The sequence below is a fragment of the Desulfovibrio sp. ZJ369 genome (genome assembly GCF_011039085.1).
Classification (GTDB): domain Bacteria; phylum Desulfobacterota; class Desulfovibrionia; order Desulfovibrionales; family Desulfovibrionaceae; genus Desulfovibrio.
This window is the reverse complement of the sequence record NZ_JAAKEI010000007.1, coordinates 1-57,671: the sequence shown is the minus strand read 5'-3', so window position 1 is coordinate 57,671 and position 57,671 is coordinate 1. Positions and strand designations below refer to the sequence as shown.

46 protein-coding genes (1 of these 46 running past the window's edge) are annotated in these 57,671 nt (G+C 62.5%); 23 read left to right on the top strand and 23 right to left on the bottom strand.

From position 1 onward, the window contains the following. Both fusA and argJ read left to right on the top strand, forming a co-directional pair. A protein-coding gene (fusA, locus tag G7Y51_RS03845; RefSeq protein WP_165065243.1) for an elongation factor G crosses the window boundary here: on the top strand, positions 1-706 show its 3' end. It extends 1,373 nt beyond the left edge of the window; 706 of the gene's 2,079 nt are visible here — the last part of the coding sequence; its start codon lies off the left edge, out of view; its stop codon occupies positions 704-706. A gap of 362 nt (positions 707-1,068) precedes the next feature. Beyond that, complete coding sequence (argJ, locus tag G7Y51_RS03840) at positions 1,069-2,253, top strand: bifunctional glutamate N-acetyltransferase/amino-acid acetyltransferase ArgJ (RefSeq protein ID WP_206214239.1); 1,185 nt, start codon at positions 1,069-1,071, stop codon at positions 2,251-2,253. A gap of 112 nt (positions 2,254-2,365) precedes the next feature. On the opposite strand, the gene G7Y51_RS03835 is transcribed toward argJ, so the two are convergent. Further along, entirely contained in the window at positions 2,366-3,025 is a 660-nt protein-coding gene (locus tag G7Y51_RS03835) for a hypothetical protein (protein ID WP_241160123.1), read from the bottom strand. Between the two features lie 181 nt (positions 3,026-3,206). Here G7Y51_RS03835 and rfbF point away from each other — a divergent pair, with 181 nt between their 5' ends. The 3 genes from rfbF to G7Y51_RS03820 all read left to right on the top strand — a co-directional run bounded on the left by rfbF (position 3,207) and on the right by G7Y51_RS03820 (position 6,077). Then, entirely contained in the window at positions 3,207-3,971 is a 765-nt protein-coding gene (rfbF, locus tag G7Y51_RS03830; protein ID WP_165175062.1) for a glucose-1-phosphate cytidylyltransferase, read from the top strand. 448 nt (positions 3,972-4,419) lie between these two features. Beyond that, the gene (gene rfbG, locus G7Y51_RS03825) at positions 4,420-5,538 is read left to right on the top strand and encodes a CDP-glucose 4,6-dehydratase (RefSeq protein ID WP_165175061.1); all 1,119 of its coding nucleotides are present in this window, start codon (positions 4,420-4,422) and stop codon (positions 5,536-5,538) included. Positions 5,539-5,579: 41 nt separating this feature from the next. Beyond that, on the top strand, positions 5,580-6,077 hold the full coding sequence (locus G7Y51_RS03820) for a dTDP-4-dehydrorhamnose 3,5-epimerase (RefSeq protein ID WP_165175098.1): 498 nt from the start codon (positions 5,580-5,582) through the stop codon (positions 6,075-6,077). Between the two features lie 82 nt (positions 6,078-6,159). Here G7Y51_RS03820 and G7Y51_RS03815 read toward each other — a convergent pair whose 3' ends face one another. The 9 genes from G7Y51_RS03815 to G7Y51_RS03775 form a co-directional block, all read right to left on the bottom strand. After that, positions 6,160-7,071, bottom strand: coding sequence for a D-alanine--D-alanine ligase (locus tag G7Y51_RS03815; protein ID WP_165175060.1), 912 nt, complete (start codon positions 7,069-7,071; stop codon positions 6,160-6,162). Beyond that, complete coding sequence (locus tag G7Y51_RS03810; protein ID WP_165175059.1) at positions 7,034-7,702, bottom strand: HD domain-containing protein; 669 nt, start codon at positions 7,700-7,702, stop codon at positions 7,034-7,036. The genes G7Y51_RS03815 and G7Y51_RS03810 overlap by 38 nt, the downstream gene beginning before the upstream one ends. Positions 7,703-7,906: 204 nt before the next feature. After that, positions 7,907-8,299, bottom strand: coding sequence for a DVU_2496 family lipoprotein (locus tag G7Y51_RS03805; RefSeq protein ID WP_165175058.1), 393 nt, complete (start codon positions 8,297-8,299; stop codon positions 7,907-7,909). A gap of 257 nt (positions 8,300-8,556) precedes the next feature. Further along, the gene (locus G7Y51_RS03800) at positions 8,557-9,414 is read right to left on the bottom strand and encodes a zinc metalloprotease HtpX (RefSeq protein WP_165175057.1); all 858 of its coding nucleotides are present in this window, start codon (positions 9,412-9,414) and stop codon (positions 8,557-8,559) included. A 150-nt stretch (positions 9,415-9,564) separates the two neighbouring features. Next, on the bottom strand, positions 9,565-11,493 hold the full coding sequence (gene asnB / locus G7Y51_RS03795; RefSeq protein ID WP_165175056.1) for an asparagine synthase (glutamine-hydrolyzing): 1,929 nt from the start codon (positions 11,491-11,493) through the stop codon (positions 9,565-9,567). Then, positions 11,481-12,797: a glycosyltransferase family 4 protein gene (locus G7Y51_RS03790; RefSeq protein ID WP_165175055.1), complete on the bottom strand. Its 1,317-nt coding sequence runs from the start codon at positions 12,795-12,797 to the stop codon at positions 11,481-11,483. Before G7Y51_RS03790 ends, asnB begins: the two co-directional genes overlap by 13 nt. Next, complete coding sequence (locus G7Y51_RS03785) at positions 12,784-13,902, bottom strand: glycosyl transferase family 1 (protein WP_165175054.1); 1,119 nt, start codon at positions 13,900-13,902, stop codon at positions 12,784-12,786. The genes G7Y51_RS03790 and G7Y51_RS03785 overlap by 14 nt, the downstream gene beginning before the upstream one ends. Then, positions 13,899-15,194 (bottom strand): glycosyltransferase family 4 protein, encoded by a 1,296-nt coding sequence (locus tag G7Y51_RS03780; protein ID WP_241160126.1) that lies wholly within the window; start codon positions 15,192-15,194, stop codon positions 13,899-13,901. Before G7Y51_RS03780 ends, G7Y51_RS03785 begins: the two co-directional genes overlap by 4 nt. Positions 15,195-15,521: 327 nt before the next feature. Further along, the gene (locus G7Y51_RS03775; RefSeq protein WP_165175052.1) at positions 15,522-16,862 is read right to left on the bottom strand and encodes an aminotransferase class I/II-fold pyridoxal phosphate-dependent enzyme; all 1,341 of its coding nucleotides are present in this window, start codon (positions 16,860-16,862) and stop codon (positions 15,522-15,524) included. A 255-nt stretch (positions 16,863-17,117) separates the two neighbouring features. Between G7Y51_RS03775 and G7Y51_RS03770 the strand changes: the two genes are divergently transcribed. From G7Y51_RS03770 to G7Y51_RS03745, 6 genes are all read left to right on the top strand, one after another. After that, positions 17,118-21,137, top strand: coding sequence for an acyltransferase domain-containing protein (locus G7Y51_RS03770; RefSeq protein WP_241160122.1), 4,020 nt, complete (start codon positions 17,118-17,120; stop codon positions 21,135-21,137). A 51-nt stretch (positions 21,138-21,188) separates the two neighbouring features. Then, positions 21,189-22,655: a TolC family protein gene (locus G7Y51_RS03765; RefSeq protein WP_165175051.1), complete on the top strand. Its 1,467-nt coding sequence runs from the start codon at positions 21,189-21,191 to the stop codon at positions 22,653-22,655. After that, positions 22,655-23,584, top strand: coding sequence for an efflux RND transporter periplasmic adaptor subunit (locus G7Y51_RS03760; protein WP_165175050.1), 930 nt, complete (start codon positions 22,655-22,657; stop codon positions 23,582-23,584). The genes G7Y51_RS03765 and G7Y51_RS03760 overlap by 1 nt, the downstream gene beginning before the upstream one ends. 9 nt (positions 23,585-23,593) lie before the next feature. Continuing rightward, on the top strand, positions 23,594-25,012 hold the full coding sequence (locus tag G7Y51_RS03755; protein ID WP_165175049.1) for an oligosaccharide flippase family protein: 1,419 nt from the start codon (positions 23,594-23,596) through the stop codon (positions 25,010-25,012). 327 nt (positions 25,013-25,339) lie between these two features. Beyond that, a complete protein-coding gene (locus G7Y51_RS03750; protein ID WP_165175048.1) occupies positions 25,340-26,308 on the top strand; it encodes a 4Fe-4S dicluster domain-containing protein in 969 nt (322 codons plus the stop codon). Next, the gene (locus G7Y51_RS03745) at positions 26,305-26,787 is read left to right on the top strand and encodes a FeS-binding protein (RefSeq protein WP_165175047.1); all 483 of its coding nucleotides are present in this window, start codon (positions 26,305-26,307) and stop codon (positions 26,785-26,787) included. Before G7Y51_RS03750 ends, G7Y51_RS03745 begins: the two co-directional genes overlap by 4 nt. Positions 26,788-26,812: 25 nt before the next feature. On the opposite strand, the gene rlmN is transcribed toward G7Y51_RS03745, so the two are convergent. The 10 genes from rlmN to G7Y51_RS03695 form a co-directional block, all read right to left on the bottom strand. Continuing rightward, positions 26,813-27,886, bottom strand: a complete 1,074-nt coding sequence (gene rlmN / locus G7Y51_RS03740) for a 23S rRNA (adenine(2503)-C(2))-methyltransferase RlmN (protein WP_165175046.1) — start codon at positions 27,884-27,886, stop codon at positions 26,813-26,815. 127 nt (positions 27,887-28,013) lie between these two features. After that, the gene (locus G7Y51_RS03735) at positions 28,014-29,345 is read right to left on the bottom strand and encodes an HD domain-containing protein (RefSeq protein ID WP_165175096.1); all 1,332 of its coding nucleotides are present in this window, start codon (positions 29,343-29,345) and stop codon (positions 28,014-28,016) included. A gap of 378 nt (positions 29,346-29,723) precedes the next feature. Further along, on the bottom strand, positions 29,724-30,890 hold the full coding sequence (dsrP, locus tag G7Y51_RS03730; protein WP_165175045.1) for a sulfate reduction electron transfer complex DsrMKJOP subunit DsrP: 1,167 nt from the start codon (positions 30,888-30,890) through the stop codon (positions 29,724-29,726). A 12-nt stretch (positions 30,891-30,902) separates the two neighbouring features. Then, complete coding sequence (gene dsrO, locus G7Y51_RS03725; RefSeq protein ID WP_165175044.1) at positions 30,903-31,694, bottom strand: sulfate reduction electron transfer complex DsrMKJOP subunit DsrO; 792 nt, start codon at positions 31,692-31,694, stop codon at positions 30,903-30,905. Then, complete coding sequence (gene dsrJ / locus G7Y51_RS03720) at positions 31,694-32,077, bottom strand: sulfate reduction electron transfer complex DsrMKJOP subunit DsrJ (RefSeq protein WP_165067491.1); 384 nt, start codon at positions 32,075-32,077, stop codon at positions 31,694-31,696. Before dsrJ ends, dsrO begins: the two co-directional genes overlap by 1 nt. Then, entirely contained in the window at positions 32,078-33,739 is a 1,662-nt protein-coding gene (gene dsrK, locus G7Y51_RS03715) for a sulfate reduction electron transfer complex DsrMKJOP subunit DsrK (RefSeq protein WP_165175043.1), read from the bottom strand. It lies immediately after the preceding gene. A gap of 12 nt (positions 33,740-33,751) precedes the next feature. Next, positions 33,752-34,771 carry a sulfate reduction electron transfer complex DsrMKJOP subunit DsrM gene (dsrM, locus tag G7Y51_RS03710; RefSeq protein ID WP_165175042.1) on the bottom strand — a complete coding sequence of 340 codons (1,020 nt, stop codon included), beginning with the start codon at positions 34,769-34,771 and terminating at the stop codon, positions 33,752-33,754. Between the two features lie 102 nt (positions 34,772-34,873). Continuing rightward, positions 34,874-35,422, bottom strand: coding sequence for an RsbRD N-terminal domain-containing protein (locus tag G7Y51_RS03705; protein WP_165175041.1), 549 nt, complete (start codon positions 35,420-35,422; stop codon positions 34,874-34,876). A 322-nt stretch (positions 35,423-35,744) separates the two neighbouring features. Beyond that, the gene (locus G7Y51_RS03700) at positions 35,745-39,662 is read right to left on the bottom strand and encodes a translocation/assembly module TamB domain-containing protein (RefSeq protein WP_165175040.1); all 3,918 of its coding nucleotides are present in this window, start codon (positions 39,660-39,662) and stop codon (positions 35,745-35,747) included. Then, positions 39,662-41,596, bottom strand: coding sequence for a BamA/TamA family outer membrane protein (locus G7Y51_RS03695; RefSeq protein ID WP_241160121.1), 1,935 nt, complete (start codon positions 41,594-41,596; stop codon positions 39,662-39,664). Before G7Y51_RS03695 ends, G7Y51_RS03700 begins: the two co-directional genes overlap by 1 nt. A gap of 390 nt (positions 41,597-41,986) precedes the next feature. Between G7Y51_RS03695 and G7Y51_RS03690 the strand changes: the two genes are divergently transcribed. Next, complete coding sequence (locus tag G7Y51_RS03690) at positions 41,987-42,334, top strand: DsrE family protein (RefSeq protein ID WP_165175038.1); 348 nt, start codon at positions 41,987-41,989, stop codon at positions 42,332-42,334. A gap of 165 nt (positions 42,335-42,499) precedes the next feature. On the opposite strand, the gene typA is transcribed toward G7Y51_RS03690, so the two are convergent. Together typA and G7Y51_RS03680 are read right to left on the bottom strand one after the other, a co-directional pair. Further along, positions 42,500-44,335 (bottom strand): translational GTPase TypA, encoded by a 1,836-nt coding sequence (gene typA, locus G7Y51_RS03685; RefSeq protein WP_165175037.1) that lies wholly within the window; start codon positions 44,333-44,335, stop codon positions 42,500-42,502. Positions 44,336-44,475: 140 nt separating this feature from the next. Next, positions 44,476-45,348: a purine-nucleoside phosphorylase gene (locus G7Y51_RS03680; protein WP_165175036.1), complete on the bottom strand. Its 873-nt coding sequence runs from the start codon at positions 45,346-45,348 to the stop codon at positions 44,476-44,478. A 305-nt stretch (positions 45,349-45,653) separates the two neighbouring features. Here G7Y51_RS03680 and G7Y51_RS03675 point away from each other — a divergent pair, with 305 nt between their 5' ends. From G7Y51_RS03675 to G7Y51_RS03630, 10 genes are all read left to right on the top strand, one after another. Further along, entirely contained in the window at positions 45,654-47,072 is a 1,419-nt protein-coding gene (locus G7Y51_RS03675; protein WP_165175095.1) for a biotin carboxylase N-terminal domain-containing protein, read from the top strand. Between the two features lie 17 nt (positions 47,073-47,089). Beyond that, positions 47,090-47,770, top strand: a complete 681-nt coding sequence (locus tag G7Y51_RS03670) for a DUF1847 domain-containing protein (RefSeq protein ID WP_165175035.1) — start codon at positions 47,090-47,092, stop codon at positions 47,768-47,770. Positions 47,771-47,785: 15 nt separating this feature from the next. Beyond that, entirely contained in the window at positions 47,786-50,035 is a 2,250-nt protein-coding gene (locus G7Y51_RS03665; protein ID WP_165175034.1) for an acetyl-CoA carboxylase carboxyl transferase subunit alpha/beta, read from the top strand. A gap of 142 nt (positions 50,036-50,177) precedes the next feature. Continuing rightward, positions 50,178-50,348 carry a hypothetical protein gene (locus G7Y51_RS03660; protein WP_165175033.1) on the top strand — a complete coding sequence of 57 codons (171 nt, stop codon included), beginning with the start codon at positions 50,178-50,180 and terminating at the stop codon, positions 50,346-50,348. A gap of 68 nt (positions 50,349-50,416) precedes the next feature. Beyond that, the gene (locus tag G7Y51_RS03655) at positions 50,417-51,067 is read left to right on the top strand and encodes a biotin attachment protein (protein WP_165175032.1); all 651 of its coding nucleotides are present in this window, start codon (positions 50,417-50,419) and stop codon (positions 51,065-51,067) included. A 50-nt stretch (positions 51,068-51,117) separates the two neighbouring features. Next, entirely contained in the window at positions 51,118-51,456 is a 339-nt protein-coding gene (locus G7Y51_RS03650; protein ID WP_165175031.1) for a hypothetical protein, read from the top strand. A gap of 86 nt (positions 51,457-51,542) precedes the next feature. Then, entirely contained in the window at positions 51,543-52,001 is a 459-nt protein-coding gene (locus tag G7Y51_RS03645; RefSeq protein ID WP_165175030.1) for a single-stranded DNA-binding protein, read from the top strand. 448 nt (positions 52,002-52,449) lie between these two features. Then, a complete protein-coding gene (gene sat, locus G7Y51_RS03640; protein ID WP_165175029.1) occupies positions 52,450-53,721 on the top strand; it encodes a sulfate adenylyltransferase in 1,272 nt (423 codons plus the stop codon). Between the two features lie 507 nt (positions 53,722-54,228). Then, the gene (locus G7Y51_RS03635; RefSeq protein WP_165175028.1) at positions 54,229-55,257 is read left to right on the top strand and encodes a hypothetical protein; all 1,029 of its coding nucleotides are present in this window, start codon (positions 54,229-54,231) and stop codon (positions 55,255-55,257) included. A 216-nt stretch (positions 55,258-55,473) separates the two neighbouring features. After that, complete coding sequence (locus G7Y51_RS03630; protein ID WP_165175027.1) at positions 55,474-55,950, top strand: GNAT family N-acetyltransferase; 477 nt, start codon at positions 55,474-55,476, stop codon at positions 55,948-55,950. Positions 55,951-56,020: 70 nt separating this feature from the next. On the opposite strand, the gene otnI is transcribed toward G7Y51_RS03630, so the two are convergent. Next, positions 56,021-56,815: a 2-oxo-tetronate isomerase gene (otnI, locus tag G7Y51_RS03625; RefSeq protein WP_165175026.1), complete on the bottom strand. Its 795-nt coding sequence runs from the start codon at positions 56,813-56,815 to the stop codon at positions 56,021-56,023. A 149-nt stretch (positions 56,816-56,964) separates the two neighbouring features. On the opposite strand from otnI, the gene G7Y51_RS13870 reads away from it, so the two are divergent. Further along, entirely contained in the window at positions 56,965-57,531 is a 567-nt protein-coding gene (locus G7Y51_RS13870) for a DapH/DapD/GlmU-related protein (protein ID WP_165175025.1), read from the top strand. Positions 57,532-57,671 lie beyond the last annotated feature (140 nt).

Sequence of the window (57,671 nt, the reverse complement as noted above, 5' to 3'; positions counted from 1 at the left end):
TCTGGAAATCATCGTGGATCGCCTGACCCGCGAGTTCAACGTCAACGCCAATGTGGGCAAGCCTCAGGTGGCCTACCGCGAGACCATTTCCAAGCCGTCCAAATCGGACATGAAGCACGCCAAGCAGTCCGGCGGGCGCGGCCAGTACGGCCATTGCGTCATTGAGGTGGAGCCCAATCCGGGCAAGGGCTATGAATTCATCAACTCGATCACCGGCGGCGTGATCCCCAAGGAATATATTCCGGCCATTGACAAGGGCATCAAGGACGCCATGAAGTCCGGCGTGCTGGCCGGTTTCCCCTGCGTGGATCTCAAGGTCAATCTGGTCTTCGGCTCCTATCACGAAGTGGACTCCTCCGAACAGGCTTTTTATGTGGCCGGTTCCATGGCCATCAAGGACGCCATGCTCAAGGCCGCTCCCGTGCTGCTGGAGCCGATCATGGATGTGGAAGTGGTCACGCCCGAGGAATACCTGGGCGACGTGATGGGCGATCTCAACGGCCGTCGCGGCCGCGTGCAGAGTATGGAAGCCCGCGCCGGCGGCGCGCAGAGCGTGCGTGCCCAGGTGCCCCTGGCCGCCATGTTCGGCTATGCCACGGATCTGCGCTCGCGCACCCAGGGCCGGGCCACGTTCACCATGCAGTTCGACCATTACGAGCGCGTGCCTGCGGCTTTGGCGGAGGAAATCCAGAAAGCCAAGTCATAACTGCGGGCCTTTTTGCCGCAGGCCGCGGCAAACGGCGTTGAGCTGCTTTCATGAGCAAAAAGCTCTACTCGCGGGAATTTTGCAGATAGTGCGAAATTCCCGCGAGTTGCATACGCCCTGGTCCATTAGAGCATTTTCTCTTTGAAAATGCTCTGGCGGCCGCGGGAGCGGACGCCCGCGCCGAATGCGCCTGAAAACCACGCTTTTCAGGCGCTTGTCCCGCTTGCGGGGAAATGATGGCAGCGCCGCTTTTGAAATTGAATAATTTCAAAAGCAAAATGCTCTTAGGATCATTGCGCGTGGCCGGGCAGGATGCAAGCGTGTAAAACATCAGAGCATCGCCTGAGTGAGGTTGCAAAATGATCGACGATCTTCCCAAAGGGTTCAGGGCCGGAGCCGCGGCAGCCAGTTTCAAGAAGCCGGGCCGCGACGATTTGGGGCTGATTGTATCCGACCGGCCTTGCGTGCTGGCCGGCATGTTTACCCAAAATGTCTTCAAGGCCGCGCCCGTGCTGGTCTGCCAGGAAATTCTGGCCCGATACGGCACGGCCCGCGCGGTGCTGGCCAATTCCGGCCAGGCCAACGCCTGCACCGGCGAACAGGGCCTTGCCGACTGCCGCGCCACGCAGGCAATGGCGGCCGAGGCCATCGGGCTTGCCCCGCATGAAATATTGCCCCTCTCCACGGGCGTGGTGGGCGCGCCGCTCAAAATGGATCTCTGGCGCGCGGCCGTCCCTGCTCTGGCGCAAAGCCTGGGCAGCCGCGACGCCGAGGGCTTTACCCGCGCCTTCATGACCACGGACGCTTTTCCCAAGTTTGCCGCGCGCGAGCTGGCGCTTTCCGGGGGCACGGTGCGGCTGACGGTCATGGCCAAGGGCGCGGGCATGATCTGCCCGAACATGGCTACCATGCTCTGCGTGGCCCTCACGGACGCGAGCGTTGCGCGTGCCCCCTGGCAGGCCATGTTCGGCCGGGCCGTGGAAAAAACCTTCAATCGGGTCAGTGTGGACGGCGACACCTCGACCAACGACACCATTCTGGGCCTGGCCAACGGCGCGTCCGGCGTTGCCGCCCGCAACACAGCTGATCTGACCCTCCTGGAAGAGGCGCTCACCGCCATTCTGGGCACGGTTGCGCATATGCTGGTCATGGATGGCGAAGGGGCGAAGAAGGTGATCCATATCAGCGTGACCGGCGCGGCGGACGACGCGGACGCCGCGCGCGTGGCGCGCAGCGTGGGGCATTCCCAGCTGGTCAAGACGGCCATCTACGGCGGGGACGCCAACTGGGGGCGTATCGTCACGGCCGTGGGCTACAGCGGCGCGCGCTTCGACCCGGCCCAGGTGGGCTTGCGGCTCTGCGGGGTGGAGCGCTTTTGCAAGGGCCGGCCCGTGAATGACGATCAGGAGGAAAAGCTGGCCGAACTGCTCAAGGCCAGGGATGTGACGGTGGACATCAGCCTGGGCGACGGGCCGGGCACATATGTTTTGCAGGCCTCGGATCTGGGGCATGAATACGTCACGCTGAATTCGGATTACAGATCCTGAGGCAGAATACCGGGGAAAAGCGTTGTCAACAGGATATGCTTTTTCCCGCAGGCTCACCTTGCCCATGACCTTTCTGCGTAGAGCGTTTTGCTCATGAAATGAGCAAAACGCTCTAAATAGTCATGACGCCCTCGCTGGCGGGCTTATCCGCGGGTTCCGCGTCGGGCCTGTCTTTGCGCAGCGGCGCGCCTGCGGCCGCAGGCGGCGTCTTGCCCTGCGCATAGTCCCTGGCCGTGCTTTCCAGAACCGCCTGTCCCACCACCAGCCAATTGTCGCCTCTCTTTTGCAGGGCCAGCCAACTGGTCATCCGGGCCGGGGTTGTGACTTTGGCCACGGCGGCCGTGTCGCTCAGTTGGGTAATCTCGGCATTCTGCAGCGCTTCCGGCGTCCAGGGGCAATCCGGGCTTTGCGCTTCGCGGCACCGGGCCATCAGTTCGCCGCTGCTCACGCCGCGCACATACTGCTTTTGCAGACGCCTCTCCATGTCCATCACGCTGCCCAAAAGGTCATCCATGCCGCCAAGGCCCAGCATACGGCCCAGGGAGTCGAGCGAACTCAGGGCTTGATCCTCGCGGGTGAGATTTTTGATCTGATTGGCCGCAAACATTTTTATATCCAATTGGGAAAGAAAAGCCGCGCTGTCGTTCTTGTTCAGGGCCTCAGCCAGCTTGTTCAGGGTTTTTTGCGGGCCGGAAGCAAAGCAGGCCGCGAGCAGGGCCACCAGTAAAGCCGCCGCCAGCAGAAAGGGGGACGGCCTGCGCAGAATATTCATAACTACCTCGTTTGCGCGCCAGGGCGCGATAGTATCACTGTAACGGAAATACTATAGCGCAACAGGCCGCATATTGCAAAGCCCGTTGCCGGGGGGCGCCGGGGCTTTTTTTCCGCCCCGGCTTCTGCTACAGGTAGCCGAGTCCTGCGGGGCAGGTTTCAAAGCGACACCGGGAGGGCCTATGAAAACGATCATCATGTGCGGCGGCAAAGGCACGCGCCTGCGCGAAGAAACCTCGATCAAACCCAAGCCCATGGTGGAAATCGGCGGGCGGCCGGTGCTCTGGCACATCATGTCCATTTACGCCCGCTTCGGCTTCAAGGATTTCATCCTGCCGCTGGGCTACAAGGGCGAGGTGATCAAGCAGTACTTCCATGACTACAATATGCGCCACACGGATTTCACCGTGGAGCTCAAAACCGGCGCGCTTACTGCCCACGCCGGCCATCTTGAGGACTGGCGCGTGACGCTCTGCGACACCGGGCAGGAGACCCTCAAGGGCGGCCGCCTCAAGCGCGTGGCCAAATATATTGACGGCGAGCGTTTCATGGTCACCTATGGCGACGGCGTGGCGGATATTGATCTGAACAAACTGCTGGCATTCCACACCCGGTCCGGAGCCATCGGCACCTTTACCGGCGTGCGCATGCCCTCACGTTTCGGCACAGTGCGCACGGGCGCGGGCGGCAAGATCCTTTCCTGGGAGGAAAAGCCGGTGCTCGACGAATACATCAACTGCGGCTTTTTCGTCTTTGAGCGGCGTTTTCTGGACTATCTGAGCGAAGATGAAAATTGTGATCTGGAGAAAGAACCCTTGCAGCAACTGGCCGCCGAGGGGCGGCTGGCCATGTATCCGCATCCCGGCCAGTGGCAGTGTATGGATACGTTGCGTGATTCCCTCAAGCTGAACGAACTCTGGGAATCGGGCCAGGCCTTCTGGGCGTAGGCGCTGAATGGCAGCGTCTTTTCGCCCTTGGCACGCGCCAGCCTTGTTCCTGACCGCAGTCATTGCATGGCCCCTTTCGCCCGGGCCTCTCTGCTCTGGCGGAAGAGCCGAAGCGGGGCGAAGCCGTGCCCGCAGAGCCAAAGCGCGGTGCGGACAATAGAGCGGTTTGCTAATGAAATCAGCTAAACCGCTCTGGCGACAGCGTTAGCTGGCGCTCGCGCCGAATGAGCGTCCAGACCGCGTTCTGGCCGCGAAATGATGGCAGCGAAGTGATTGAAAATGAATATTTTCAATCAAAAAATGCTTTAAGAGCCGTGTCAGTGAGAATCCTCACGAGAAACAGCAGGCAGCGCGGTACGCGCGCCGCTCCGGCCCAGTGAAAGCAACCGCCTTCATCGCCGGAACAAGAAAAAACAGCATCCTCTCCTTTCCACAAGAAGGAATAGCCATGTTTGCCAATGCATATCAAGGTCGCCGGGTTTTCATCACCGGCCATACGGGTTTCAAGGGTTCCTGGCTGGCGGCCTGGCTGATCCGGCTGGGGGCCACGGTGGCCGGTTTTTCCAACGGCATTCCCACCGAACCTTCGCACTTCGCGGCCATGCGTCTGGCCGATCACCTGCGGGATCTGCGCGGCGACATCCGCGACCGCGAAAGCCTCATCCGCGCCATGCGGGAATTCAGGCCCGATGTGGTCTTCCACCTGGCGGCGCAGGCTCTGGTGCGCCGCTCCTACGCGAACCCTGCGGATACGTTTGAAACCAACATGCTCGGCAGCATGAACGTGCTGGAAGCCGTGCGCGGCTGCCCCACGACGCGGGCCGTGGTCATGATCACCTCGGACAAATGCTACCGCAACGACGAATGGGTCTGGGGCTACCGCGAAACAGACCATCTGGGCGGCGCGGATCCCTATTCCGCCTCCAAGGCCTGCGCGGAAATTATCGCCCACTCCTATTTTCAAAGCTTTTTCAAGGACGGACCGGCCTGCGCCACGGTGCGCGCGGGCAATGTGATCGGCGGCGGAGACTGGGCGCAGGATCGGATCGTGCCCGACTGCGCGCGGGCCTGGGCCGCCGGGCAGGCCGCCCATATTCGCAGCCCCTGGGCCACGCGGCCCTGGCAGCTCGTGCTGGAGCCGCTTTCAGGCTATCTCTGGCTGGGCGCGCGTCTGCTGGGCAAAGGCGAGCCGCCGCGCGGCTGCGCCTTTGATCCGCGGGGCCAGGCGTATAATTTTGGCCCGGCGGCGGATGTGAACAATACCGTAGCCGAAGTGGCGGAAGCCCTGGCCCGTCACTGGCCGGGCTTTGAGAGCCGCATGAACACGGCCGGGCAGGCGGAGATGAAAGAATGCACGCTGCTCAAGCTTTGCTGCGACAAAGCCCTGGCGCATCTTGGCTGGAAGGCTACCCTCACCTTTGAGGAAACCATCCGCTACACGGCGGAGTGGTATCATCGTTTCTATCAAGGCCAAGGGGACAAGCAGGGCATGCTGGATTTCAGCCAGGGCCAGATCGCGGCCTACGTCAACGCCGCGGAACAGCGCGGCCAGGTCTGGGTGCGCTGATGGGCGGTACGCGTGCATACGGCAGGGATCCGGCATCGGATATGGCGGCGCGGGACGTGGGCGTGGCGGGCGCGCTCTTTCAGCCCCTGAAGGTAATTCCCGCTCACGGCGGCCCTGTGCTGCACATGCTGCGGCCGGATTCGCCCCTGCTTCCGGATTTTCACGCGGGCTTTGGCGAGATTTATTTTTCGGAAGTGCTGCCCGGCGCAATAAAGGCCTGGAAGCGACACAGCCGCCAGACGCAGCATTTTGCCGTGCCCTGCGGCCTGCTCAAAATCGTGCTCTACGACGACCGGCCCGCCTCAATCACACAGGGCAGGCTGTGCGAACTGAACCTGGGCAGACCTGACTGCTACGGCCTGCTGCGCATTCCGGTGGGCGTCTGGTACGGCTTCACGGCGTTGGGCAAGGCCCCGGCGCTGATCTGCAACTGCGCGGATATCCCCCATGATCCGGCTGAAAGCGAGCGTTTGCCCGTTGATGATCCGGGCATTCCCTACGCCTGGCCGCAGCATGTGCGCAACGAGGGCATTCTTTGATTGAAAATGGATATTTTCAATCAAAAAATGCCCTAATCATGTGCTGCGCGGCGGGCCGCGGAGCGCCGTTCCCCGTCATGATTCAGCCTTTGTGCCGTTGCAGACCGAGCTCCATGAGCCGTTCCAGGAGTTGCCCGAAATCCAGGCCGATAACCTGGGCCTCCTGTGGCACCAGGCTTGTGGCTGTCATGCCCGGCAGCGTGTTGACCTCCAGCAGGGTCAGACTTTGATCCTTGCCCACTATGAAATCCGCACGGCTGTAACCCGTGAGGCCCAGGGCCCTGTGCGCGGCCAGGGCCAGTTTCTGCACTTGCGCCGTCAGCTCCGGCGAAAGGGGCGCAGGGCAGATCTCCCGCGCGCCGCCCCTGGCATATTTGCTCTCATAGTCAAAAAAATCCCCGGCCACCGGCTCAATGAGAACAGGCGGCAAGGCTTCCTCGCCCAGAATGCCGCAGGTGACCTCGCGGCCGCTGAGTTCAGACTCGATCAGCGCTTCCTCCCCGGCAGCGAAGATTTCCGCCAGCACGGCGTCAAGCTCGGCCCGGTTGCGGGCCCGGCCCAGACGCAGGGATGAACCGCCGGTATTGCTCTTGACGAACAGGGGATAGCTCAGGCGCGGCTGCCAGTCTTGCGGGGGAGGGGCGGGCAGAAATTCCCAATCGGCCGTGGGAAGACCGGCGTGACGAAACACCTGCTTGGCCGCGGCCTTGTGCAAGGCCAGAAAAGAACCCGCCGGGCCGGAGCCCTGATAGGGGCAGCCCACGCGCTCCAGCAGGGCCTGCACCAGGCCGTCCTCGCCCGGCGCGCCGTGCAGGTTGATCAGCGCGAAATCATGCTGCCGCGCCTGGTCCAGCAGCTGCCCGAAGTCCGTCAGCAGATCGAAAAAAGTCACGCTGTGGCCGCGCGCCCGCAGGGCCTCGGCCATGCCGCGGCCGCCGTTCAACGAAACTTCACGCTCACTGGACCAGCCGCCCGCAATCAAAAGAATCTTCATGCAACGCCCATCCTAACTGCGCCGACAAGGCGCGCTCAATGTTCCTGCCTTGCTCATAGGAAGCCCGAATGCCTTGCCGCGCCGCTTCGCTGTGCCCGTAACGCTCAAGCAAATCCTCATAGCGCTCGGCCAGCGAAACGCAACTGTCGTGCCGGACCCGTTTGTCGGCATAGATCACGAAAAACGGCAGCGCGCAGATGCCTGCGCCCTCAGGAAGCGGCCAGGGCCAGTGCACATGCAGCATTACTCCCTGGGCCACAGCGTAATTGCGCGTTTCCGCCACAACCCAGCCGCCCCCCAATTGCGCATGGCTGCCGCCGTGACGCACGCAATAGGACTTGGCGATATCGTGCAGCAACGCGCTGGCGCGTACCTGGGAGACATTGACCGCAAAACCCTTTTCCGCGGCGCGGCGCGCCAGTTCCGTGGCTATCCGGGCCACCAGCAGCGAATGGCGCTGAATATTGGGCAGCATGGCGTATTTTTTCCATAAGGCAAAACAGGCCTGATCACCAGGCACGGGCGCGGAAGAGGCAAGGCCCAGCCCCAGCGCGCGAGGCTCCGGCAGCCGGGCGAAAGGGCGACAGGCAGGCTCGCGGCCGTCGGGGCATACGGCATGAAAGTTATTCATTCTGCAAGTATGCCATTGCCTGCACATGAAGGCAAGATGCCAAGGGGACAGCCACAGGGCTGACCCTAGAGCAGATTACCTTTGACTTTTTATGAAAGTCAAAGGTGGCATTCAGGCGAAAAACGCGGTTTTCGCCTGAATGTACGCCGCGTTGCGGCGGCTGCCGCTTTCGCGTCAGCAGAGCATTTTCAAAGAGAAAATGCTCTAACTGTTTTCCGTCACCCAATCCACCACCTGCGCCATGCGCTTGAGCGTATAGCGGTTCGCCGCGGATTTCTGGGCCAGATCGTCCAGGCCGCCGTCGAGGCGGTAGACGCGCCAGTCTCCGGCAGGGAGACTGCCCACGGCCACTGCTGCTTTGAGGGCTGCGCGGGCCTCTCCCGGCGAGCAGAACAACTCGAATTCCTGGGCGGCCGGGTCAAGCACCACTTCCGAACCGCCGGCAATATCAATAATGTAGTTGCCCGGCGCGTACACATAGACAAAGGGGCAGGGCGCGGCCACGGCCGCCGCCGCGTCGGCTTGCACAGCCTTTTTCCCGCCGCACGCCGCAAGCAGCGCTGCAAGCAGGATCCCGGACAGCAAACGTGCTTTCATCTTCACTCCTCGGGCCCGGCCCGTGTCTTGAGAGCATGGCGACTGTCACATGCTCAAACGCCGCCTTGCTGCTGACGACAGCAGGCACAAGCAGCTTTTTTGGATGGAGCCGTTGAAAAAGCGCAGCGATTCCAGAACATTTTTGATTGAAAATATCCATTTTCAATCAACAAATGCTCTGCTGACGCGAAAGCGGCCACCTTTGACTTTCATAAAAAGTCAAAGGTAATCTGCTCCAGGGTACGCTGCTCTGAAGCTCAGCGCCGGGCTGCCATGGCCTGAAGCCGCTGGATGCGTTCTTCCAGGGGCGGATGCGTGCTGAACAGGTTAGCCATGCTGCCGCCCATACTGAACATGGGAGCCACAATGAACATGTCCGCGGTGGTGGGGTTGCCCTTCTGCATGGAAATGCGTCCGCTGGCCTCGCCCAGCCTGGCCAAAGCTCCGGCCAGGGCCAGAGGCTGGCCGCAGAGTTCCGCGCCCGTGTCGTCGGCCAGATACTCGCGCGAGCGCGAAATGGCCATCTGAATCAGGCCCGCGGCAATGGGCGCCAGCAGGGCCAGAACCAGAGCGCCGATGGGATTGCCGCCGCCCTCGCCGTCGCGGTTGCCGCCGAAAATGGCGGTGAACTGAAAAATATTGGCCAGGGTTATAACAGCCGAGGCCAGCACTGCGGCCACAGTCTGGATCAAAATGTCGCGGTTCACAATATGGCCGACTTCATGGGCGACCACGCCGCGAAGCTCCTGGGGAGAGAGCAGACGCATCAGCCCCTCGGTCACGGCCACCACGGCGTGTTGCGGGTCGCGGCCCGTGGCAAAGGCATTGGGGGCTTCTTCAGGCACCACGCAGACGCGCGGCTTGGGGATGCCCGCATTGCGCGCCAGCTCTTCCACGATCTGATGCAGATAGGGCGCTTCCTCCGGGGCCAGCTCTCTGGCATGGTACATGGACAGCACAAGCTTGTCCGAATACCAGTAGCTGCCCACATTCATTACCAGGGCCAGGCCAAAGGCGATGATCACGCCGGCGCGGCCGCCCAACATGCCGCCCAGCACGATGATGAGCCCGGAAAGCAGAGCCAGCAGCAAAACGGTTTTTATCTGGCTGGTCATGAGAATCTCCTTGTCTTCAGCACGCTGTGAGATGTTTTTTGCGCTGTGTCAATTGCAAGATATAAGCATAAGGCCTCTGCTCGCAAGAGCCGCTGCGGATTTTCGGAAAATCCGCATGGCGGGAGTGCTGCGATCCCGGAGTGCAGGGCGTCAGGCATTCTTTCTTGCCTGCTGCCAGAGCTGAAAAACCAGCAATGTCCACAGCGGCTTGCGCAGATCCGCCCGGCCTGAGATATGCGCGTCCATGAGCGCGCGCACGGCTTGAGGATGAAAGATGCCCTGCCTGCGCAGATGTTCGGCGCTGAGCAGATCTTCCATGAGCGGGCGCAGGCGGCCGCGCAGCCATTGAGCCACGGGAATCTGAAAGCCGCGTTTGTTGCGGTGCAGGATCCCCGGCGGCAAGAGATCGGCAAAAGCCTTTTTGAGCAGCCATTTGCGTTTGAATCCCCGCAACTTGCAGCGCAGCGGCAGGCGCGCGACAAATTCCGCCACGTCCTTGTCCAGAAAGGGGGCGCGCACTTCCAGAGAATGCAGCATGGAGCAGCGATCCACCTTGACCAGAATGTCGTCCAGCATGAATTGGCGCACATAGACGTGGAAGGCGCGGGCCAGCGGGGACGCGGCGCTTTCCGGCTGCCAGTGCTCGTATTGCTTCCGGGTGGGGGCAAAAAGGCGCTCGGACCGGAGAAAATCCGCGCCTTCAGCCGCGGCCGCAAGCCATTCCGGCGCAAGGATGTCACGCTGCATCTCCGGGGTAAAGGCCGTGAGCATGGTTTGCACCCGCTGCCAGGCCGGAGCGTGAGCCCCCCGCAAAAAGGTGGCCACGGCCAGGCGCGGATTAATGTATCCGGCCGATGCGGGCAGATGCCGGGCCAGGGGTTCGATGATCCCGCGCCGGGCCAAGGCGGGCAGGGCGTTGTACCATTCAGCCGTCTTGAAAGCGATGTAATGCTCGTACCCGGCCCAGAGCTCGTCCGCGCCGTCCCCGCCCAGGGCAACGGTGACGTGCTCGCGGGCCACGCCCGAAAGCAGCCAGGTGGGGGCCACCGAGGCGTCGGCCATGGGCACGTCCATGCGGCTGACAATGCCGGGCAGCTCATCCGCGCATTCCCCGGCCGAAAGCACGCGCTCGTGGTGATCCGTGCCGAAGGCTTTTGCCGCAAGGCGCGCAAAGCGGGATTCATCGTAGCTCGCCTCGGTGAAGCCGATGGAAAAGGTCTTGACGGGCGTGGCGGACTGCCGGGCCATGAGCCCGGCCACAATGGAGGAATCAATGCCGCCGGACAGAAAAACCCCCAGAGGCACGTCGCTGATCATCCGCCGTTGCACAGATCTGGAAAGCAGCCTGTTCAGTTCCTCACAGAGCTCCCGCTCGTCTCTGGGGTCGCTTTCGTCCGGCACGGGCATGTCCCAATAGCGTTCCAGGCGAACCTGTCCTTTTTCCAGCAGGAGCAGATGCGCGGGCGGCAGGCTTTGAACCTCGCTGTACATCGTGTTGGGGGTGGGCACATACTCATATGCCAGATAGCGCATCACGGCCTGCGGATCCACGCTGAAGGTCAGTTCCGGCACGCGGCGCAAGGCCGTGAGCTCGGAGGCGAAGTGCAGGCGGCCGTGTTGCAGGCTGTAAAAAAAAGGTTTTTTGCCGAAGCGGTCGCGCGCGCAGAACAGACGCCGACGCCGCGCATCCCAGAGGGCAAAGGCGAACATGCCGTCAAAGCGCGTCAGGCACTCCGGCCCCCAGATGCGATAGCCTTCCAGAATGATTTCCGTGTCGGAGCCCGTGCGGAAACGCGCGCCCAGTTTCTGAAGCTCGGCCCTGAGTTCGGCGAAATTGTAGATTTCGCCGTTGTAGGTCACGCTCAGGGTATTATCGGCATCCTGCATGGGCTGGGCTCCGCCCGCCAGATCAATGATCGAAAGACGCCGGTGCCCAAGGCAGACCGCGCCGGCCTGCCACAGCCCTTCGCCGTCCGGGCCCCGGTGCGTCAGGCAATCGGTCATGGCCCTGACCCATGCGCCGGCCTGCGGGGGCAGCGCCTCCCCGTCCAGACGGCAGATGCCCGCTATGCCGCACATGATTTTCTCCAGCGGGCGTACTGGCTGATGAAGAGTTCGGCCAGCCGCTGGTTGTTGGTCTGGTGATCGAACATTTCCGAGGCCAGACAATGGCCGTTGCGCCCCATGACGCGCGCCTCGCCGGGATGCTCCGCGAGCCGGATGACGGCATCGGCCAGAGCCGAGGGATCATTGGGCGGCACGGTCAGGCCCGTCCGGCCGTCGCGCACCACTTCGGGCAAGGCGTTGACCGTGGTGCTGACAACCGGCAGGCCATAGGCCAGGGCTTCAATCACGGTATTGGGGATGCCGTCGCGACGGCCGGAAGCGTGCACCACGCAGGGCGCCACAAAAATATCGTGCTCTTGCAGCATGCGCGGCAATTCATTGTGCGAAACAAGTCCGGGCATCCGGACGCGCTCTTCCAGTCCGAGATCCTTGCGCAGCTTGAGCAGAGCGGCTTCCAGCGGACCGAGGCCCATGGCTGTGCCGCCGCCTCCGGCCAGCGTCAGGGTGAAGTCCAGGCCGCGCTCCCGCAGTATGGCGCAGGCCTTGAGCAAGACGTCAAAGCCCTTGGTCACGTCAAAGCGCCCCACAGCCAGCAGGCGCACCGGGCGGCGTTGCAGCAGGGTCTCGTTATCAGGGGAAGGCGGCGGGGGCAGCGTCAGGCTGTTGTAAACAAGATAGGTTTTGTTTTTTGCCTGCCCCTGATCAAAGTGCTCAATACGGGCCTGATCCGCGGCGTTGTTGGCGCGCACAAACAGGGCCGCGCGGAGTTTGTCGCCCAGATCCGGGTCCGCGGGCTCCAGGTTGTCGCCGCGCGCCGACGTGGAAAAGGGGATGCCCGCGATGCTTGCGGCCACCCAGGCGGCAGTGGCCGTGCCGCGCGGCCACGGGGCATGGATCATGTCGATGCCGTCCTCCCGGCACAGGCGGCCCAGGTAGACGCCCGCAGAAAAGGCCCAGAGATTTTCGCCGAAGGTTTCCAGGCTGCGCCAGCGCCGCACCATGCAGCGCCGAAAAAGCCTGCCCAGCCGTACAGGATGGGTCAGCAACTGGCGCAGCAGCTCCAGGGTGAAACGGGGCCAGGCTTTGCTGCCGAATGCGCGCACCGCGGGCGCGGCAGCGCGCATTTCCGTGGAGCAGTGGCGCAAATTGCGGGCATAGAGGCTGTAGACGGTCAGGGGCAGTCGCGCCTTGAGGCCTTCGACCTCGCGGAAGATAAAGGGTTGCGTGAACAGCGGGTACCATAAAAGCACATAGGCCACATGCGGCAGGCCCGGAGGCAGCGGCGTGGAAGCAGCCGGGACGCTACGCTCTGTCATGCGGATTCTCCTGTATTTGCGCTTCCCTTGTTTTTGTGTCGATGGTCCAGTCGCAGGGTTTTTCAGATTGCGGACAGGCGGCCCCGGGGCCCAGTTCGAGCCGCAGCTCCTGCATGCTCAGGCTGCGCACAGGCCAGCGGCCGCGCAACCATGTCATCCAGGCCCGGATTTTCGTCAGCAGCCGTGTTACGGCGGCTTCATCGGGGATATGCGGCGCGCCGCCGGGCATCATCTCCGAGGAATGCCAGGTCAGCGAAAGCACGCGGCCGCCGCGGGCCACAAAGAGCCGGGTCACGGCCTGCATGGCCCACAAGGGATGATAGACCGGCAACAAGGCCAGAGCTCCCCATGTTTTCAGGCCCGCCCGCGCCGCCGATCCCGCCTTGCCCGGCATGGCCCGCAACAGGGGCGGTAAGGGGCGGACAAGCGGCGTGACGGTCAGCGGCACTTCAAAAATATTTTTCCCCCCTGTGGGCACCCAGTACGGCTCACACGGCGCGCCGAAATGATCCGGCCCCTGCAGGGGCCGCGCCGCGCAATGCAGGGGCCGCACCGAGGCATCGCACAGCACCCCCGCCTGAGCCAGCAGCGGCCAGTGCGCGCGGTGCAGATCCCAGCGACCCATGCGGAAGCTGGTCAGCGGCGCGCTCTGAAAATCCCGGCCCGCTTTGAACAGTCGGGCGAGCTTGGCCGCCATGAGCGGCAGCGACACGCCCGCGGCAGGCACCTTGTCCGCAACATCGGCGTTTTTCGCCGGATCTGGCGGCGCAGCCACGGCACAGGCGGCGCCGGCCCTGGCGTCACTGCGCGCAGGGTTTTCCAAGGTGAGCGGCGGGGTATTCCAATGGTGCAGGTGCGCGCCGATTTCCGCGCCGAATCTGTCCCGCAGGCGGGCCAGCGTCGCGCATGAGGCCGGATCCGTCAGCACGCTGTGCGCGCAAAAAAGCGTGGGGCGCAGGCCCTCGGCGCACAAAGGCTCCAGTTGCGCCAGCCGGGCCGTGTTGGTCACGCTGGGCCTGCGGCGGCTATAGCGGCCCCCGAAGAGCCCTTCTTCTTCCACGTCCAGGCTGGCGGCCAGCAGGAGTTCAGGCCTGGGAGTGCTCATGGGCTTTCTTCCGCGGCCGGCACTGCGTCCATTTTGGCGGGTTCCGCCGTTGCTCCCGCTTGTTCGGCCTGCCAGCGCCGCATTTGCGAGGCGTAGAGATCGCGCAAGGCCGTGATATTGGTCCTGGCGTCAAACATCTGCTGCACCAGCGCATGCCCGGCTTCGGCCATGCGCCGGGCCTGCTCCCTGTCTTCCAGAATGCGGCGCACGGCCAGGGCAAGCGCCCGCGGATCCCGTTGCGGCACAAGCAGGCCGGTTTCGCCGTCCCTGATCACTTCCGAAATGCCGCAAACGTCCGTGGCCACCACCGGCATGCAGTGAGAGAGAGCCTCCATGATCACATTGGGAATGCCGTCGCGATCGCCGTTCCGATGCACCACGCTGGGCACGATCAGCACGTCATGATTTTGCATGAAGCCGCGCAACTGATCGTGGGGCACGAAACCCGGCATATCCACCACTTCCGTCAGGCGCAGGCGTTTGCGCAAGGCGGTGAGCTTGCGCCGCCAATGCCCGTCGCCCACCAGGGTGAGGCGCACGGGAACCTGTTCGCGCTGCAGCCGGGCCATGGCCGTCAGCAACTCCGGAAAGCCTTTGGTGCGGGCAAAACGGCCCACGGCCAGCAGGCGGTAGGGCTTTTGCATGTTGAGCCTGCATTTCCCGCTTTGGGAGAACGTCAGGCAGTTGTAGATATGCCGCACTTTATGGCGCTGATCCGGCGCGCAAAAGCTTTGCAGCCAGCGCACATTGGCCAGATTGTTGGTTCGGATGAAGAGCGCGTCGCGCGATTTTTCGCGCAGAATGCCGTCCTGAGGATAAATGTCGCCGGCGCGGCCCGTAAAGGCAAAGGGAATGCCTGTGAGGCGCGAGGCTACCCAGGCCGCGGTGGCCGGGCCGTTGGCCCAGGCGGCGTGGATCAGCGTGATGCCGTCGGCCTGGCATTGCTCGGCCAGCAAAAAACCGGCCAGGAAGCACCAGAGGTTCTCGCCCAGGGATTCCAGATTGCGCATGCGCCGGAAAAAGCCCTCGCGCATGAGTTGCAGAACCGTGCCGGGATCGTGGCGCAGTGCCCGGAAAAAAGCGCCCCAGAGCCTGAAAAAGGCCCGCACGCCCATGCGCCGCACCGGGCCGGGAAAAGCCTGCATTTCCCGGCTGCATCCTTTCAGGGCTTTGCCGTATAAGGTATAAACACGAATGGAGAGCCCCAGGCGCAGCAGCTGGACGACTTCGCGGAATATGAACGTCTCGGAGGCGAGGGGGAACCAAAGAAGCACATAGGCGATGGAGGGCATGGGGCGGCACGCGCCCGCAGGATCGTTCCGGGGCCCGGAAAGAGAGGAAGGCCTCGCTGGGGCCGTATCGGGAAAGGACATGGCATTCTCCGGCACAAAAGAAAAAAAGCCGGACAGACAAAGCGATCCGGCTGAAACAGACGGCAACGGCGACAGCCGGGCGCGCGCTGCCGCGAGAAAAACAGATCTGCCGCGTGCCTGATGTCTCAGGGCGGTCTGCACTAGAGCATAGTGCTTTTAAAACGCTCGCTCCGGCGCGTAACGGCAAAATTTCCTTGCGCCGTTACGCGCCGGAGCGGGCGTTGCACAAGTACTATGCGCTGGAAGTCATTTCATGCATGACTTCTCGTCTGTCTGGGCCTCGTCCTGATGCTCACGCTGATATTTTTCCACAATGGCCTGGGCTTTTGGAAGTTCTTCCGCTACGGCGTCCAGGGTCTTGCGGATGTGCTCTTCCTGATGGGCCGCGGAAAGGAAGAAACGCAGCCGCGCCGTGCCTTCCTTGACCGCCGGGAAGGTGACGGGCATGACATAGATGCCGCGCTTGAACAAAGCCGCGGACAAAAAGCCCGCAACCATCGAATCCCCGACCATGACGGGCACAATGGCGTAGCCTTGGGCCGCGCCTGTGTCCAGGCCTTTACTTTTGGCGTACTCAAGAAAGAAACGGGTAATTTGCTGGAGCTTATGCACGCGCTGCGGTTCGCGCAGCATGATTTCCAGGGCCTTGCTGCAGGCCGCGGCAATAACCGGCGGCATGCCAACGCTGAACACAAAGCCCGGCGAGCCGTACTTGAGAAATTCCACCAGCTCGCGGCTGCCGGCAATAAAACCGCCACAACCGCACATGGCCTTGGAGAGCGTGCTCATCCACATATCCACGTCTGTGGGTTTGATGCCGTAATACTCGCGCACGCCGCGCCCGGTCTTGCCCAGCACGCCGAGGGAATGGGCTTCATCGACCAGCAGCATGCAGTCGTATTTTTTCTTGAGTTCGATAATTCTGGGCAGATCCGGGATGTTCCCGTCCATGCTGAACAGCCCTTCGGTGACGATCACTGCCCGCTTGTGCTCGCTTCTGCGGGTTTTGAGCATCTCTTCCAGGGCGTCGCAATCGTTGTGCGCGTAGGAATACCGGGCGGCTCCCGAAAGCCGCGAACCCTGCACCAGAGAGTTGTGGGCCAGGCCGTCATGAAAGATGGCGTCGCGCGGGCCGAATAAAAAGCCCAGGGTGGAAACATTGGTGGCATGCCCGCTGACATAGGCGATGCAGTCTTCCACCTCGTACAGATCGGCCATGGCCTGTTCCAGCTCGCGATGAGGCGGGCGCTCGCCCCCCACCAGGCGGCTTGCGCCCGCCGAGGTGCCGAACACGCTCGCCGCTTTGGTCACGGCTTCGGTAATCTCCGGGTGGGCGTTGATGCCAAGATAGTCATAGGTGGAAAAATTGAGGTATTCTTTGCCACTGACCAGAGTCGTAGCCTTGGCGGCCCGATCGTGGCAAACAAAAAGCGGGTTTTCCAGCCCCATTTTGGCGCCCATTTCCACCAGCCGATCAAAGGAGAGCTTGGAACGCATACGGGTAAAGCCGGAAGCGCAGCTTTCATGCGCAACGGCGGATTGTTCCGCCGCCGCGGGGCCGGCCTGACAGGAATGGTTGTTCTTCATGCCTTATCCTCACGGGGTTATCCTGGATCTGCCGCCGCTCTGAGCGGCGTGTAGGGACGCCGAGTATTCCGGTCACAGCTTTGTAACGATTCAGCATAGCCAAAGCCGGGTTGCATGGCAAGTCCGGAATGCGCGCCCGCGCTGTTATGGCTGGACAATGCCCTGGATATGCCCTAGCATTTTTGCCCAATCAAGCCGCATCCGCCGCGTCGGGGTCGTCCGGGCGCGGCGTCGCGCGCAGGCAACAAGCGATTTATGTCCAACTACGACACATCCGGCTCTGCGTCCGGCCTCCTTGCCGCATGCACGGTGGAAGTCTTCCGCCGTGCCTCTTTGCCTGCCGCGCAGGCATCGGCAGCCGTTCTTGCGGCGCAGTGGCGGGAATGGCTGCGCGAACGGCAGGCCTGTGCGGCCGACGCCGGGGGCATGGCCGGCACGGCGCAGCCGACGGCCCTCTGGCTGTGCGTGGAGCGCGAGGCCTTGTCATGCTTTGTTCCCGAATTTTCAGGTCGGCCCGTGGGGCAACAGGCCCGGGAACTGGGGCACATGCTGGCGCGGGAGCTGGCGTGCGAGGCGGCCTCCGGCCTTTGCGCCGTCCCGCGCGTGATTGCGGCGCGGTTCAGCCCCGCCTTGCTGGGGGCAGCGGCCCGCGAGCTCGCCGCGCGACGTTGCGCCGTGGTGGCGCTGCTGGTCTGCCGCCGCGCCTTTGCCGCCGCGGGCGCGCCTGCCGCCGCGGCCGGGCTGATATGCGAATTTCTGCGCCTGCGCCCGGCCCCGGACCAGGCGGACCAACCGGACCAACCGGACCGGGCCGCTTGCGCGCCCGCCGCGTGTGCCGGGCGGGAATCCGCGGCCTTGTCGTGCGCCGTGGACGCCTCCAGGTATGAGGAAGACGGCCAGGACCGGGAAGAGCTCGTTGCCGACGGCGTACGGTACGCGCAATTGCGTCAGGCAGGGCTGGAATGGCGGCTGGCAAGCGTCAATCCGCTGTGGCGGCAGGAACTCCTTGCGCTTCCGGCCACGCCGGCTCAGGATGCGGTTCGCGATCTTGAGGATCGGGGGATATGGCTCGCTCCGGCTGCGGCCGCGCCGCCGCTGGCAGTCATGTGCTCCGGGATGGGCGCGGTCTGGCCGGGCATGGGCCGGGAATTGTACGACAATTTTCCCGCGGCCAGGGCCGCCATGGATCGCATCGCCGCCGTGGCCGACTGGGATGTGCTGGCGCTCATGGATGAGACTGATCTGGAAAAAATCAGCCTCTCCCGCTGGCAGTCGCCCTATGTCTTTCTGCTGGAATACGCCCAGTGGAGCCAGTTTGTCTCCCTGGGGCTCAAGCCTGCCCTGATGAGCGGGCACAGCCTGGGCGAGCTGATCGCGCTGTGCTTTGCCGGCGTATACGAGCCGGAAGTGGCCTGGTATATTCTGGACACCCGCGCCGTGCATGTGGGTGAGCTGGAGGCCAAAGCCACGCGCGAGACCGGCATGATGGCCGTGCACGCCGATGCCGGGATCATTGATGCAATACGCGCGTCCTGGCCCGCGCTCTATGTTTCCAATTACAATACGCCCAGCCAGTTTATCCTCAGCGGTCCTCGCGAGGCGCTGCTGGAAGCCCGCAAAAGCCTGCGCAAGCGGCGTATTCCGGCCATCATGCTCAATGTCAGCCTGGCGTTTCACCATCCGAGCATGCGGGTTCTGCGCGATCTTTCCCTGCGGCGGCTGAACGCGCTGGAGATGCACGCGCCGCGTCTGCCCCTGCTCAGCAATATTACCACCGGCTTTTACCCCGACGATCAGCCCTCCATCTGCCGCTATATCGCGGATCTGGATGAAAATTCCGTGCGCTGGACGGAATGCGTGCGCGCCATGTGGGATCGGCACGGCATCCGCCATTTCCTGGAACTGGGCCCCCAGGACACGCTCTGCGGCCTGGTGAACGATATTGAGCCGCGCGGGCTTTGCCTCTCCGCCGGGCGCAAGGGCAGGGAAACCGAAGGCCTGCGCCGGTCTTGCGCCCGTTTGTACGCTCTGGGCCACCTGCCGCGCGCGGCTCTGCGGGCGCATTTGCGCACGCCGCAGCCGGGGGAGGCGTCCGCTGGGGGCCATGCCGCGCCGGTTGCGCCGTATGGCGGTCTCCGGCCTCTGGACGAAGAGCCGCTCGACCCGGCCGACACGTCCTGCCGCAACGAAGCAAGGCCAGCGGAAGGCGCGGCTCAGGCTGCGCCCGCTGCCTCTTCCGACACAGGCGCCGCTCCGCCGCATTTGCGCATTGTGCTGGACGTGCTGGCCCAGGCCAGCGGTCGCCCGGCTGAAGAGCTCCGCCCGGAAATGGATTTGCGGTATGACCTGGCCTTGCGTTCCAGCCGTTTCCCCTTGATTATTCAGGAAGTGGAACAACGCCTTGGTTTGGCGATCAATTTTGAAGATCTGCTCCAGGTGGCGACTGTCGGGGATCTGACACGCATTCTTGGATCAGCGGAACGCAGCCCGGCCCAGGGCAAAAAGCGCGCGACCGCCGCCAGCCCGGCGCGCCCTGTCCGGGCCCGCGCGTCTTCGCCCCTGTGCCGCTTTGCGCCTGTCCCCGGCGGCGAAGGCGTGCCCCAGGGCGGCTGCCCGGAAGCTGAGCGGGATTTTTGCGCCTCTCTGCGTCCGCTTGCGCTGGATCCGTGCGGCCAGGGCCTGCCCCTCCGGCGCGGGGACGTGCTGGCGCTTTTTGTGTTCCATCCGACCCTGCTGCCGGGCTTGCTGAGCGGGATTGCCCCCCTGGGCTGCACGCTGGCCGTTCCTCAGGGGCTGCTGGATGCCTGCGCGCCTCTGGCCAGGGCCGGGGCGCGCCTGGCGCCGCTCTCTTGCGGCATTGAGAGCAGGCCTGATGCCGAAAGCCTGCGCGCGATCGTGCAGACTCTGGCCGGGCAGGAGGGGCGCGTGGACGGCGTGCTGTTCGTGCCCCACAACGCGGATGCGCCGCAGAGCGCCGCGCTTTTGCTGGAAGACTGCCTGCGGGCCGCCACGGCGCATGGCCTGCGCTATGCCTGCGTTCTCAGCGTGCAGGCGCCCGATCAGGCTGCCTTTGCCTGCGACGGGCCGCTGGAAAAGCGCCTCGCGAGCCTGGCCCTGGAAGGCGGCTTTGCCGCCCGCGCCATTCGCCTTCTGGATGGCGGCCTGCCTGCGGGACTCAATGAACTCGGCGACATGCTGGCGCGTGAAGTGCTGCGCGGTTCGGCCGAACGGGTGATCTGGGCGCGCGAAAGCGATTTTTGCCCGGATCGGCCGCCGCGGGCCCAGCTCATGCTGGAACGCCCGGAATTTTCTCCCCTGGTGTTTCCTGACCCTCAGCCCCGGTTCAGGCCCACGGCAACGCTGTTTCAGGGAGCCTGCCAGTTCTCCCGCTTTGCGGATCCCGCCCTTGCGGCGCATGGCGGCCGAGGCGGAAAAACGGGCGGCGGTTCCCTGCCCCGGCTGCCGGTGAGCCGTGCTCTTCAGGCACTGGTGGAGGGTTCCCGGCTGCTCGTGCCCTGGTTGGCAGTCACAGGCCTTTCCGATGTGCGCTTTCATGAACTCCCGCTCCTGCCGCCGGGGGTGACCCGTGAATGTCGCCTGATCGTGGAGGCGCTCCCCTGGCTTGCGCAGGATCAGGTCATGACCCGCATGTGCCGGGCGGATCTTTCCGTACGCCGTTTGACGGCCAACGGCCGCCATACCGGGCAGTATGCGGCGGTAAGCTCAGGCATGGTTTTGCTGGCCGCGGCTCCCGGCGAGGTGCCGCCGCTTTGGCCCGCATCGAAAATGGATTGTTCCGGGCAGGGCGTTGAAAGGATAAACACTGTCTACGACGCGCTGGGCATGGGCGAGCCTTGGCGGATTCTTTCAGGTTTTTCGGCTTTGCCCGGCGGCATATACCTTGCGACCTTGTCCGCGCCGGAACAGCCCATTGCCCCCGAAAGCAATTGGAGCTATACTAAGGTTCTGCAAATGGTGGAGGGCCTGGTGCAGGCAGCGTCGCTGGCCATTGCCCTGGAGGGCAGTGCCGCAAGCCCGGCTGAGGCGTTGCGCCATTGGCGGTTGAACGCGGCGGGTTTTATCCGCTTTGGCGCGGAGCGCGGCGGGCAGGGGCCCTGTCGTCTGCAATTGCGGCGGTCGTGGGCTGACGGCAAATTGCTGCGCTTCGACGCTCAGGCGGAGGATGCCCGTGGCCGCGTCCTTGTAACTTTGCATCATCTGGAATTTGATCGGCAGGAGGCGGCGCCCCCAACGGGCGCAGACGAGCAGCAGTAAAGCAACCTTGACAATGCGCAGCCGCCTGGCGCGAGTCCAAAGGGTCGACAGATGCCGCATTTTGCACGAATCGCGCTTTCCGCGCGTCCGCTTTTTCTGGCGCTGATTTTTCTGACTTTTTTCTTTTCCGCCTGTGCTTCCAATAAAGCCGGTCTCAAATCGCCCGAACTTCCGGCCAAACACTGGCTGGAAGAAGCGCCCGGCATTCCCGTGGAAAATAAGGCCAAACTGGAAGCCGCTGTGCCCAATCTCTATGATCCGGACAAAAGCTTCAGCTATGAGGATTGCGTCTTTCTGACCATCCAGCAATCGCCCCTGCTGGTCAACAGCGCCGTGGATCTGGAAATCAAACGCCTGGCCCTGACCGACGCGATTTGGAAGTATCTGCCCGAGCCCCGCATGAGCCTCCAGGTATCCAACAACCTTACTGTCTATAACATGGATAATAAGGATACCCCGGGCGATTACGGCCGGACCAAGCTCCGTGTGGGTTTTTACGCGGCCTTCCCCAATCCCGTGGCCACCTATTTTGAACATCAGGTGCAGAAAATCATGGTCAACCTGGCCATTGCCGCGCACCGCAAAGCCGTAGGCGAGGCCATTTACAAAATCGCCCAGGCCTATCTCAAGCTCCAGGCCCAGCAAAAAATCGTAGCGGCCCAGAAAGAGCTTTTGCCTGTGGGCAAGGAACTGGTGCAGTACTGGAAGCAGGTGGAATCCGTGGAAGGCCGCCAGGGTGTTTCGCTGAATCTGGCCAGTCAGCACGAGCGCGAAATAAAGCTTATGGTGGAAAAAACCGGCATGGAAGAAGTGATGCAGCGCACGCAGCTGAAAATTCTGGCCGGGGTGGAGCCCCAGCAGCGCCTGAATGTGGATACGGCCAGCGCGGATGGCATCCTGACCGGCTTTGACGGCCATAAGCTGCGCTGGGAGGAACGCTGGCCCACAGGCGAGGACGAACTTCTGCTGCGCGCCCAGATCAAGCTCGGGGACTTTAATATTATGGTGGCCTGGGCCCAGTATATTCCCGACATGTCCATCCAGATCAATAATAATCCCCCGGCCGGGCAGTATCAGCCGGTCAGCGGCAGCGAAGACACGTTTTTGCATCTGAATTTTGATTTTCCGCTGCTGGATTGGGGCCGTCGCTACCGCGGCGTGCAGACCGCGCGCATGCAAAAGGCCCAGGCTTTTCATGAAATGGCCCGCAAGCGCAGCGCCTACTCCAACACCTGGCTGCAGGCCGAGCAGCGTGTGGCCCTGGCCGAAAACCAGCTCAAGCTGGCCAGGACCCGCTTCGATACCGCAGAGCTCCAGTACAAGGAAGCCCATATCGCCTTTACCGAGGGCACGGAGCAACTGCCGGTGCTGGCCAGCCGCCAGGAAGAAATGGTCAAAGCCAGGATTGCCTATATTGAGGCGGAAATGGAATACAAACTCGCGAATCTGGAATGGATGTACGTCGCCAATCTCTTGCAGGAGCGCTTCCTCGGGTTGCCCGCCAAGGAGTTCATGTGATGTGGTCCGCCCCCGCGTTTTCCCTCTCCGCCGTCTTCCGGACGGCACTTTGTCTTGCTTTGCTGCTTCAGCTTTCAGGCCCTGCGGCCGCCGCTGAAGGCACATCCACGATTCTTACCGGCAAGGTGGTCACCACCGTCACCCGCGCGGTGCCCATTCCCTTTAATGCCGTGGTGGACGAGGTGCTGGTCAGGGCCGGCGACGCGGTGGAGCAGGGTTCGCCCCTGCTGCGCTACCATTTGCAGGAAGAAGCCGAGCGCGTGCTGCAGCGCGAAGTGACCACCGGCGCGGGCACCGAGCAACTCAAAGGACAGGTGCTGGATTTTGAGCGGCGTCTGGCCGAAACCACGGCCCAGCGCAACAAGGCCCGCCAGCTGGTCGCCTCCGGCCTGGGCTCCAGACAGGCCCTGGCCCGCCTGGAAGAGGATGTGGCTTCCCTGAAGCAGCGCATTGAGCTGCAGCGGATCACCATCCGGAAGACGGAAAGCAATTTCGCCGCGCGGCTTAAGGAACTGGAAAGGTACTACGGCGTCACAATCGTTGAGGGCGAGCAACTGCCGCCGACGCTGGTGCTGACCTCGCCGATCAAGGGCTATGTGCTTTCCCTGGACGCCACCTTGAACGCGGGCGCCACGCTGGCCGCGGGCAGCATGCCCATCCGTGTGGGCCAGCTCAATCCTGTGCTGATCCAGGTGCCGGTCTATGAGGCCGAAGTCAGCGGCATCAAAGTGGGCGACACTGCCGAGGTGGAAATCCCCTCCCTGCAGAACAAGAAATTTACGGCCACAGTTGCTGAGATCTCCTGGGTCTCCACGGATATGAACGTGGCCAATCCCTCCTATTATACTGTGGAGCTGACTGTGCCGAATCCCGATCTTGAGCTGAAGCCCGGTTTCAAGGCTGTGGTGCGGTTTGGCGGGAGCAGGTAAGCCGCCTCCATGAAGCTGAAAAGCATTCCCCGGCGGCTGGGCTATGTGCTGGGCGCACAGTGGACGCGCGATCTTTCCTGGACCATCTTCACCATTCTGCTGGCCCGCCACAGCAAAGACATGCTGGGCCAGATCATGCTGGCCCTGTCGTACGGGTATCTGGTAAAAACCATTGCCGATGTGGGCCTTAACGATTTTCTGCTCTCCACCTTTGCCCGGCGCGAGAGCCGCCCGCGCGCGCTGCTCGGGGAAGTGACCTGGCTCAAGCTGGCCATTTTGCTGACTGCGCTCGGCGTCACCTGGCTGATCACCGGCTGGCAGGGCTATACGCCAGAGCTGCGCCTGATCGTGCTCTGCATTGCCGCGGGCCTGGGTCTTGACGGGGTCAGCGATTCCTTTTTCGCGCTTTGCCAGGCCAGAGGCCGCCAGGATGTGGAAATGCGCATCCGCGTGCCGTCCTCGCTGATCGGCATCGGCTACGGCATTGTCTGCGTCCTGCTCAACGCCCCGCCCATTTTTATTGCCTTGTACAAGCCCGTGGAATCCTTGCTGTGCATCATCCTTGCCCTCGCCGCTCTGAGGCGCAACCCCCTTGCGGGCATAGGGCTTGCGGGCATGCTCGATCTGGCGCGGCAGATGAAAAGCGGCCTGATCTTTACCTGCATGGCCGCCTGCGCCATGTTTTACAACAAACTCAACGTCTTTTTTCTGAAGCAATACGGCGGGGATGCCGCCGTGGGCGGCTACAGCGTGGCCTGGGAAACCGTGGAAGGCCTCTCGGTGCTTGTTTCCAGCGCCCTGCTCGGCAAGGTCATCTTTCCCCTGCTGGCCCGGTTCTGGCAACAGGATCGCGAAATCTTCCGCCGTCTGGCCGGGCAGACGGCCCGATCGCTGTGGGCCGCCTCCCTGCCGATCATTTTTTTGATCTGCGTGGAGAGCGATCGCTTTCTGCCGTTGATTTACGGGCCCAATTACGCAAGCGCGGTCACGGCCCAACAGTTGCTCACGCCCTGCCTTGCCACGGCTTTTTTGCACAATCTGGCCGCCTACGCCATGATTGGCATGCGTCGGCAAAAACTTCTGCTCTGTTTTTATCTCAGCGGCCTGGCCGTGAACCTCATCTGCTGCATAACGCTCATTCCTTCCATGCCCCTTGAAGGCGCCGCGCTCTCCCTGACCGTCACCAAGGTTTGGGTGGCCATTCTCACAGTCAGTTTTTTTCAGTGGGCGGCCAGACCCATGAGCCTGGGGCAGTGGGCGCTGATGCTGGGCGCGGCGGGCGCAAGCCTGGCTTTATGGTGGGGCGTCGGCCTTGCGCTGCCGCGTGAAGCCGCGGAGCTGGCCGGTCTGCTGCCTCTTCTGGCCTTGTTCTGGCGTTGGCGGCCGCCGCCGCCCTTTGAAGAGGAGGCCGAGCCGCAAGCGGCGTGAGTGTGCCGGGGCAGACGCATCGTATGCGCGATCCCTGGTGGCGATGGCGCGCCGCGCGGCATTGACGCCTTGCCTCGTCTGCTTTACATTTTCGGCAATATGATTGAAGGCGGAAGTGTCGGATCGTTGTACGCGGCTTTTCCGAAGCATTGGCGTCGTGAACTTGCCGCATGCGGCACAATGAATATGCCTTGCCGGCAAGCGGCACACGCCACGCTGTTCTGTTCCTGAAATTTGCACGGTATGTTTTTTCACTGCCCGGCCAGAACCTGTTTGAACATTGATCACGCTTTGTGACTGCGGCCGCAATGGAAGGATAGATCGGTTATGGACAGTCGTGGGCATCGACGCCGCTTTTTGAAGTGCGTCGCGGGTCTGGCCCTTGGCGGGGCTTTGCCGCTCGCTCCGGGCAAAGCCCAGGCAGCCGGCAAGGATCTGGTCACCCTCATTGACGTGGATGCCTGCGTGGGCTGCGGTCAATGCGTGCAGGCCTGCCGCAGCCGCAATCTTGAGCGGATTCCTTTGCCGGTGAAACCCATTCCGCAACCCTCGCCGCAATGGGTGCGCGTGAGCGACTGGTCTGAGCGGCGCGACACCATCGATCGCCTGACGCCCTATAACTGGCTGTACATCCAGTCCTGCACAGTGCGGACGGAGCAGGGCGAGCGCAGGGTTTTTCTGCCCCGGCGCTGCATGCATTGCACAAATCCCCCCTGCGTCAATCTCTGCCCCACCGGCGCGGCCCGCCAAAACCGGAACGGCGCGGTCTATATCGATCATTCCGTGTGCATGGGGGACGGCCAGTGCGACCGCGCCTGCCCCTGGCTGATTCCCAGGCGCCAATCAGGGGTTGGGGTCTACCTTGCGCTTGCGCCGCGGTATCTGGGCAACGGCCAGATGTTCAAATGCGATTACTGCCGGGAATTGCTGGCCCAGGGCAAGCCGCCTGCCTGCGTGGCGGCCTGCCCCCATAAGGCGCAAAGCATCGGGCCCCGCGCAACAATGGTGGAAAAAGCTCAAGCCCTGGCGCAGGAGCGCGGCGGCGATATTTTCGGCCTCAGGGAAAACGGCGGAACCAATGCCTTGTATGTCTCCTCCCTGCTTTTCCGGGATATAGAGGCGGCTCTGCTGCGTGAGGAACAGATCGGACCCGGACGGCCCAGCATGCGCCCGGCGGGCGCCAGCATGGAGCGCGAAAACCGTTTGCTGGGCACAGTGTTGCTGGCTCCGCTGGCCGGAGCGGGCCTGGCTTGGGTGCGCGCCTGGCGGGAAAAACAGAAAAAGCGCAACGTATGACGCAACGCCCCAGGCTTTTCTCCTCTTTTTTCACTCTGCTGTGGTTCGCCGCCGTGCTGGCGGCCGTCCTGAGCGGCCTGGCGCATCTGCCTGTGGCCTATCGCTGCGGCATCATGCCTGCCTGGCGCTCGTCGCCCACAGTGGCGCATTATTGGTCCGCGGCCGCGCTCCTGCTGCTGGGCGCATACGCTGCCGTGGTCTGGTGGCGTCTGGGACGCCGGGAATACGCCCTGACCCGTTTCGGCCTGGTCCGGGTCATCTTGCTGGGATTTTTGGGGATCAGCGGTATAGTCCTGATCCTGCATAACCTGCCGGGTTTTTCCGTGTACGGCTCCACCTATGCCCTGATCAAGCTGGGGCACCTGTTCTGCGTTCTTGCGCTCTTCCCCCTGGTATGTATGCGTCTGCTCCTGCGCGGGCAGTGGTTCAGATCCCGGAGCGCGGCAGAACCCCGCCGCAAACGCCGGGCCCGCCCCTGAAAGCGGGGCCGCGGCCGCTGTTCTTTCAGGCCGGGTCGGTATGCCGGGCCGCTTTGAGCTGCCCGCAGGCGGCCTTGATGTCCTGCCCTTTGCTTTTGCGGATGATGGCCGTTATCTGTCGTTTCCAGAGATATTGCTCAAAAGCCAGAACCCGCGCTTCGTCCGGAGCGGCGTAGGGCGCGCCTTCAGCCGGGTTATAGACAATAAGGTTGAGCTTGCCTTTGCCCCTGCCCATGCCGTGGATCAGCCGGGCCAGCTCCCTGGCCTGTTCCGGCCCGTCATTGATGCCGCCAAGCAGCAGATATTCAAAGGTGATCCGTTCCCGCGTCTTCAGCGGGTAGGAGTCGAGCGCGGCCAGAAGTTGCTCCAAAGGCCAGCGCGCCGCCTTGGGCATGATACGGGCCCGCAGCTCCTGCGTGGGCGCATGCAGGGACACGGCCAGATAGGCCAGACCGCTCTCGCCCAGCTCCGCCAGCCCTTTTTCAATGCCGCAGGTGGAGACCGTGATCCGGCGCGGCGAGAAATTGAGCCCCTTGTCATTGTTCAGGCTGCGCAGGGCGCGCATGACTTCCGTGAGATTGAGCAGGGGCTCGCCCATGCCCATGAAGACCAGATTGCGCAGTATGGGCCAGTCCGGCCGCTTGTCGCCCAGATGCTCGCGGGCCACCAGAATCTGACCGAGGATCTCGCCCATGTTCATATTGCGCTCAAAGCCCATCCGGCCTGTGGCGCAAAAGGTGCAGCCCATGGCGCAACCCACCTGGGAGGAAAGGCACTGGGTCCAGCGCCGGACGCCCTCGCGCGAATCCGAGGGAATCAGCACCGTCTCCACCAGCGCGCCGTCCTCCAGGCGGAGCAGAAACTTGGTGGTGCCGTCCCGGCTTTCTTCCAAACCGGCGACATCGGGCCAGGAAATGCGCGCCGCCGCGGCAAGGCGGGCACGGCAGGCCTTGGAAACATCGCTCATGTCCGCAAAGTCGCGGGCCATTTTTTGCCAGATCCACTGCCAGACCTGCACGGCCCGGAATTTGGGCTCGCCCAGCTCGTTCTGCATCCAGGCCGTGAGTTCGGGCAGGGTGAAATTGAGAAGATTGATCATGCTTGGTCCTGCCCGCCGTGTGCGGCCCAAACCGCGGAACCCCGGAAGCGGCTATCTCTGTGGAACAGAATCAGGCTGTCCGGGAGAAAGTTCAAAGATGTCAGGGTGCCCTCAGCACGCCTGCGGGTCAGCCCACGGACTTGCGCGCATAGGCCCGCACAAAATCCACGGCGGATTCCAGATCCGTGACCTCGCCCGCGATCTGGGCCTGCAAAAGCGCGTCGCGGATCACGCCGACCAGAGGGCCGGGGGTCAGGCGGGTTTCGCTCATAATCTCATTGCCGTTCAGAAGCGGTTCCAGCATCTGCTCCGGCGTTTCGGCCCGATCCAGGTATTTCATATTGTGATTGAAGGAGGTGTAGCTGCCGTCGCGGGCCTGAATGTCGGCGCGGGACATGGCGATAAGCCGGGGATATTCGTCCAGGGCCTTGAAGCGGCGTATGCCCCTGTCCGTCATCATAAAGTGAAAACGCATGTGGTGGTTGACCAGATGGCAGAGCAGGTCAATGTCTTCCGGCGCGAAGTGCAGGCGGCGGAGTATCTTGCGCGTGACCTTGGCCCCGACCCGGTGGTGCTGGTAGAACGTCCACTGGCCGTCGAAGTATTCGCCGGTATAGAGCTTGCCCACGTCATGAAAGAGCATGGCCATTGTGCCCAGCCAGTCATAATGAAAGCCTTCCTCCGGGTAATACTGCATACATTTCAGGGTGTGCTCGAAAACCGTCTCCTCCTCGCCGTTCTTGTTGCGTTGCTGGCGGATGCAGGAAAGCGCCGCCACTTCAGGAATCAGACCTTGCAGGATGTGCGCGTCATACAAGAGGCGTACGAAACGGTACATGGACTCCGCAGCCACCTTGCGCCATTCGTCCATAATGTCCGTGGCCGGCACATAATCCAGCACGCGCGTCGAAGCCCGCACAATGGCCAGCCAGGTATTGGGCTCGATGGGGATGTCGTAATTGGCCGCAAAACGCAAGGCCCTGATAGCCAGAAGATAGTTGTGGCGCAGGGTTTCGTCAGGCAGACCGGCAAGGCGGATGGTTCCGCCCTTCACGTCCGCAAAACCCTCATACGCGTCGCCGCTGGGCGCGGGGCTGCCGAAGCCGGTCATGCGCAGTTGCCGCCGTTCTCCGGGTTCCAGCATGGCCGCCATGCTGGGCGTGATGCGCAGCAGGGAAAGTTCGGGGTGGCCGGCATCCGCTACTTCCAGGGGGTAGAAGCGGAAAAGTATCCCGTTTTCCTCCATCTCGGCCATGGCGCGTTTTTCGGGCTCCATGCGCGCCTTGGGAAAGAGCTTGATCAAGGTATCCATATCCGGCTCGCAGCCGATGTCAACAGCCGGTTGCGCGGCTTTTTGCAGCAAAGCTTCCTGCAGGGGGGCGTTGATCACATGCGCGTCATAACCATTGCGCAGCAGGGTTTTGCAGATGATGATAGCTTCCTTCAGCGCGTTCTGCATCATGGGCTCCTAGAACATATTGCCTTTAAAACGCTGCACAGGGTACAGCGCGCCGCCATGCGGCGTTGCTTCCGGGAAAAATCGTTCCCCGGAACGACATCTTTGAAATTTGTAAAATTTCAAAGGTAATCCGGCCGAGAGCATGGTAAAGGTGAAAATGCTCTGGCGAAAAAGGAAAGACGAGATGGCTCAGTATGCACAGGCCGGGGCCTGAAAGTCAAGCATGTCGCATTGTTGGCAGCGAATCCCCCGGCGCAGGGGAGCGGATGCCGGGAACTTTTGGCGCAGCTCTTCACAGAGGGCAAACGGGCCGGGGCAGCAAAAACGCCCCGCGCTTTTGGGCGCGGGGCGTTGTGGAAGTTCATGCGGCAGGAATCGTCAATCTCCGAAATGCCCGCTTTCTTTCTTGACCGCCAGGGCGATCTTCCAGAGCAGGGAAAGCACCAGCGCGCCCACGGCATAAACGCCGAGCGCCACCACAATTTCCTTGAGCGTGGGCATATATGGCGTGATGGCTTCAAACATATTGGGCGTGAAGCCGCCGATAAGCAGGCCCAGACCCTTGTCGATCCAGGTGGCGGCCACCAGCATGATCAGCGCCACGGGCATCAGCGGGCCGGTGCGCCATTGCGGCGGAATCAGGAGGGCCAAAGAGGCAAAGGCCATGATGACCGCGGCCCACATCCAGTAGCTCACCCAGGCCAGATGCCCGCCGTGCCCGGCGAACAGGAAGAGCATGGGCTCCATGTGGCCCGGAATCTGGCTGTAAAAGGCGGTGAAGAGCTCAAGCAGATAGAAGAAGACGTTCACGCACATGGCGTAGACAATGATCGTGGCCAGAGTCCTGATGGCTTCCTTGCCCGGCTCGAAGCCGGTCAGCCGCCGCAGCAGCAGCATGAGCAGCAGGAGGATGGCCGGACCGGAGCAAAACGCCGAGGACAAAAAGCGTGCGGCCATGATCGCCGTCAGCCAGTAGTGACGGCCGGGAACGCCCGCATAGAGGAAGGCCGTGACCGTGTGGATGGAAAAGGCCCAGAGAATGGAAAGGTAAACCAGCGGCTTCACCCATTTGGGCGGTTCCACGTCCCGCAGTTCGGCCTCCAGAGTGACCCAGCCGATGACGATATTCAGGCAGAGATAGCCGATCAGCACGATCATGTCATAAAACATGACCGAATTGGGCGTGGGGTAGAGCATGACATTGAGCATGCGCTGGGGCTGCCCCAAATCCACCACGATGAACAGGGCGCATATGACCACGGCCGCCACGGCCATGAACTCGCCGAAGATGATTATGCGCTTGAATTTCTTGTAGTGGTGGAAATAGGCGGGCAGCACCAGCATCACGGCCGAGGCCGCCACGCCCACGAAGTAGGTGAACTGCGAAATGTACAGACCCCAGGACACATCACGGTTCATGCCGGTGATGGTCAGGCCCGTCTGCAATTGCTGCCAGTAGACAAGGCCGCAGCCCGCGATGACGCAGAGCAGAAAGAGCAGCCACACATAGTAGGTCTTGGGACCGGTGAGCAGTTTTTCAAGCATGGCCTGTTCTCCCTAGATAAGGTAGTAGACGCCGGGTTGCGTGCCCAGGTTGGGTTTGCGGCGTATACTGTAATTGGCGGCCAGGGCCTGACGCACCGTTGAGTTGGCATCTTCCAGATCCCCGAAGAGCAGCTTGCCCCGCGAGGCCTCCACGCAGGCGGGCATCTTGCCTTCGGCCAGGCGCTCCACGCAGAAGTTGCATTTTTCCACCACGCCGATCATGCGCGTGGGAAAGGCCGGGTTGGGCACGGGATCGGGCAGGAACTGGCGCGGATCCTTGAAGTTGAAGGAACGCGCGCCGTAGGGGCAACCCGCCATGCAGAAACGGCAGCCGATGCAGCGGTGATAGTCCATGGCCACAATGCCGTCTTCCATCTTGTAGGTGGCCTGCGTGGGGCAGACCCGCACGCAGGGCGGGTTGCTGCAGTGATTGCAGAGCAGCGGATAACTGGCCTGGCGCGTTCTGTCGTTGATGTGCGCGTTCATGTCGTCCGGGAAGGCATGGGGGTAACTGTCCAGCCAGAGCCATTTGATGTTCTGATTGCCGGGAATGTGCGGCACGTTGTGGGCCGTGTGGCAGGCCTCGATCAGCGGTTCGTAGTCTTGCGGGCCCCGGAACTGGCGCGTGTCGATGACCATGGCCCAGCGTTTGGCGGTCAGGGATTTTTCATTCCGCACATAGCGCCCGGGCGCAATCTGGGCCTGGGCCGTGCCCGCAAGGCCGGTGAGGGCCGCCATCCCGCTGCTCAGGGCAAAGGCCGAAAGCCCCGCCACTTTCAAAAAGCTTCTTCTGCTCCTGTTCATCACTTGCCCTCCGTGGGAATAATGTGGCAAGTCCAGCAATAGGGATAGACGCTGTTGGCCACGTGGCACTTCTCGCAGAATTCCTTGTAGTTGGTGTGGCACTTCATGCAGGTGTTCTGCAGGCTGATGGTCCACTTCCTGCCGTCCCTGGCGGAGACATAGACGCGATTTTCCTTGCGCAGGGCCTGATCGCGCCACTCGTCGAGCAGGCGCATATGCTGGGCGCGCATGAATTCCACATCCTCAATGCAGTTCTTTTCGTCCTTGGGCAGCACCACGCCGGGATTGGTGTAGGATTGCCCCAGAAAGCTCATCCAGAACGGAGAGGTGAACAGGATCACAAAGATGACGATCCCGATAATGACAGCTTTGGCGTTATACATTTATTGGCCCTCCCCCTGCGCCCGGGGCGCATCCGCCGGGCTTTCCTCCGGCTCGTCCTCCGCCACGCCGGGCAGGTCTTCCTGGCGCAGATTCATGGTGCGCTTGCTCTCGCCCTTCATGACCAGGGCGTTGCCGACGAGCTCATGCAAGCCGCTCACCGAAACCCCAGGCGCCCAGTAATCGGCCAGCGGCGGCAGGGTGGCGCGGTCGATGGCGCAGACGCAGGCCATGTGATTGACGCCGTATTTCTGCTGCACATAGCGCAGGGCGTTGCCGCGTGGCATGCCCGCGCGCATGCGCAGTTCCATGATTTCCTCGGTGTTCAGGCCCGAACCCGCGCCGCAGCAGAAGGTCTGCTCGCGGATGGTGTTTTCGGGCATTTCCACGAAGTTGTTGCAGACGGCCTTGAGCACATAGCGGGGCTCCTCAAGCAGGCCCATGCCGCGCGCAGGGTTGCAGGAGTCGTGGAAGGTGGTGACCAGATAATCGTTGCGGCTCGGATCCAGCTTGAGCTTGTTGTGGTGGATCAGATCGGCCGTGAACTCGGCAATGTGGACCATCTTGGTGGATGCGGCATTGCTGAACACCGTGCCCGTGACGGGCGAGACCGGAATTTCCATGTTGGACGGAGCAGGGCCGTTGTAGGTATCCATGTACTGATTGATCACGCGCCACATGTGCCCGCACTCGCCGCCCAGGATCCATTTGACGTTCAGGCGGGCGGCTTCGGCGTACATCTTGGCGTTGAGCTTCTTGGCCATGTTGAACGAGGTGAAGGAACCGAAGTTGCCGCCTTCCGAGGCATAGGTGGAAAAGGTGTAGTCCAGATCCAGCTCGTGGAAGAGCAGCAGATAGCCCATGAAGGTATAGATGCCCGGATCCGCGAACACGTCGCCCGATGGCGTAATGAAGAGGATTTCGGCATTCTTTTTGTTGAAGGGCGTCTTGGGCCGGATGCCGGTCACGGTTTCGCAGTCGTCGGCCAGCATTTCCACGATTTCCACAAAGGAGTGAGGCTGGATGCCCAGATGGTTGCCCGTGAAACTGCAATTTTTGACCGGATCCATGATCCAGTGAATGCCCAGGCCCACCTCATGCAGCAGTTCGCGCACGATCATGGTGATTTCGGCAGTGTCGATGCCGTACGGGCAGTACAGGGAGCAGCGGCGGCATTCCGTACACTGGTAGGCGTAGTAGAAGAGCTCCTTGACCACGCTCATGTCCCAGCTGCGCGCGCCTGCTTTTTTGCCCAGAATTTTGCCGAGCATGGTATGGTCGCGGCGGTACAGCGAGCGCAGCAGTTCGGCGCGCAGCACCGGCATGTTTTTGGGGTCATTGGTGCCCAGGAAAAAATGACACTTGTCCGCACAGGCCCCGCAGCGCACGCAGATGTCCATGAAGAGCTTCAGCGAGCGGTGTTTTTCCAGCCGCTCGGCAAAAGCGTCGCAGAGGATTTTTTCCCAGTTTTCGGGCAGATTCCAGTCTTCCGCGGCCGGATCCCACTCGTGGGGATTGGGCATATGCAGAAGTTCCATGGTTTCCTTCTTGGCCGGGTAGCAGAAACTGCCCGGCGTGAATTCCGGCTTGGTGTCGAGCCAGCTTTTTTCCGGAAAAGCCGGACGGCTGGCCACAAGCATTTGCGGCGTAGGTAACTTTGCCATGATTACGACTCCTTACTCGGCGGCCTTGTCGGGTTGCTTTTCCAGCGGCAGGCCTGCTTCGGCCATGGCGTCGCGGTAGGCATCCTCGTATTCGGCGTAGGTGAAGTACTGCTTGGGCGGATTCCAGGGATTGATGTGCCGCACCCGCCGCGAATTGTTGGCCATGTTGCGGGTGGGGCTGAAGAACACGCCCGGCATATGCGCGAGCTTGGAGAAGGGGAAGTAAATCAGCAGCACGCTGACCAGGGTAAGGTGCACGAAGAACATGGCATTGATGCCATCGGGCGCTACGGGCGCAAAGCGCACCAACCCCATGATGAACACCTTGACCTGGGCGATTTCGGTCTTGTCGAAGTAGCGCAGGCAGAGACCCGTGCCCGCGATGCCGATCAGCAGCCAGAGCGGGAAATAGTCATTGAGCAGGGAGAGGTAGCGCAGGCGGCGATTGAAAAGCCGCCGCCCCAGAAGAAAGAGCAGGGCCACGAGCACCAGGCCGCCGGTCCAGTAAAAGCGCGGCGAGCCCACCTGCATGATCCCGTCAATGGATTCCAGAAAAGTGACGGCCGCGGGCACCGGCTCCACGAAGAAGCGGAAATGGCGGATGAAGATCAGCAGGAAGCAGTAGTGGAAGAGCAGGGCGAAAAACCACAGCCACAGGGAAGAGTAATAGATGTTGCGCGGCCCGTTGCTCACGGGATCGTTTTCGCGCACGTCGGCCACGGTATTGCGGAACAGGGAGCGGAAGAAAAAGACTTCCAGAAACATGCGCTTCACCACGCCCCAGGTCGTGCTGGGACAGTCGATCTTGTTCTGCCTGATGAAATCAAGCGACTGTTCCTGCCCGCCGGTGGTGGGAATGCGGAAGGGCACCGGCGATTTGGCCCAGTAGACCATGCGCCAGACCATGCCGACAATAAAGACGACCGCCGCCACATACGGCAGCGCCACGCCGAACAGGGTGGCGAACCCCGCGGCCGCTCCCGCCCAGGCGACGGCTCCTGTGAGCAGCACCAGCAGTAATGATGAAAACATTCCCTACCTCACTTCCACTAAAGTTGTCTCAAAAGCCCCCAGCGGGCTTTTGAGAAGAACAGTCATTCCAGGCGTCTTGCACCGCGCCATGCCCTGGCGGCGTCAGTGCCCCTCCGTGCCGGATGAGCCGGGCGGATCGGACGGGCCGTTCTCCAATTGCTGCGCCCAGCGCGCCAGCTGCGCGTGCTGGTTGCGTATTTCCTTGATGCGTGACTCCGCGAGGGTTTCACGCGCCGCAACATAGATGTCAAACGCCAGCAGCGTCAGGCTGTCCAGGCGCGATTCCGCCTCCAGATAGGCGTCAAGCTCCCCTTGAGCGGCACACAGAGGCAAAAGGCGCTGCCGCAAAATGGGCTTCATGAGATAAAACACGCCGAGCCCCTGACTGGGCAGGTATTGCTGCACGGCGCGCAGTTTGACGAAACGCTCCAGCGCGCCCTTCACTGTTTCCATGTCCACGTCTTCGCCGGCCACGGCATCGTAAACCGCCGCCGCCGCCTCCCTGGTCATGTGCGCCACGGGATTGCCGAAAGGATCCTCTCGTGTGCGAAGAAACCCTTTTGTTTCAAATGGATATGTCGAATAGACCGCCTCTGTCCAGAGGCGTGCCACTTCCTGTCTATGGCTGCGAAAAAGTTCCAGTGCGTTCATGCGTACCACGGAGGGGGTGTAAAGATGACCTTCTCATATAAGGGAGAAGGAGGAAATGCGTCAAGCCCTCCCCCGCATTTACGCCAGGGCAGACGCATTTAATTAGAGCGTTTTGCTCATGAAATTAGCTAAACGCTCTGGCGACAGCGGTTTCGTTGCATGTTTTTTGTGGTAACTAATTGCTGTCTCCATCCGTAGCTTCCTTCGTCGCAACGGCTGAAGCCTGGACGCGAAATGATGGCAGCGAAGTGATTGAAAATGGATATTTTCAATCAAAAAATGCTCTAGTAGGGCGTTTAGCTAATTTCATGAGCAAGACGCTCTAATAATTGTACTTCCAGCGGATGCCGCCCCAGGTGTTCTCCTGCTCGGTGCGCAGCTCAAGCTTGGTGCGGGGCGTCAGTTCCAGATCAATGAGAAAGGCCGTGCTGTCCTGCTTCATGCCTTGCTCCACGCCCACATAGATTTGATCGCTGATGTATTTGCCCATTTCCAGGCTGGGGCCCGCGGCGTCCGGATCATCGGCCGGCCCTCCGGAGGCCGAATTGATGCGCAGCACGTCCACGCCCAGGGTTTTCCGGGTAAAGTCGAAGATCCCGGCCCCGCCCGATCCGAAACCGGCCAGTTGGGCCACGGCCCCGGCCAGGCGCAGGGCCTCCAGCTGTCCCAGCTCGTCAGTGCTGCGGCCGAACAGAATGCGCGAGATGATCTCCTCCTGGGGCAGGGAAGGATCGCTGCTCAGGCTGAGCTTCATTGTGCTCACCGTGCCGCTGATATTCACATGGGCCGTGATATCCGGGGTTTCGCAGGTCAGCACAATATCCAGCAGAGGATTGGACAACGCGCCCCCGCCAAAGGTGATCACCCCGCGCGTGAGCTTGAAATCCTTGGTCAGAAAATTGAAATTGCCGCATATGGCCCGCAGCTCGCCGGTGATCAGCGGGTCCGCCAACGAGCCGCGCACCAGCAGATCGGCCTGCCACTCGCTGGTCAGGCCGTGGCCCTGGACCATAAAGCGCCCGGGCGCGCGAATCCGCATATCAAGAAGGCCGCTACCTCCTTCGGCCGGAGATGCCGCGGCGGGCGCGGCCTGACGCCGGGCCCTGGCCGGAGGCGCGGGCGCTTCGCCGGCGTCCTGCACAGGCAGGGTGGCGATGCCGCCGCCGCGCGCCAGCTTGTTGAGCAGCAGCGCGCCCTGATTGATCACGATCTCGCCGCGCACCTGCGGCGCAAAGGCGCTGCCCGTGACCTGGGCCCCGCCGGAGAGATCGATGCGCAGATCCCTGCGGCGCAAGGGCCGCAAATGGTTGAGGCTGCCCTGAATACTGAGATTGCGGCCGTCCGCGTCGCCCGTGCCCGCCAGGCGCAGGCTGCCGCCCAGGCCGTCGGCGGCCGTGAGCTCCAGGCGCAGGCCGCTCCCGGCCAATATGCCGCCCACCGGGCTTTGGGAGCCCGGTTTTTTCCCGCGCTCTGCCAGATCCAGGCGCAGATTGATGTCCGTGAGCAGCACGCCCAGCAGCAAATCCTCGTAGCGGGCCTTGTCCACGCGCAGGCTGCCGCGCACGCGCGGATCAGCCAGGGTGCCGCCCAGATCCAGGGCCAGGGCCACCTGCCCGTCCAGACGCCGATCCGCCAGGGGCAAGAGGGTCCAGAGGGGACCCACCGCGCCCGTCCAGCGCACCTGCCCGCGCAAGGGCCCCCGCGGCGCGGGCCGGGGCAGGCCGTCGGCCCCGAACACAAGGGGCAGGCGCACGCGCAGACGCGCCTGACTGCCGCCCAGAGCCTTCACGCTTTCCGGGTTCAATTCCAGGCGGGCGGCCAGCGCATTGCCCGCGGCGGAACGCTCGATGCCGCCTGCCAGCGCCAAATCCAGGGGCGCCAGCGGGCTGCCCGGCACGCGCAGCTTATGCACGCGTACCCGGAAGTCCCCGCCGGGCGCGGCCGGGCTGCCGCTCAGGCGCAGGCGGGCCTCCACCAGGCCCGTGGGCAGGCCGGGCACAAGCGCGCGCCAGGGCTCCAGGGCCAGATGATCCACGTTGACGGAAAAATCAAGCTTGTCCGGACTCAGCACGCCTTGCGCCCGCACCGCGCCCGACGGCGCAAGCGCCAGATCCAGACCGGACACCGCAAGCCCCGCGTCGCCGTAGCGCACTTCAAGAGCGCGTCTGGCGCGCAGGCCCAGTTTTCGCCCGGGCACGCGCAGATCCAGAGTCCGCACCTCACATCGGCCGGGCCGCCATTGCGCCTGCACATGGGAACGCACGCCGCCCGTGGTTTTGATCTGCGCCTCCAGCGGGCCTTGCAGGGGCCCTTGCGCCGTGGCCTCGGCTCCCAGGGCCCATTGCCCCTGCTTGAGTCCGGCCAGGGCAAGACGCGCCGCAAGATTGGCCTGGCCAAAGGCATCCGTAAGCCGTGCCTCGCCCGTCAGCCCGCGCAGGCGCAGAGCCTCGCCCTGCCCCGGCGTGAGGCTGAAGCGGGGCACGGAAAAGCCGAGCAGGACCTCCTGCCCGTTTTGCCCCTGCTGCGAGGCAGAGCGCAGCGTCAGTTCCAGGGCCGCTTCTCCGTCCAGCCTGTTGCCCGGCACAAAGGCGGACAACGCCCGCCAGTCCGTGACCCGGAGGCGCAGGCTGCCGTCCAGGCCGGGCATTTTTTCAGGCACAAGCAGGGCCGTAACCTGGCCCTCGGCCGTCAGGCCCGCGGCGCTCAGATGCAAGCGGCGCAGACCGGCGCTCAGGGCGTCGTCCGCGCCGTGCAGGCCGCGCCCCGCAAAAAGACGGGTCTCAAGGCTCACGGGCTGTTGATCCAAACGGGCGCGCAGGGCCAGATCCGCGCCGGTTTCGCCCTGTTCCAGCGCCTTTTTCCAGGCCAGGGGCGCGGCTGCAAGCACCAGGCTCAGATCCTCCAGCTCATGCCCGCCGGAGGCCAGGGCCGCGCAGGCCAGCGTCAGCCGGACATCAGGCGCGCCGAGCGATCCGCGCGCCACAAGATCAAGGCTCAATGGCGCGCGCAGGGCGGAAAACGGATCCCGCGGCCCGGCCTTTGCCGGGTCAGAGGCGGACATGGCCGCCGCGTCTGTAGTGCCTCCGGACGAGGGAGCGGACGCAATCACGGCGCTGTGGAGCGCGGGATTCAGGCGGACATGCAACGCGCTGTCCACTTTCCCGTCCAGCCAGCTTTCCGAGCCCCCCTGCCAGACACCCCGCCCGCTCATGGCGAGCCGGCCGGCGGCAAGCTCCAGAGAGTCCAGGCCCAGACGCGCGTCAGTCGCCGGGCCCGTGGCTCCGGCCTCCAGTCCGGCCGTGAGCGCGAGCGTCAGGCGGGCTTCCGTGCCGAGCAGGGTTTCGGGCAAAGCCGCGTCGCGCAGCACAGGCCGCGCCGCGCGCGCCTCCGCATGGGCCTCCAGATTCAGGCGTGTCCGCTCGTCGGATGTCCCCTCAGGGCTGTTTTTTTCGGGCCGCGCCCGGATCGTAACCGTGGCTTGCAGGGCCTCGCTGCTCAGGCCGGGCAAAGCCAGCGGCCTGCCCTGCGCACCGGCCAGCCGGGCCTCCAGTTGCAGGCGCGCGCCCGCCGCCCCGGCCGCGAACCCGGCCTCCAGATTGCCGAGCAGGGCTCCGTCAGGCCGGCCCGGCGCAGCGCCGCCCAGAATGTCCGGGGGCAGGGCAAGGTTTTCCAGGGAGAATTTTTCCAGGCGCAGGGCAGGCAGCAAGCCCGGCAGATCAGTCCAGGTCCGGGCCGCGTCCGCCAGAGCCAGACGCAATTCCTGCTCGCTCAGGGGGGGCCTGGGCGGCTCTTCCGGGCCGGGAGGCAGATCCGGCAGGCGCGAAACAACAGCATTGCGGCTTTGCAGCAGGGCAATGCGCACGCTTTGGGGCAGGGCGCGCCAGTCCCAGACAAAGCTGTTTTCCGGCGCATTGAGCCAAATCCCGTGCGCGTCGGCCGCCGTGATCCCAAAGTTCACGGTAAAGGGCAGAGCTCCGGAGAGATGCGTGATCTTGATCCGCAGCCCGCTTGCAGCCAGGGAACTTTCCAGAGCCGTGTTGAGCTTTTCGGTCAGCCAGGCCTGCCCGGCGTCGCTGCGCAGGAGAAAAATCACGACCGCCGTTGCCAGCACCAGCAAAAGAAGCAGCGCGGCCAAAAGGCCCGACACAAGACGCGCCCGGCGAAAAGAGCGGCGCGCGCCGGGCTGCGGCGAAGGCGGGGAGGATTGCGGCGGCGCGGCCGCGTTGTTCTGCGCGCTCATCAGAAGGACTGTCCTATGCTGATATACACTTGCAGCGGCGGATCGCCCGCAATCCGCCGCAGGGGCGCTGCCACATCCAGACGCACCGGGCCGATGGGCGTGTAATAGCGCAGGCCCAGGCCCGCGCCCCAATCCATGTCCCCGATGATTCTCGGAAACTCGTCCTTGTAGACCATGCCGCCGTCCAGAAAGGGCACAATGCCGATATGTTCCGACACCTTGAAGCGCGCCTCCAGATTGACGATCTGGTAGGATCGACCGCCCAGGGGATCATCTTCGCTGTCGCGGGGGCCCAGGGCCTGATAGGCATAGCCGCGCACCGAGCCCGCGCCGCCCGCGTAATAGCGCATACTGGACGGAATGGCGCGCAGCGGCGCTCCGCTCATGGCCCCGCCTTCCACGCGCGCGGCCAGAATCAGCGTATCGTCGGGCTGGTTCTTTTTCCTGAAGGGCGCATAATAAAAGCTGGCCTCCACAGTGCCCGCCAGGACATTGAAGCCTTCTTCGTAATACCCGGTAAAGGGCTGGAGTTTGATCTCGATTTCCGAGCCGCTGCCGGGATTGAGCACATTGTTGCGGCTGTCCCGCCGCAGATGCGCGCGCGGGCTGAAGACGCCGTAGGCTTTGGTCTCATGCTCGTTGTCCTTCAGGGAGCCGCCCTCCCCGAACAGGCTGAGGCCGCCCCACCACTGCCGGGCAAGGCGGCGGTCAATGCCCGCCGAAGCGCCGGCCGCGGTCTTGAGATAGGCGCTGGTGTCCTCGCGCAGGGCCGAGGCCGAGGCCAGCAAACGCTGCTCGCGCTCCAGAAAGGCCGGTTTTTCAAAAGCCGCCTTCAGCCCCTGCATTTCCGTGGCAATGGGCGCGGTGAGCGTGAGCTTTTCGCCATTATGGAAGAGATTGCGGTGCTCCCAGACGCCTTCCACGCCCAGGCCCGTATCCGTATCATAGCGGGCGCTGCCGCTGATGGAGCGGAAGGCCGCTTCAGTCACGGAAATATCCGCGGGCAGCACGGCCACGCCGTCGTCGCGCCCGGCCCTGTCGGGCACCTTCACGCCAGGTTTGGCCTCAACGGAAGCGAACAGCCCCAGCCCGCGCAAGGTGTCGGCATACGCATCCAGCAGGGCGCTGTCCCAGGGCTGCTCGCCCGGCGTCCAGGGCGCAAGGCGCTGCAAATACTCGGCATTGACCTCTTTGGCGCCCTGTACCCGTATCTGCCCCATGAGCGCGGGCGGTCCGGGGTCCAGCACAATGTCCGCATTGAGCTGGCGGGCCTCGCGGTTCAGGCTGTAGCGCGCGTCCGCCACTTTGGCCAGGGGATAGCCTTCGCGGCGCAATTGTTCCGGCAGGGCTTCCACGGCCGCCAGCATGGCGTCGGCCGTGACCGGCTTGCCGATCTCCACGCCCGGCAGCTTGTCGGGAAAGGAGGGCGGCGGCAGATTTTCCCGCTCAAGCCCCCAAAAGCCCGTAACCCTGACCCGATCCTTAAAGGCGTCCGGCACCGCGGGCGCGGGCACATAACGCACCGCGGCCCTGCCCAGCACATAGCGGGAACCGGGCGTGAGCACAAGGGTCACGCGCAACGGGGACGCGGATGCATCCAGACTGAAGGCGGCCTTGCCGTCGTAATATCCCTGGGAATGGAGCAGCCTGACTGCGGTTTCCGTGTCGGCGCGGGCCCGGCGCTCCAGGCCCAGCATACTGTCCGGCGGTTCCTTGGCAAGCTGCGCGAGCTGGCTGGCGGCTTTCATCTTATCCGCCAGAGAGGCCGGACCGTCGCGCACCTCAATACGCAGGGCATAGGGGATGGGCGTGCCCTGCCAGGCCGGATCCAGTTCCGGCTCGGCTGCGACCATGTCCCCGGCAGAGTCCGCGGCGGTCGTGGTCAACAGTCCGCAGCCGCTCAGCAGCAGACAGGCCAGAAGCGCATAGACCACGCAAAACCCCTGCAAGGCCGGCCATGCAGGGCTTATATGCCTTCCCGCAGGCTGCTTCCGCGCCCACAAGGTCTGAACTGAGAAAAATGCGTGACGCATAGTGTAATCAATATATGCCGGAGCGTCTTTATCCGCAAGGCGGAAAGTCGCGTTGCTTCTCACAGGATGCCTCTTTTACGGCTATAATGCGCCGCAATGCGCGAGCCTGGCCAAACAACACGGCTCAAAATCTCCTCCGCGCCGCTCTTTTATGCCTCCGGACAGAACGGCGCTGCGACAATTGCTTTTTCTCGTGGCCCGGTCCGGCTTGGCAAAGAAGGCGGGCTTTGCTAGCATGATTCCTGCCGCGCTCTCTGGCGCGGGCTGGTATAAACGTCCTGGAGAAAAAGCATGAACTATGATCTTTGCCTGCATATCGACAGCAGCGAGCCGGCCACGCTGCAACTGGTTCTGAAAAACGCGGCCAATTACTGCAAAGCCCTGCCCGGCGAATCATTCCACCTGGTTGTGGTGGCCAATGGCCCGGCAGTGAGGCTTTTTACCGACGAACATACGGAACTGCGCGAGCAGGCCGTGCCGCTTATGCAAGAGGGCCTTGAAATCCGGCTGTGCGCCAATGCCCTGGCGGACAATAAAATTGAGCGCTCCCGGCTCTGGCAGGGCTGCGAGGTTGTGCCTGCGGGTCTGGTGGAAGTGGTGCGCCTGCAACGTGAGGGCTTTGCCTACATCAAACCGTAGAGCATTTTTTTGATTGAAAATATTCATTTTCAATCAAAAAATGCTCTAGCTAATTTCATTAGCAAAACGCTCTAAGGCTGTTGTCTGCCGGGGGGCCAGCCCTGCGCTTTCCGCCCTCCAGCGCAAATATGGCGAAGGGCTCAGGCCCGGCTGCGGGGAAAAGCCTCAGCTTTTGCTCTTGGCTGCCTTGCCCGCCATCTGGTAGCGCTTCTGGGCCGAAAGCTCGACCTTGCGCAGGCGCAGGGAAAGGGGCGTGACTTCCACCAGCTCATCCTCGCGCACAAAGTGCAGGGCGCGCTCCAGGGTCATTTTTTTCACAGGGGTGAGGATCACGTTTTCATCCTTGCCCGCGGCGCGCAGATTGGTGAGCTTCTTTTCCTTGGTGGCGTTGACGTCAATATCGTTGTCGCGATTGTGCTCGCCCACGATCATGCCCTCGTAGACCGGATCCCCCGGCTCCACAAAAAGCGTGCCGCGCGGCTCCAGATTGAAGAGCGCATAGGCCACGGCCGCGCCCGGCCGATCCGCCACAATGGAGCCGGAAAAGCGGGTGGGGAAGTCGCCGCGCCATTCCTCATAGCCTTCAAGGTAGGAGTTCATGATCCCCGTGCCCTTGGTATCCGTGAGGAATTCGTCCCGGTAGCCGATCAGCCCGCGCGAGGGCACGGAAAATTCCAGCCGCACCCGGCCCGTGCCGTTGTTGGCGCAGTTGAGCATGCGGCCCTTGCGCTGGGCCAGTTTGTCCGTGACCACGCCCATGAAGATTTCGTCGCAATCCACATACAAATGCTCAATGGGCTCCAGGGTTCTGCCGTCGGCGTCTTTTTTCAGGATTACCTCCGGCCGTCCCACGGAGAGTTCAAAACCCTCGCGGCGCATGGTTTCAATGAGAATCGCCATCTGAAACTCGCCCCGGCCCTTGACCAGAAAGGCGTCGCGATCCGCCGTGTCTTCCACGCGGATGGCCACGTTGCGCAGGCTCTCCCTGGTCAGTCTGTCCTGAATGGCCCGGCTCTGGACGATCTTGCCCTCGCGCCCGGCCAGGGGCGAAGTATTGATGCCAAAGCGCATGGCCACAGTGGGCTCATCCACCCGGATGCGCGGCAAGGCCTTGGGCTTCTCGCGGGTGCAGATGGTGTCGCCGATGGTCACATCCTCAATGCCCGCCAGCACCACAATATCGCCGGGCTGGGCTTTTTCCACCTCGCGGAGTTGCAGGCCGTCGTAAACCTGAAGTTTGGTGGCGCGCAGGGGTCTGGCTTCCCCGTCCTCGCCCACGCAGGCCAGGGATTCCCTGGCGAAAACCGTGCCGTGCATAATCCGGCCCACGGCCAGGCGGCCCAGATACTCCGAATAATCCAGATCCGCCACGAGCATTTGGAAGGGTTGCGCGGGATCATGGGCCGGGCCCGGAATTTTGGTCAAAATAGCCTCAAACAGCGGGGAAAGATCCTTCCGCTCGTCTTCCAGGGCGTTCATGGCCACGCCCGAACGGCCTATGGCGTAGAGCACGGGAAATTCCAGCTGCTCCTCGTTTGCGCCCAGATCAATAAAGAGATCATAAATTTCATTGAGCACTTCCCGGGGCCGGGCGTCCTTGCGGTCGATCTTGTTGATCACCACCACCACGGGCAGCCCGGCTTCCAGGGTTTTGCGCAGCACGAAACGCGTCTGCGGCAGCGGGCCTTCCGAGGCGTCCACCAGGAGGATGGCCCCGCTGGCCATGGACAGGGAGCGTTCCACCTCGCCGCCGAAATCCGCGTGCCCCGGAGTGTCGATGATGTTGATCTTCACGCCCTTCCAGGTCACGGCGCAATTTTTGGCGGCAATGGTGATGCCGCGCTCGCGCTCCAGATCCATATTGTCCATGACGCGCTCGTCCACATGCTGATCCGCGCGAAACACGCCGCTCTGTTTGAAAAGGGCGTCCACCAGAGTGGTTTTGCCGTGATCGACATGGGCGATGATCGCCACGTTGCGCAGAGAGTCGTTATGCTGCATGATGATAAACCTTGCTGAGTATCACGTCGGAATGGGACGGAAGCATTTCACCTCTCCTCAGGGGAATTTTTAAACATAGACTGAAAAAGCGGCTTTTTCAAGTAAAAACGCGCCGCTCCGCCCCGCGCAGCCAACGGCTTTCAGTTGTCCGCTCCCGGCCCGGACGCGGCGGCCAGTTCCCCGGCCAGTTCCTCAAGCAGCCGGGCCAGAGTTTCACCGGCGCGGCAGGCCACGGCAATAACCTGCTCCAGCGGGACCGGGGCCATGCAATCCGGCAGATTTTTGTTGGTAAGGCAGGAGATGCCAAGCACGCGCAAGCCCAGATGGCGCGCGGCGATAACTTCCAGAACCGTGCTCATGCCCACGGCGTCGGCTCCCCATTGGCGGTACATGCGGGTTTCCGCCGGGCTCTCCATTTCCGGCCCGTGCACCCCGATATATACCCCGCGCTCCAGGCGGATGCCCAGCTTGAGCGCGGTTTGCAGGGCCAATGCCTGCAGAAGGGGATCAAAGGGCGCGCTCATGTCCGGAAAACGCTCGCCCCAGGCCTGGCAGTTAGGGCCGGTAAGCGGCGACACGCCCGTGTGATTGATCAGATCCGCCATGCACATCAGATCGCCGGCTGCAAAGCGCGGATTCAGGGCCCCGGCCGCATTGGTGATGATCAGGGTCCTGACGCCCAGCCCGGCCATGACCCGCACGCCCATGCAGACCTGCGCCGGGCTGCGGCCCTCATACAGATGGCAGCGCCCCTGCTGCGCCAGAACCGGCACGCCTGCCTCGCCCCGCCCCAGACGGCCCCGGACAAAGGCCCCCTGATGCGAATCCACGCTTGAAAGCGGAAAACCCGGCAGGTCGGCATAGGGAACGGAACAGGCATCCGTGAGCCGCGCCGTCAGCCCGGACAGGCCCGTGCCCAGGATCAGGCCCAGCGGCGCCTTCTCAGAGGCCCCTCCGGGCAGGGCCGCGCGCAAGGCTTCGACGACACGCTGGACTTCTTGCGAGTTTTGCATAACAGTACTTCTTGCCGTTGAATAATTTTTTTGGCAAAAGCGCCCGAACGCCGTCAGTATAGCCCGTGCCTTGCCGCCTCACAAGGGCGGAGGAGGCTTTGCGCGTCGCCGCCGAACGGCGCGCGTTGCGGCTGCATTGCGCTCATGCCTGGCGCTGCCGTCGTCATCCGTAAAGCGGCATGATCGCAACGGCTGGCGCGGGCGGGCATGACTTCGCCCTGCCAGAGCGTTGAGCTCCTTTTAGTAACAAAACGATTCAGGCGCGGCTTATCACGGAGAGAAGCTTGGACAACGTTCAGGACAACATTCCCCTGCAAGAGCATAAGGTGCTGGTGGCCAACCGGGGCGAGATCGCCATGCGGATCATGCGGGCCTGCCGCAAGCTGGGCGTGGCTTTTGCCGCGGTGTACACCAGCGAGGACGCGGCTTCGGGCCATGTGCGCCTGGCCCGTGAGGAAGGCGGAGAAAAAAGCCTGTTCCGCGTGGCCTCGTATCATGACGCCAATGAGCTGATGGCCGTGGCCGACGAGGCGGGCTGCACGGCCGTGCATCCGGGCTATGGCTTTTTCGCCGAGGATTTCCGCTTTGCGCGCCGGGTGACCAAGCGCGATCGCAAGATGATCTTCATCGGCCCTTCCTGGAAAATCATCCGCGAGCTGGGCGACAAGATCAATACCAAGCGTCTGGCCCGCGGCCTGGGCGTGCCCACGGTGCCCGGCTCGGATCGGCCCATTTACGATGAGCTGGAAGCCGAGCGCATTGCCAAGACCGTCTTTGAGTTTCAGACCCAGCAGGGCATCAAACGGCCGCTGGTGCTGGTCAAGGCCTCGGCTGGCGGGGGCGGCATGGGCATTGAGGAGGTCTATGATCCGGACCAGTTCCGCTCGGTCTACCGGCGCGTGCGCAATTACGCCCTGCGCCAGTTCAAGGATGAAGGCGTGCTCATCGAGCAGCGGATCACGGACTTCAATCACCTGGAAGTGCAGATCGTCTCGGATCGCACGGGCCGCAATCCCGTGCATTTCGGCACGCGCAACTGCTCCATCCAGTCCACAGGCCTGCAAAAACGCATTGAAGTCGCGCCGGGTTTTGCGCCCGACACGCTTGACTACACCTTTGACGCCGCCAAAGTGCTCACGGACATCGTGGATTATTCCCTGACCATGGCCCGCAAGGTGGGCTATGACAATGTGGGCACCTGGGAATGGATCGTCACGCGCAAGGGCGAGCCCTTCCTCATGGAAGTCAATACCCGCATCCAGGTGGAAAACGGGGTTTCGGCCCGTATTTCCCGGATCAAGGGCAAGGACGGCGTTGACCTGATCGCCGAGCAGATCCGCACCGGCCTGGGCCAGCCCCTTGGCTACACGCAGGAAGATATCGACTTTGACGGCGTGGGCGTGGAATACCGGCTGATCGCCGAAGATCCCGACAATAATTTCACGCCCTGGGTGGGCCGCATTGAGCGTTTTCAGTGGAAGGACGCGCCCTGGCTGACACTGCTGACCCATGTGCCGCACAAGGAGCCCTACGAGATACCCACGGAATTCGATCCCAATCTGGCCCTGGCCATCGTCTGGGGCAAGGATCTCGCGCAAGCCAGGCAGCGCGGCCTGGACTTTCTTGATTCTCTGCGGCTGGAGGGCAAAAACGGCGCGGGCGAAGGCCTTAAATCCAATGTGGACTTTCTGAAGGCCAATACCGAACGTATTCTGCGGTTCTAGCATCCAAGGAGACCGCCATGCCCACGTTCCCCCTGCCCCATTGCGCCCGGTGCCACTTCAAGCGCGAGGAACGGCTCTGCTGCGCGCCGGACGGCAAACATCCGCCGGACTGCCCCACAGCCTGCCGCCCGGAGTTGATCGAGGAAAGCCGCAGGATCTGCGCCGAGCCTGAAAACAGCCAGATGGCGAGGCAAGCCGCCATAGTGGAACGGAAAAGCTATACCCTGCTGCCGCAAGGCGGCCGCATGCCGAACCGACCGCGCATCCTGGAAATTGTGGCTTTTGCCAAAGGCATGCACTACCGCCGCCTGGGTCTTGTTTTCTGCATCGGCCTGCGCCGGGAGGCCGCGGCCACGGCTGCAATTTTTCAGGCTCAGGGCCTTGAGACAGTTTCCGCGAGCTGCAAGGTGGGCCGTGTGCCCAAGAGCGAGTTGGGCTTGTGCGGCGAGGACCTGCTCTGCCCGGAGCAGCCGGAGACCATGTGCAACCCCATCCTTCAGGCAAAGCTGATGAACGACGCACGGGTCGAGCTCAATGTGCTTCTGGGCCTCTGCGTGGGTCATGACAGCCTTGCCCTGCGCCATCTGGAAGCCCCGGCCACGGTGCTGGCCGTCAAGGACCGCATGCTCGGTCACAATCCCCTGGCCGCTGTATATTGCAGCGCAAGTTATTTCAATTACCTCACAAAGCCTGTTTAGCAGGCGCGCCAAACTATGGACAACAATATCGAAAAACGCATCCAAAGCCTGCGCGAGCGGCTGACCTACCTGCGCGATATTTTCGCGGGCAAGCACAAGGACAACGCGGAGCTGCTGGAAGAAAAGCTCACGGCCTTTGCCGCGCGCTCCCGCGCGGGGGAGCTGGAAGACCCCTATGCGGATCTCGCCACCATCGAAGATCTCTTCAGCTATGTGGAACGCCGCCTGGAAAGCAGCATCACGCCCATGGATCGGGTGCGCATCGTGCGCCATCCCCAACGCGTGTGCCTGCGCGACATCCTGGAAAACGTCTACGACAATTTCACCGAAGTGGGCGGCCAGGACGAGCACAGCCTGGATCCGAGCATGCTCATTGCCCGCGCGGTGATCACCCGCCGCCGGGGCAAGAAGACATACACCCAGTCGGTGATGGTCATCGGGCAGGAAAAGGGCCACGGCGCGGAATTCCGCAACGGCGGCTCGGTCAAGCCCTGGGGCAATGCCAAGGCCCTGCAGTATATGCGCGTGGCCGAAACGGAAGGCATCCCGATCCACTGCTATATTTTCACGCCCGGCTCCTATCCTCTGGAGGATTATCCGGGCGCGGCCCAGCAGATCGCCCGCAACATATACGGCATGGCCGGTCTGCGCGTGCCCGTGGTGGCGGTGATTTCCGAGGGCGGCTCCGGCGGGGCCGAGGCCATCGGCCTGGCGGACAAGCGTCTGATGCTCTCCCACGGCTATTATTCCGTCATTTCCCCGGAGGGGGCCGCGGCCATTGAAGGCCATCTCAAATCCGGGCAGCGCGCCACGCCCGATCTTATTGAGCACTGCGCCCGAAACCTGAGAATCACGGCTCAGGACAACCTGCGCTTCGGCTACATCGATCGCGTGGTTCAGGAGCCGCCCCTGGGCGCGCGGCCCTGGCACTTCGACTTCTTCCGCTCTCTGCGGCAGGAAGTTATCCGGGCCACGGACGAGGTGGTCATTTCCACCCGCAAGCTGCCCGGCTTCCGGGGGCTTGCGCTTTCCCGCCATCGCAACCCCGATGCCAATCTGGACGAGCTCTTTATCCGCTGGGGCCTTTCCGCCGCGGCTAAGGATCGCCTGCGCGAACGCCGCCAGCAAAAATTTCTGCGTCTCTCGCGTCAGGCCGCGCGCGACCGGCGGCCGTTCCTGACCAAAAAGGCCGCCGCCTTCTGGGATTGGTTTTCCAAACCTTTTGTCAGCTTCAAGTACGATTTCTACCGCAAGCATCAACGCCAGATCCGCACGCTGATGGAAGAAATCGACAATGAGTGGGAGATGTACAAAAAACGCCTGCTCTCGCCCTGGCGCAAGATTACCCGCAATCTGCCCAGCCGCGCGGACAACAAAGCCAAAGAGCTCACCGCCCTCTCCACCTGGGTGGACGATTCCCGCAGGCGTCGCTGGAACTATCTCTCGCCGCGCTACAAGATTGATCGCACGCTGACCTGTCCCAACAGCGAATCCTACGGCTGCCTGGATCTCTGGGGGCCGGACCTTTTTGCCGAGTTCGCGGGCGTGTGCAGCCACTGCGGCTACCATTTCCCCATGGAACCCGAATGGTATGTGAAAAATGTCTTTGATCCGGGTTCGGTCTTTGAATTCAACAGCGAAATAGAAGCGGGCAACCCTCTGGACTTTCCCGGCTTTTCCGAACGGATCGCCGACGCCCAGAAAAAAACCGGAGCCAAGAGCGGCTGCATGACCTTTGAGGCCCGCATCGACAACATCAAGATGGTGGTGGCCATGTTCATGGGCACCTTCCGTGGCGGCTCGGTGGGCGCCGCCGAAGGCTACAAATTCGTGGAGGCCGCGCAGCGCGCCGCGAAGAAGCGCTACCCCTTCCTGGCGTATGTGCACGGCACGGCGGGCATCCGCATCCAGGAAGGCACGCACGGCGTGATCCAGATGCCGCGCTGCACCGTGGCCGTTCGCCGCTACATCGAATCCGGCGGCCTGTACATGGTGCTCTACGACACGAACTCTTTCGCCGGGCCGGTGGCCAGTTTTCTGGGCTGTTCGCCCTATCAGTTCGCGGTGCGCTCCTCCAACATCGGTTTCGCCGGGCCGGGCGTGATCAAGGAAACCACGGGCATGGACATTCCGCCCAAATACCACCGCTCCTACCGCGCGCTCTCGCGCGGGCACATTCAGGGCATCTGGGACCGGAGGCAGATCAGGGCCAATCTCAAGCAGGCCCTGCTCACCATCGGCGGCAGGAATCTGTATTACCGGTAGGCAAATCATGGATTCCAGCCGCCGTTGCCAGGTGCTGGCGCCCCCCCTGCGGGCCAGGGGCTGCCCCGCTCTGTTGACCAGCGACGGCAGAAATTTGTAGTATCGGGGCGCGCCCTCCGGAAAGCCTGCGCGTCACGGAGAGATGGCCCAAAGAATCACTGCCGCCAACGGCTGCCGCATTGAGGGCATCCGGGAGCGACGACAGATCCCCGCCAGGCTCAGGCGGCCTTCTGCCGGGCATCGGCAGCGCAATAGCTTCGTGCTTTCGAGCGCAAACGAATTTGCGCACGCCCGTATCGAAACCATCAACTGACGCCGCCGACAGCTCAGAGCCCGCAAGAAGCCCTGAAGATCTCGGCGCACAGACAGTACGGATATACCATGATCGACATCTCCGCCTTGCTGGACGAAATCAAGGCCTCGCCCTACCGTGAGATCATCATCCGCACGCCCCACACCGGGCGCGTGACCTTTGCCGCTGTCAAGGCCGGTGAGATGGTCATGGGCCCCCAGGGCCAATGGAAGGAAAAGCCCGGCACGCAGATCGCCACCCTGGAGCGTGAGCGCAATCCCAAGCCCATCTGCGCGCCGGAAAAAGGCGCGGTCAGCCTTGTGCACACCGAGCTGGAGGGACGCTTTGTGGAAGCGGGCACGCCGCTGGCCGTGCTGCGCCACATGCTCACCCGCGACGAGGTGCAGCACATCATCCTGCAAAGGGCCCTGTATCTCTTCCGGGCGCCGGAGCGGGCCAAATACTATTTCACGCCCGAGGCAGATAAAAAAATCCGCGCCTCGGACACGCATTCCATGGTCGTGCGCGAGGGCATGGAACTTTTCATCATGTCGCGCATGAAGCGCGAGGTGCCCCTCTCCTACACGGGGCCGGACGGCGTGATCTACGCCGTTTACTTCAAGTACAATGACAATATGGATGTGGGCGCGCCCCTGATCGGCGTCTGCCCGCCGGATCAGCTCCCGGCCATTCAGGAGGTCATTATGCGCGTGCAGACGGAATGGGCGGAAAAAACATAACACGAAAATACACTGCTCTGGAAAGCATCTTTTCAGAAGCGGGAGGCAATATGGGTAAAGCACTGCAAATCCGGGTCAGCGCCGTGACCTGGAATCAGGATTTGTTGGAAGAACTCTGGCCGCAACTCACGGAATTGGCGTTCAGCGTGCCCATCCAACATGAAAAGCGCGGGGTGCTGGAAATGGTCCGCGCTCTGGACGAAGGCCTGACGTTCATGAAATGGTCCAAGAACCGCCAGGACGTGATGGGGCCGGGCATCCGCAAGGCGGCAAGCCTGAAGAAAGAGCTTGAAGCGGCCCTGGCCGACTGGCAGCCGCGCGAGGCCAATGCCTTGAGCGATCAGTTGGAAGACGTGCTGGATCAACTGGAACAAGCCTTTGCAGCCTGAACCGCATTTGTTTTTTGAGGTTGCCGGGCCCGGCCCGGCAACTCCTCCAGGCCACTGCCTGATATATCTTATCCCGGAGCATTGCCATGCTGAATAAAGTCATGATCATCGGCCGCCTGGGCCGCGACCCGGAATTGCGTTACACCCAGAGCGGCGCGCCGGTGGCCAGCCTGAGCGTGGCCACTGACGAATCCTATACGGATCGCGACGGCAACAAAGTCGAACGCACTGAATGGCACCGCGTCTCGGTCTTCCAGCGCCAGGCGGAAACCTGCGCCAACTACCTGACCAAGGGCAGCCTGGTGTATGTGGAAGGCAGCCTGCAAACGCGCAAGTGGCAGGATCAGCAGGGTCAGGATCGCTACACCACGGAAATCAAGGCCCAGCGCGTGCAGTTTCTGGATCGCAAGAGCGACCGGGAAGCCCCGCGCAGTCAGGGCGGGCAGGCGCAGCCGCGCCAGACCCCGAATCGCCAGGGCCAGGATCAGGATCTCGGCCCCGCCTTCCCCTCAGAGGCTGCAAACATGGATGAAGTGCCCTTTTAGAGCAGAGTGCTTTTGAAACGCTCGCTCCGGCGCGTAACGGCGCAAGTCAATTTCCTCTGCTGTCGTCAGCCGTAAGGCGGCACAGCCGCCAACGGCTAAGCGCTCTGGCATGGTTTCGCCCTGCCAGAGTGCTTAGCTAATTTCATTAGCAAAACACTCTAGAGCATTTTCTCTTTGAAAATGCTCTGCTGACGCGAAAGCGGCAGCCGCCGCAACGCGGCGTACATTCAGGCGAAAACCGCGTTTTTCGCCTGAATGCCACCTTTGACTTTCATAAAAAGTCAAAAGTAATCTGCTCTAAAGAAGCCGTAAAAAATTCTGAAAGATAGTTGACTTTTTGTTAGATTATTCACAAGATAACTGTCGAAATTGCTCTACTCCTGCGACGGCGTCACCATTTCCGCCGGGCGCGGCGAGACTTCCATAACCAAAAACAGAGGAGTTCGCGATGTCCAAACTGGTACCCCCGCATGGCGGCAAGGGTCTGGTGTGTTGCCTGCTGGAAGGCAAGGCCCTGGAAGATGAAAAGAAAAAAGCAGCCGGCCTGAAGCAGATCGAGATTTCTTCCCGCGCCAAAGGCGACCTGATCATGATGGGCATCGGCGGTTTTTCGCCTCTGAACGGCTTCATGAACAAAGCCGACTGGAAGAGCGTCTGCGAAAAAATGCTGCTCACCGACGGCACTTTCTGGCCTGTGCCGGTGACGCTCGACATCTCCGCCGAGGACGCCAAAGACCTCAAGGCCGGCCAGGAAGTGGCCCTGGTGCGCAAGGGCGACATCATGGCCACCCTGAAGGTGGAAGAAGTTTATGAAATGACCGAAGCCGACAAAAAGTGGGAATGCGAGCTGGTCTTCAAGGGCGAAGGGCCCGACTCGGAAAAATTCTGGGAAGTGGCTCCCGAAGATCATCCGGGCGTCAAAATGGTGCTCGCCCAGAAGGAATACAATCTCGCCGGCCCGGTGAAAGTGCTCTCGCAGGGCGAATTCCCCGAAAAGTTCCCCGGCGTGTACATGACCCCGGCTCAGTTGCGCGCAAAAATGGACGAGCGCGGCTGGCAGAAAGTGGCCGCCCTGCAACTGCGCAACCCCATGCACCGCTCGCATGAATACCTGGCCAAGATCGGCGTGGAAGTCTGCGACGGCGTGGTCATTCACTCCCTGGTGGGTTCCCTCAAGCCCGGCGACATCCCGGCCGAAGTGCGCGTCAAGTGCATCGACACCCTGGTGGACAAATATTTTGTCAAAGACTTCGTGATCCAGGCCGGCTATCCTCTGGACATGCGCTATGCCGGGCCGCGTGAAGCCCTGTTGCACGCCACCTTCCGCCAGAACTACGGCATCAATAATTTGCTGGTGGGCCGCGACCATGCGGGCGTGGGCGACTTCTACGGCATGTTTGAGGCCCAGGAGATCTTCCGCAAAATGCCCGTGCCTGATGACGACGGCAAGCGCCTGCTCTGCCAGCCCCTGAATATCGACTGGACCTTCTATTGCAAAAAGTGCGACGGCATGGCCTCCATGCGCACCTGCCCGCACAGCAAGGAAGATCGCGTGATCCTCTCGGGCACCAAATTGCGCAAGATGCTCTCCGAAGGCGCGGAAGTGCCGGATCACTTCGGCCGTGACGAAGTGCTCGCCATTCTGCGGGAGTACTATTCCGGCCTGACCGAAAAGGTTGAAATCAAGATGCAGCGCGCCGCCGCCGGTTCCACCATGTAGCAGCGGCCTGCTTGTGACCTGTGAAAAAGGACGCCCTGAAGGGCGTCCTTTTTCATAGGCCGCTTGCCCACTTGCCCACTTGCGCGGCAAGCGGGCAAGCTTCGGAATGAACGCGGTCCCGCCGCGCCTTCGCGCGCCGTTAGAGCGTTTTCTCTTTGAAAATGCTCTGCTGACGCGAAAGCGGCAGCCGCCGCAACGCGGCGTACATTCAGGCGAAAACCGCGTTTTTCGCCTGAATGCCACCTTTGACTTTCATAAAAAGTCAAAGGTAATCTACTCTAGAGCGTTTTGCTCATGAAATGAGCTCAACGCTCTGGCAGGGCGAAGCCAGGGCTGCCGCATAAGCTGCATCAGCCCTGAGCCCTGCGCTTTACGAAGCATAAAAAAGAGACTATATACTGCATACTTTTTGGCCTGAGCTTCTCGCGGGAATTTTTTTTCACAAAAGCGACCCGCAGCGGCCGCTGCCGGGCGCGCACGCGCCCGAAATCCGGTTACAGGTGGCTCATGAACCGACCTCGTGACATATTTACCGGCGCCTTGTGCATCGCATTGCTGGGCGCGGCCTTCTGCATCTGGAGCGCGTTCGGCAACGACGTCAATTTTTGCGTGACTGCCGGCTGTTCCCTGTACCAGGACTTCACCCTGGGCGGCATTTCCCTCTGGTGGGCAGGCTGCGTCACCTTCGCCCTCCTGGCTCTGACGGCCCTGCTGGGCGCGGCGACCCTGGGCCGGGCGGTTGCCGGGCTCGCGCTGCTGGGCGACACCTGCCTGCTTCTGCTCATGGCGCTCACCGCGCCTTGCGTGAGCTGCCTGGTGGCAGCCGTGCTTTTTGCCTTGAGCTATCTGAGTTTTCGGCAGGCCGAGGCCCGGTCCGGACGCGGCCGCGAGCCCCGGACCCGGCGTTCTCTTTTGCTCTGGGTCTGGGCCGCGCTGTTTATTGTCAATGTGGGCGCAGTGGCCCGGTCCCAGGCCGCGCTCTGGCCCATCACCGAAAACGGCGACGAAGCTTCGGTGCGCATGTTTTTCTCGCCCTCCTGTCCGAGCTGCCGCGAAGGCGTGGCTTTGCTCTCCGGCCATGTGGACGTGGCTTTTTATCCCTTGGCGGAAAATGATAACGATATCTACAAAGTAGCCAACATGCGCCGTCTTTTGGACACGGGCATGAATCTGGCCGAAGCCCTGGCCCAATCCCAGGAAGTCGCGCGTCCATCGGGCCTTGCGGCCTGGAGCCCGGATCTGCTGTGGCTGCGCTTCAGGATGCTGCGCAACAAAGCCCATGTCTTTTCCTCCGACGCGCAGACGGTGCCCTTCTTTGAATATCATGGCCTGCCCGCCATGCTTGTCAAACAGAGCAAACACAGCTCCCCCCGCAGCCAGGCGACACCGCCCCAGGCCCCGGCGTCCCCGTTTTCAGCCGAGCCGCCCATGCCGGATCGCCCTTCCGCAGTCCCGCCCCAGCCCGGCGCGGACGCGACCCTGCCTCTGGAGCCGCAGGTGGCGGGCCAGTGCGGCGGTCCCACGCCCTGCCCCTGACAGGCGTACCCGGCCCGGATACATGTTTTTCACGGCAATGGCGAAATTTCAGATGCAAAGCGACCGGGCATGCTTCTCTTTGGAGTATAGTGCTTTTGAACCGCTCGCTCCGGCACTGAGAGCGTTTTGCTAATGAAATTACTAGAGCATTTTCAAAGTGAAAATGCTCTAAAAGCAATATGCTCTAGAAGTCATGTATGAAAGGGAGAGCTGGGCATGGCGTCAGGAATACACAAAGGCGAAGCGCGCATCCGCAGGGCAGAGAGCCATGAATACCCGGCGCTTGTGGAGCTGTGGCGGCGCAGCGTGCAGGCCACGCATGACTTTTTGCATCCTGCGGATCTGGAGCTCATTTACCGGCAGATGCCCGCTCTCTATCTGCCGGGCGTGCGGGAAGTCTGGCTGATCGAGACGACTGGCGGCCAGGGGTGGCGCATGGGGGGCTTCATGGGCTGTAACGGATCACAGGTGGAGATGCTCTTTGTGGAGCCGGAACTGTTCGGGCAGGGCCTGGGCAGCGCGCTGCTGCGGCATGCCCGCGCCCGTTTCGGCACGCTGACCCTGGATGTCAACGAGCAGAACGCCCGCGCCCTGGCTTTTTACCGGCGTCAAGGCTTTGCGATCACGGGCCGTTCCCCGCTGGACACGGGCGGCAGGCCCTATCCCTTGCTGCATCTGGCCTGGCGGGAGTAAAAACGGAAAATTGCAGCCCGTTGCGGCCTGCGCCCCTTCTTTGCCGTGTGCGAAAAGGCCTGCCCCGGCTTCAGCCACGGCCCGGCCGCACGCCGCAGGCGCGGATCCAGCCCAGCCCCTCCTCGGTCCCGGCCGCCGGAGTGTATTCGCAGCCCACCAGACCCTGATAGCCCAGTGCATCCAGCAGGCCCAGAAGATACGGATAGTGGAGCTCGCCCTGATCCGGTTCATGCCGGTCCGGCACGCCCGCGATCTGGCAATGCCCGATGAGCGGGAAAAAACGCCGCAAGCGCCCGGAAACGTCGCCCTGTTCCCTCTGGCAGTGGAAAAAGTCGAATTGCAGGCGCACATTGGGCATGTCCAGGCGTTGGATATAGGCCGCGGCCTGCTCCTGCTCGTGCAGAAAATAGCCCGGCATGCTGTACCGGTTGATGGGCTCCAGGCAGAGCTCCAGCCCCTCGTCGGCCAGACGTTCCGCGGCCCTGTGGATATTGCCCAGGTATGCGGCCTGAAGGGCTGTGGCGGGCGTTCCGGCCGGAATTGTGCCGGCCATGACGTGCAGGCGGGGGCAGTTCAGGGCTTTGGCGTAGAGCACGGCCTTTTCCAGCGCGGCGTCGAATTCCTTTTCCCTGCCCGGCAGGCAGGCCAGGCCGCGCTCGCCGGCGGCCCAGTCGCCGGGCGGCATGTTGAACAGGGCCTGCCGGAGAGCGTTGCGCTCCAGCGCGCGCGCCAGCTCCTCGGGCGCAAAGTCATAGGGAAAAAGATACTCCACCCATTGGAAGCCCTGATCCGCTGCGGCGCTGAAGCGATCAAGAAAGGGGCGTTCCGTGAACATCATGCTCAGATTGGCGGCGAAACGGGGCATGGCGGGTCTCCTTCCGTTTGGGAGGGGTTGAGGGAACGGCCGCAGGGCCGAACAGGCCGGAGCGAGCGTTTCAATAGCACTGTGCTCTAAAGACGAATCAAGCAATAATGGCATGTCGCTTCAAGTATTTGTAAACTAAGGATAGACAGATGAACCTTGCAGAACTTTTGGAATACATTGGCAATGGTGAGCCCCTGATTGCGGGCACAGAGGCTTTTGCCTGCATGGAGCGTTATAGCCATGAGGCCATGCGGCTCACTGCCGAGCTGAACGGCGCGTACCATACGCCCGACGCGGTGCGTGATTTCATGGCCCGCATCACCGGGCGGGAAATAGATCCGGCGTTCAGGCTGTTTCCGCCGTTTTACACCGATTTCGGCAAGAATATCCGTCTGGGCAGGAATGTCTTTATCAATGCCTGCTGCTGTTTTCAGGATCAGGGTGGAATTACCGTGGGAGACAACGCGCTCATCGGCCATCGCGTCACTCTGGCCACCATCAATCACGGCCTGCGTCCCGAAGAACGAGGCGTGCACCATCTGGCTCCCATCGTCATCGGCAAAAATGTCTGGATCGGCTCCGGCGCCATACTGCTCCCCGGCGTGCGCATCGGCGACGGCGCTGTGGTGGCCGCCGGGGCTGTGGTTCGCAGTGATGTCGACGCCGCCTGCGTTGCGGGCGGCGTCCCGGCAAAAATCATCAGGCGCATAAGCTAGAGCGGTTTGCTGTTGAAAACAGCAACCGCTCTGGCGGCCGCGGGAGCGGACGCCCGCGCCGAATGAGCCTGAAAACCACGCTTTTCAGGCGAAATGATGGCAGCGCCGCTTTTGAAATTGAATAATTTCAAAAGCAAAAT

Excerpts from the sequence above, each read along its gene's own strand:
- G7Y51_RS03755 (WP_165175049.1), top strand. The coding sequence starts at position 23,594 with ATGAAGCTGAAAAGCATTCCCCGGCGGCTGGGCTATGTGCTGGGCGCA.
- asnB (WP_165175056.1), bottom strand. The coding sequence starts at position 11,493 with ATGTGCGGCATAGCGGGCATCTGCCGTCTGGACGGGGAGGCGCTGCCC.
- rfbG (WP_165175061.1), top strand. The coding sequence starts at position 4,420 with ATGTTTGCCAATGCATATCAAGGTCGCCGGGTTTTCATCACCGGCCAT.
- dsrP (WP_165175045.1), bottom strand. The coding sequence starts at position 30,890 with ATGCTTGAAAAACTGCTCACCGGTCCCAAGACCTACTATGTGTGGCTG.
- G7Y51_RS03765 (WP_165175051.1), top strand. The coding sequence starts at position 21,189 with ATGCCGCATTTTGCACGAATCGCGCTTTCCGCGCGTCCGCTTTTTCTG.
- rlmN (WP_165175046.1), bottom strand. The coding sequence starts at position 27,886 with ATGATCAATCTTCTCAATTTCACCCTGCCCGAACTCACGGCCTGGATG.
- G7Y51_RS03745 (WP_165175047.1), top strand. The coding sequence starts at position 26,305 with ATGACGCAACGCCCCAGGCTTTTCTCCTCTTTTTTCACTCTGCTGTGG.
- G7Y51_RS03790 (WP_165175055.1), bottom strand. The coding sequence starts at position 12,797 with ATGACAGAGCGTAGCGTCCCGGCTGCTTCCACGCCGCTGCCTCCGGGC.
- G7Y51_RS03800 (WP_165175057.1), bottom strand. The coding sequence starts at position 9,414 with ATGACCAGCCAGATAAAAACCGTTTTGCTGCTGGCTCTGCTTTCCGGG.
- G7Y51_RS03705 (WP_165175041.1), bottom strand. The coding sequence starts at position 35,422 with ATGAACGCACTGGAACTTTTTCGCAGCCATAGACAGGAAGTGGCACGC.
- G7Y51_RS03645 (WP_165175030.1), top strand. The coding sequence starts at position 51,543 with ATGCTGAATAAAGTCATGATCATCGGCCGCCTGGGCCGCGACCCGGAA.
- typA (WP_165175037.1), bottom strand. The coding sequence starts at position 44,335 with ATGCAGCATAACGACTCTCTGCGCAACGTGGCGATCATCGCCCATGTC.
- dsrM (WP_165175042.1), bottom strand. The coding sequence starts at position 34,771 with ATGTTTTCATCATTACTGCTGGTGCTGCTCACAGGAGCCGTCGCCTGG.
- G7Y51_RS03805 (WP_165175058.1), bottom strand. The coding sequence starts at position 8,299 with ATGAAAGCACGTTTGCTGTCCGGGATCCTGCTTGCAGCGCTGCTTGCG.
- sat (WP_165175029.1), top strand. The coding sequence starts at position 52,450 with ATGTCCAAACTGGTACCCCCGCATGGCGGCAAGGGTCTGGTGTGTTGC.
- G7Y51_RS03835 (WP_241160123.1), bottom strand. The coding sequence starts at position 3,025 with ATGAATATTCTGCGCAGGCCGTCCCCCTTTCTGCTGGCGGCGGCTTTA.
- rfbF (WP_165175062.1), top strand. The coding sequence starts at position 3,207 with ATGAAAACGATCATCATGTGCGGCGGCAAAGGCACGCGCCTGCGCGAA.
- G7Y51_RS03630 (WP_165175027.1), top strand. The coding sequence starts at position 55,474 with ATGGCGTCAGGAATACACAAAGGCGAAGCGCGCATCCGCAGGGCAGAG.
- dsrK (WP_165175043.1), bottom strand. The coding sequence starts at position 33,739 with ATGGCAAAGTTACCTACGCCGCAAATGCTTGTGGCCAGCCGTCCGGCT.
- G7Y51_RS03665 (WP_165175034.1), top strand. The coding sequence starts at position 47,786 with ATGGACAACAATATCGAAAAACGCATCCAAAGCCTGCGCGAGCGGCTG.
- dsrO (WP_165175044.1), bottom strand. The coding sequence starts at position 31,694 with ATGAACAGGAGCAGAAGAAGCTTTTTGAAAGTGGCGGGGCTTTCGGCC.
- G7Y51_RS03735 (WP_165175096.1), bottom strand. The coding sequence starts at position 29,345 with ATGCAGAACGCGCTGAAGGAAGCTATCATCATCTGCAAAACCCTGCTG.
- G7Y51_RS03820 (WP_165175098.1), top strand. The coding sequence starts at position 5,580 with ATGGCGGCGCGGGACGTGGGCGTGGCGGGCGCGCTCTTTCAGCCCCTG.
- G7Y51_RS03635 (WP_165175028.1), top strand. The coding sequence starts at position 54,229 with ATGAACCGACCTCGTGACATATTTACCGGCGCCTTGTGCATCGCATTG.
- G7Y51_RS03670 (WP_165175035.1), top strand. The coding sequence starts at position 47,090 with ATGCCCACGTTCCCCCTGCCCCATTGCGCCCGGTGCCACTTCAAGCGC.
- G7Y51_RS03655 (WP_165175032.1), top strand. The coding sequence starts at position 50,417 with ATGATCGACATCTCCGCCTTGCTGGACGAAATCAAGGCCTCGCCCTAC.
- G7Y51_RS03775 (WP_165175052.1), bottom strand. The coding sequence starts at position 16,862 with ATGAAGAACAACCATTCCTGTCAGGCCGGCCCCGCGGCGGCGGAACAA.
- G7Y51_RS03785 (WP_165175054.1), bottom strand. The coding sequence starts at position 13,902 with ATGAGCACTCCCAGGCCTGAACTCCTGCTGGCCGCCAGCCTGGACGTG.
- G7Y51_RS03660 (WP_165175033.1), top strand. The coding sequence starts at position 50,178 with ATGGCCCAAAGAATCACTGCCGCCAACGGCTGCCGCATTGAGGGCATC.
- G7Y51_RS03680 (WP_165175036.1), bottom strand. The coding sequence starts at position 45,348 with ATGCAAAACTCGCAAGAAGTCCAGCGTGTCGTCGAAGCCTTGCGCGCG.
- G7Y51_RS03815 (WP_165175060.1), bottom strand. The coding sequence starts at position 7,071 with ATGAAGATTCTTTTGATTGCGGGCGGCTGGTCCAGTGAGCGTGAAGTT.
- G7Y51_RS03700 (WP_165175040.1), bottom strand. The coding sequence starts at position 39,662 with ATGAGCGCGCAGAACAACGCGGCCGCGCCGCCGCAATCCTCCCCGCCT.
- G7Y51_RS03750 (WP_165175048.1), top strand. The coding sequence starts at position 25,340 with ATGGACAGTCGTGGGCATCGACGCCGCTTTTTGAAGTGCGTCGCGGGT.
- G7Y51_RS03770 (WP_241160122.1), top strand. The coding sequence starts at position 17,118 with ATGTCCAACTACGACACATCCGGCTCTGCGTCCGGCCTCCTTGCCGCA.
- G7Y51_RS13870 (WP_165175025.1), top strand. The coding sequence starts at position 56,965 with ATGAACCTTGCAGAACTTTTGGAATACATTGGCAATGGTGAGCCCCTG.
- otnI (WP_165175026.1), bottom strand. The coding sequence starts at position 56,815 with ATGCCCCGTTTCGCCGCCAATCTGAGCATGATGTTCACGGAACGCCCC.
- G7Y51_RS03760 (WP_165175050.1), top strand. The coding sequence starts at position 22,655 with ATGTGGTCCGCCCCCGCGTTTTCCCTCTCCGCCGTCTTCCGGACGGCA.
- dsrJ (WP_165067491.1), bottom strand. The coding sequence starts at position 32,077 with ATGTATAACGCCAAAGCTGTCATTATCGGGATCGTCATCTTTGTGATC.
- G7Y51_RS03810 (WP_165175059.1), bottom strand. The coding sequence starts at position 7,702 with ATGAATAACTTTCATGCCGTATGCCCCGACGGCCGCGAGCCTGCCTGT.
- G7Y51_RS03650 (WP_165175031.1), top strand. The coding sequence starts at position 51,118 with ATGGGTAAAGCACTGCAAATCCGGGTCAGCGCCGTGACCTGGAATCAG.
- G7Y51_RS03780 (WP_241160126.1), bottom strand. The coding sequence starts at position 15,194 with ATGCCCTCCATCGCCTATGTGCTTCTTTGGTTCCCCCTCGCCTCCGAG.
- G7Y51_RS03690 (WP_165175038.1), top strand. The coding sequence starts at position 41,987 with ATGAACTATGATCTTTGCCTGCATATCGACAGCAGCGAGCCGGCCACG.